This window comes from Kocuria sp. (genome assembly GCF_030538595.1).
GTDB lineage: Bacteria > Actinomycetota > Actinomycetes > Actinomycetales > Micrococcaceae > Kocuria.
Genome location: NZ_JAUNTS010000010.1, coordinates 3,467 through 61,137 on the forward strand (window position 1 = coordinate 3,467; position 57,671 = coordinate 61,137).

47 protein-coding genes, 2 tRNA genes and 1 CRISPR repeat array (1 of these 50 cut by a window edge) are annotated in these 57,671 nt (G+C 61.3%); of the genes, 23 read left to right on the forward strand and 26 right to left on the reverse strand.

Annotated features, from left to right (window positions below):
- Positions 1-3,384: direct repeats of the CRISPR family, unit length 28 nt; unit sequence GTTCACCCCGCGTATGCGGGGGTAGGCC.
- 64 nt (positions 3,385-3,448) lie between these two features.
- Complete coding sequence (locus tag Q4G32_RS09320; RefSeq protein WP_303350927.1) at positions 3,449-6,121, reverse strand: replicative DNA helicase; 2,673 nt, start codon at positions 6,119-6,121, stop codon at positions 3,449-3,451.
- Positions 6,122-6,444: 323 nt separating this feature from the next.
- Positions 6,445-6,807 carry a hypothetical protein gene (locus Q4G32_RS09325; RefSeq protein ID WP_303350929.1) on the reverse strand — a complete coding sequence of 121 codons (363 nt, stop codon included), beginning with the start codon at positions 6,805-6,807 and terminating at the stop codon, positions 6,445-6,447.
- Between the two features lie 142 nt (positions 6,808-6,949).
- Here Q4G32_RS09325 and Q4G32_RS09330 point away from each other — a divergent pair, with 142 nt between their 5' ends.
- The 3 genes from Q4G32_RS09330 (at position 6,950) to Q4G32_RS09340 (ending at position 9,458) form a co-directional block, all read left to right on the forward strand.
- Entirely contained in the window at positions 6,950-7,459 is a 510-nt protein-coding gene (locus Q4G32_RS09330; protein ID WP_303350931.1) for a MarR family winged helix-turn-helix transcriptional regulator, read from the forward strand.
- 158 nt (positions 7,460-7,617) lie between these two features.
- Positions 7,618-8,790 carry an LLM class flavin-dependent oxidoreductase gene (locus Q4G32_RS09335; protein ID WP_303350932.1) on the forward strand — a complete coding sequence of 391 codons (1,173 nt, stop codon included), beginning with the start codon at positions 7,618-7,620 and terminating at the stop codon, positions 8,788-8,790.
- Positions 8,787-9,458: an FMN reductase gene (locus Q4G32_RS09340; protein WP_303350933.1), complete on the forward strand. Its 672-nt coding sequence runs from the start codon at positions 8,787-8,789 to the stop codon at positions 9,456-9,458. The genes Q4G32_RS09335 and Q4G32_RS09340 overlap by 4 nt, the downstream gene beginning before the upstream one ends.
- Before the next feature lie 57 nt (positions 9,459-9,515).
- Here Q4G32_RS09340 and Q4G32_RS09345 read toward each other — a convergent pair whose 3' ends face one another.
- From Q4G32_RS09345 to Q4G32_RS09395, 11 genes are all read right to left on the reverse strand, one after another.
- The gene (locus tag Q4G32_RS09345) at positions 9,516-10,565 is read right to left on the reverse strand and encodes an ArsA family ATPase (protein WP_303350934.1); all 1,050 of its coding nucleotides are present in this window, start codon (positions 10,563-10,565) and stop codon (positions 9,516-9,518) included.
- 72 nt (positions 10,566-10,637) lie between these two features.
- Positions 10,638-10,916, reverse strand: coding sequence for a cory-CC-star protein (locus Q4G32_RS09350; RefSeq protein WP_303350935.1), 279 nt, complete (start codon positions 10,914-10,916; stop codon positions 10,638-10,640).
- Positions 10,917-10,923: 7 nt separating this feature from the next.
- Complete coding sequence (locus tag Q4G32_RS09355; protein ID WP_303350936.1) at positions 10,924-12,636, reverse strand: carbon starvation CstA family protein; 1,713 nt, start codon at positions 12,634-12,636, stop codon at positions 10,924-10,926.
- 315 nt (positions 12,637-12,951) lie between these two features.
- The gene (gene rplI, locus Q4G32_RS09360; RefSeq protein ID WP_303350937.1) at positions 12,952-13,401 is read right to left on the reverse strand and encodes a 50S ribosomal protein L9; all 450 of its coding nucleotides are present in this window, start codon (positions 13,399-13,401) and stop codon (positions 12,952-12,954) included.
- A gap of 21 nt (positions 13,402-13,422) precedes the next feature.
- Positions 13,423-13,659 carry a 30S ribosomal protein S18 gene (rpsR, locus tag Q4G32_RS09365; RefSeq protein ID WP_047688597.1) on the reverse strand — a complete coding sequence of 79 codons (237 nt, stop codon included), beginning with the start codon at positions 13,657-13,659 and terminating at the stop codon, positions 13,423-13,425.
- A 152-nt stretch (positions 13,660-13,811) separates the two neighbouring features.
- On the reverse strand, positions 13,812-14,438 hold the full coding sequence (locus Q4G32_RS09370) for a single-stranded DNA-binding protein (protein WP_303350945.1): 627 nt from the start codon (positions 14,436-14,438) through the stop codon (positions 13,812-13,814).
- Positions 14,439-14,531: 93 nt separating this feature from the next.
- On the reverse strand, positions 14,532-14,873 hold the full coding sequence (gene rpsF / locus Q4G32_RS09375) for a 30S ribosomal protein S6 (RefSeq protein WP_119933241.1): 342 nt from the start codon (positions 14,871-14,873) through the stop codon (positions 14,532-14,534).
- A 150-nt stretch (positions 14,874-15,023) separates the two neighbouring features.
- Positions 15,024-16,232, reverse strand: a complete 1,209-nt coding sequence (locus Q4G32_RS09380; RefSeq protein ID WP_303350950.1) for a hypothetical protein — start codon at positions 16,230-16,232, stop codon at positions 15,024-15,026.
- 16 nt (positions 16,233-16,248) lie between these two features.
- Entirely contained in the window at positions 16,249-17,505 is a 1,257-nt protein-coding gene (locus Q4G32_RS09385; protein ID WP_303350952.1) for a glycosyltransferase 87 family protein, read from the reverse strand.
- On the reverse strand, positions 17,498-18,868 hold the full coding sequence (locus tag Q4G32_RS09390) for a glycosyltransferase family 87 protein (RefSeq protein WP_303350954.1): 1,371 nt from the start codon (positions 18,866-18,868) through the stop codon (positions 17,498-17,500). Before Q4G32_RS09390 ends, Q4G32_RS09385 begins: the two co-directional genes overlap by 8 nt.
- Positions 18,865-20,340: a CCA tRNA nucleotidyltransferase gene (locus Q4G32_RS09395; RefSeq protein ID WP_303350956.1), complete on the reverse strand. Its 1,476-nt coding sequence runs from the start codon at positions 20,338-20,340 to the stop codon at positions 18,865-18,867. The genes Q4G32_RS09390 and Q4G32_RS09395 overlap by 4 nt, the downstream gene beginning before the upstream one ends.
- A 76-nt stretch (positions 20,341-20,416) precedes the next feature.
- On the opposite strand from Q4G32_RS09395, the gene Q4G32_RS09400 reads away from it, so the two are divergent.
- The 6 genes from Q4G32_RS09400 (at position 20,417) to Q4G32_RS09425 (ending at position 27,299) form a co-directional block, all read left to right on the forward strand.
- Complete coding sequence (locus Q4G32_RS09400) at positions 20,417-20,917, forward strand: NUDIX hydrolase (protein WP_303350957.1); 501 nt, start codon at positions 20,417-20,419, stop codon at positions 20,915-20,917.
- A gap of 99 nt (positions 20,918-21,016) precedes the next feature.
- Positions 21,017-22,684, forward strand: a complete 1,668-nt coding sequence (gene murJ / locus Q4G32_RS09405) for a murein biosynthesis integral membrane protein MurJ (protein ID WP_303350959.1) — start codon at positions 21,017-21,019, stop codon at positions 22,682-22,684.
- A gap of 130 nt (positions 22,685-22,814) precedes the next feature.
- Positions 22,815-24,233: a hypothetical protein gene (locus Q4G32_RS09410; RefSeq protein WP_303350960.1), complete on the forward strand. Its 1,419-nt coding sequence runs from the start codon at positions 22,815-22,817 to the stop codon at positions 24,231-24,233.
- 188 nt (positions 24,234-24,421) lie between these two features.
- Positions 24,422-25,450 carry a thioredoxin-disulfide reductase gene (gene trxB / locus Q4G32_RS09415; RefSeq protein WP_441327485.1) on the forward strand — a complete coding sequence of 343 codons (1,029 nt, stop codon included), beginning with the start codon at positions 24,422-24,424 and terminating at the stop codon, positions 25,448-25,450.
- Between the two features lie 58 nt (positions 25,451-25,508).
- Positions 25,509-25,838 (forward strand): thioredoxin, encoded by a 330-nt coding sequence (gene trxA, locus Q4G32_RS09420; RefSeq protein WP_303350961.1) that lies wholly within the window; start codon positions 25,509-25,511, stop codon positions 25,836-25,838.
- A gap of 243 nt (positions 25,839-26,081) precedes the next feature.
- Positions 26,082-27,299, forward strand: coding sequence for a peptidoglycan-binding protein (locus Q4G32_RS09425; protein WP_303350962.1), 1,218 nt, complete (start codon positions 26,082-26,084; stop codon positions 27,297-27,299).
- 169 nt (positions 27,300-27,468) lie between these two features.
- On the opposite strand, the gene Q4G32_RS09430 is transcribed toward Q4G32_RS09425, so the two are convergent.
- The 8 genes from Q4G32_RS09430 to rpmH all read right to left on the reverse strand — a co-directional run bounded on the left by Q4G32_RS09430 (position 27,469) and on the right by rpmH (position 34,342).
- The gene (locus Q4G32_RS09430) at positions 27,469-28,959 is read right to left on the reverse strand and encodes a ParB/RepB/Spo0J family partition protein (RefSeq protein ID WP_303350963.1); all 1,491 of its coding nucleotides are present in this window, start codon (positions 28,957-28,959) and stop codon (positions 27,469-27,471) included.
- 478 nt (positions 28,960-29,437) lie between these two features.
- Positions 29,438-30,424, reverse strand: coding sequence for a ParA family protein (locus Q4G32_RS09435; RefSeq protein ID WP_441327488.1), 987 nt, complete (start codon positions 30,422-30,424; stop codon positions 29,438-29,440).
- A gap of 145 nt (positions 30,425-30,569) precedes the next feature.
- Positions 30,570-31,250, reverse strand: coding sequence for a 16S rRNA (guanine(527)-N(7))-methyltransferase RsmG (gene rsmG / locus Q4G32_RS09440; protein WP_303350966.1), 681 nt, complete (start codon positions 31,248-31,250; stop codon positions 30,570-30,572).
- Between the two features lie 17 nt (positions 31,251-31,267).
- Positions 31,268-31,903, reverse strand: coding sequence for a Jag family protein (locus tag Q4G32_RS09445; protein WP_303350968.1), 636 nt, complete (start codon positions 31,901-31,903; stop codon positions 31,268-31,270).
- Positions 31,904-31,990: 87 nt separating this feature from the next.
- A complete protein-coding gene (gene yidC / locus Q4G32_RS09450) occupies positions 31,991-33,166 on the reverse strand; it encodes a membrane protein insertase YidC (protein WP_441327486.1) in 1,176 nt (391 codons plus the stop codon).
- A 34-nt stretch (positions 33,167-33,200) separates the two neighbouring features.
- Entirely contained in the window at positions 33,201-33,707 is a 507-nt protein-coding gene (yidD, locus tag Q4G32_RS09455) for a membrane protein insertion efficiency factor YidD (protein ID WP_303350969.1), read from the reverse strand.
- On the reverse strand, positions 33,700-34,089 hold the full coding sequence (rnpA, locus tag Q4G32_RS09460) for a ribonuclease P protein component (protein ID WP_303350970.1): 390 nt from the start codon (positions 34,087-34,089) through the stop codon (positions 33,700-33,702). The genes yidD and rnpA overlap by 8 nt, the downstream gene beginning before the upstream one ends.
- A 115-nt stretch (positions 34,090-34,204) precedes the next feature.
- The gene (gene rpmH / locus Q4G32_RS09465) at positions 34,205-34,342 is read right to left on the reverse strand and encodes a 50S ribosomal protein L34 (RefSeq protein WP_047688574.1); all 138 of its coding nucleotides are present in this window, start codon (positions 34,340-34,342) and stop codon (positions 34,205-34,207) included.
- Positions 34,343-34,923: 581 nt separating this feature from the next.
- On the opposite strand from rpmH, the gene dnaA reads away from it, so the two are divergent.
- From dnaA to Q4G32_RS09530, 13 genes are all read left to right on the forward strand, one after another.
- Entirely contained in the window at positions 34,924-36,582 is a 1,659-nt protein-coding gene (dnaA, locus tag Q4G32_RS09470) for a chromosomal replication initiator protein DnaA (protein WP_303350973.1), read from the forward strand.
- A 578-nt stretch (positions 36,583-37,160) separates the two neighbouring features.
- Positions 37,161-38,285: a DNA polymerase III subunit beta gene (dnaN, locus tag Q4G32_RS09475; RefSeq protein ID WP_303350975.1), complete on the forward strand. Its 1,125-nt coding sequence runs from the start codon at positions 37,161-37,163 to the stop codon at positions 38,283-38,285.
- A 63-nt stretch (positions 38,286-38,348) separates the two neighbouring features.
- On the forward strand, positions 38,349-39,578 hold the full coding sequence (gene recF / locus Q4G32_RS09480) for a DNA replication/repair protein RecF (protein ID WP_303350977.1): 1,230 nt from the start codon (positions 38,349-38,351) through the stop codon (positions 39,576-39,578).
- Positions 39,575-40,267, forward strand: a complete 693-nt coding sequence (locus Q4G32_RS09485) for a DUF721 domain-containing protein (RefSeq protein ID WP_303350980.1) — start codon at positions 39,575-39,577, stop codon at positions 40,265-40,267. Before recF ends, Q4G32_RS09485 begins: the two co-directional genes overlap by 4 nt.
- Positions 40,268-40,649: 382 nt before the next feature.
- On the forward strand, positions 40,650-42,761 hold the full coding sequence (gene gyrB, locus Q4G32_RS09490; protein ID WP_303350981.1) for a DNA topoisomerase (ATP-hydrolyzing) subunit B: 2,112 nt from the start codon (positions 40,650-40,652) through the stop codon (positions 42,759-42,761).
- A gap of 100 nt (positions 42,762-42,861) precedes the next feature.
- Positions 42,862-45,543 (forward strand): DNA gyrase subunit A, encoded by a 2,682-nt coding sequence (gene gyrA / locus Q4G32_RS09495; RefSeq protein WP_303350982.1) that lies wholly within the window; start codon positions 42,862-42,864, stop codon positions 45,541-45,543.
- On the forward strand, positions 45,540-46,121 hold the full coding sequence (locus tag Q4G32_RS09500; RefSeq protein WP_303350983.1) for a DUF3566 domain-containing protein: 582 nt from the start codon (positions 45,540-45,542) through the stop codon (positions 46,119-46,121). Before gyrA ends, Q4G32_RS09500 begins: the two co-directional genes overlap by 4 nt.
- 104 nt (positions 46,122-46,225) lie before the next feature.
- Positions 46,226-46,299, forward strand: a tRNA-Ile gene (locus tag Q4G32_RS09505).
- A gap of 34 nt (positions 46,300-46,333) precedes the next feature.
- The gene (locus Q4G32_RS09510; protein ID WP_303350984.1) at positions 46,334-46,465 is read left to right on the forward strand and encodes a DLW-39 family protein; all 132 of its coding nucleotides are present in this window, start codon (positions 46,334-46,336) and stop codon (positions 46,463-46,465) included.
- 36 nt (positions 46,466-46,501) lie between these two features.
- Positions 46,502-46,574: transfer RNA gene (locus Q4G32_RS09515), tRNA-Ala, on the forward strand.
- A gap of 342 nt (positions 46,575-46,916) precedes the next feature.
- The gene (locus Q4G32_RS09520; protein WP_303350985.1) at positions 46,917-48,170 is read left to right on the forward strand and encodes an ATP-binding protein; all 1,254 of its coding nucleotides are present in this window, start codon (positions 46,917-46,919) and stop codon (positions 48,168-48,170) included.
- Positions 48,171-48,632: 462 nt separating this feature from the next.
- On the forward strand, positions 48,633-51,326 hold the full coding sequence (gene ptsP, locus Q4G32_RS09525; RefSeq protein ID WP_303350986.1) for a phosphoenolpyruvate--protein phosphotransferase: 2,694 nt from the start codon (positions 48,633-48,635) through the stop codon (positions 51,324-51,326).
- Between the two features lie 38 nt (positions 51,327-51,364).
- Positions 51,365-53,227 (forward strand): PTS transporter subunit EIIB, encoded by a 1,863-nt coding sequence (locus tag Q4G32_RS09530; protein ID WP_303350988.1) that lies wholly within the window; start codon positions 51,365-51,367, stop codon positions 53,225-53,227.
- A 93-nt stretch (positions 53,228-53,320) separates the two neighbouring features.
- Here Q4G32_RS09530 and Q4G32_RS09535 read toward each other — a convergent pair whose 3' ends face one another.
- Positions 53,321-54,559: an MFS transporter gene (locus Q4G32_RS09535; RefSeq protein WP_303350989.1), complete on the reverse strand. Its 1,239-nt coding sequence runs from the start codon at positions 54,557-54,559 to the stop codon at positions 53,321-53,323.
- A gap of 179 nt (positions 54,560-54,738) precedes the next feature.
- Here Q4G32_RS09535 and Q4G32_RS09540 point away from each other — a divergent pair, with 179 nt between their 5' ends.
- A complete protein-coding gene (locus tag Q4G32_RS09540; RefSeq protein WP_368660385.1) occupies positions 54,739-55,545 on the forward strand; it encodes a PIG-L deacetylase family protein in 807 nt (268 codons plus the stop codon).
- Positions 55,546-55,638: 93 nt separating this feature from the next.
- On the opposite strand, the gene mnhG is transcribed toward Q4G32_RS09540, so the two are convergent.
- The 4 genes in view from mnhG to Q4G32_RS09560 are tightly spaced (each overlapping or abutting the next) and all read right to left on the reverse strand, a layout consistent with a single transcriptional unit that may run on beyond the window.
- Positions 55,639-55,989, reverse strand: coding sequence for a monovalent cation/H(+) antiporter subunit G (mnhG, locus tag Q4G32_RS09545; RefSeq protein WP_303350992.1), 351 nt, complete (start codon positions 55,987-55,989; stop codon positions 55,639-55,641).
- Positions 55,986-56,264, reverse strand: coding sequence for a monovalent cation/H+ antiporter complex subunit F (locus Q4G32_RS09550; protein WP_303350994.1), 279 nt, complete (start codon positions 56,262-56,264; stop codon positions 55,986-55,988). Before Q4G32_RS09550 ends, mnhG begins: the two co-directional genes overlap by 4 nt.
- Positions 56,261-56,617: a Na+/H+ antiporter subunit E gene (locus tag Q4G32_RS09555; protein ID WP_303350995.1), complete on the reverse strand. Its 357-nt coding sequence runs from the start codon at positions 56,615-56,617 to the stop codon at positions 56,261-56,263. The genes Q4G32_RS09550 and Q4G32_RS09555 overlap by 4 nt, the downstream gene beginning before the upstream one ends.
- Positions 56,614-57,671, reverse strand: the 3' portion of a protein-coding gene (locus tag Q4G32_RS09560) for a monovalent cation/H+ antiporter subunit D family protein (protein WP_303350997.1). The gene runs 502 nt beyond the window's last position; only the last 1,058 of its 1,560 coding nucleotides appear in the window; its start codon lies beyond the right edge, outside the window — the gene reads right to left on this strand; its stop codon occupies positions 56,614-56,616. Before Q4G32_RS09560 ends, Q4G32_RS09555 begins: the two co-directional genes overlap by 4 nt.

The following is a 57,671-nucleotide window of genomic DNA, read 5'->3' on the forward strand; positions in this document are numbered from 1 at the left end:
GTTCACCCCGCGTATGCGGGGGTAGGCCGTTCCTTCGCCTTGACTGCCTCCGGGCAGGTGGGTTCACCCCGCGTATGCGGGGGTAGGCCGGCCGGATGGGTATTGCAGGCCGCCGGGTGGGTGTTCACCCCGCGTATGCGGGGGTAGGCCGTGGACTCCCGCCGATCCAAGGCCGGGTTCCCTGTTCACCCCGCGTATGCGGGGGTAGGCCCCAATCGTGGTTACTGTGGCAAGCCGCAGTCTCGTTCACCCCGCGTATGCGGGGGTAGGCCCAACGTCACCGTATACAAGCGAAAACCGAACCATGTTCACCCCGCGTATGCGGGGGTAGGCCGGGTTGCTGTGGTTCGTCGCGTTGAACAGCTCGGTTCACCCCGCGTATGCGGGGGTAGGCCTTGCACAGATGGGGAGTGAACCCTTTGCAGATGGTTCACCCCGCGTATGCGGGGGTAGGCCACGTCCAGCTCGGCTGCGGTGATATACCCCGGGGTTCACCCCGCGTATGCGGGGGTAGGCCCCCCATCGAGCACCACATCGTCGTCGGAAACGCGTTCACCCCGCGTATGCGGGGGTAGGCCGGTGCCCCACCTGCAGGGTGGGGCACACTGGCAGTTCACCCCGCGTATGCGGGGGTAGGCCCGTGTGCTCCCCGTAGGAGACTGCCTCTTCCGTGTTCACCCCGCGTATGCGGGGGTAGGCCTCTCACCCACCGTGAGCCCATGCGGGACGGTGGTTCACCCCGCGTATGCGGGGGTAGGCCATGGCCACCAGCCGACAGCCACCCCCGCTCAGGGTTCACCCCGCGTATGCGGGGGTAGGCCGAAATGGCCCGTGGCATCAAAACCAGTGTTGGTGTTCACCCCGCGTATGCGGGGGTAGGCCGCCAAACGAAAACCGGTCCCAAAACATTGGAAAGTTCACCCCGCGTATGCGGGGGTAGGCCCCCACACACCGGGAAGCCTTCAACCACCGTGTGGTTCACCCCGCGTATGCGGGGGTAGGCCCGTCACCATGCCCGAGCGCTCTGGCGACACCACGTTCACCCCGCGTATGCGGGGGTAGGCCCGCGGCCAGGGCGGTGATGCCAAGACCCGCCAGGTTCACCCCGCGTATGCGGGGGTAGGCCTGACGCGAAAGCGCTCAGCACGAAACGCCGCCTGGTTCACCCCGCGTATGCGGGGGTAGGCCGCGGTTGTTCCGAATCACAGAATACGGTGCACGGTTCACCCCGCGTATGCGGGGGTAGGCCCAGGAGACGGCCAGAGAACCGAAGTTCAGACAAGTTCACCCCGCGTATGCGGGGGTAGGCCGGAGCACACCGTGAACACGTTTTACACCACCCGGTTCACCCCGCGTATGCGGGGGTAGGCCCCAGGTTTGCTGTTCGGGGCGGACACGGCCCCGGTTCACCCCGCGTATGCGGGGGTAGGCCGCATGGTCCACCGGGCTACTGCCCGCGAAGGTTGTTCACCCCGCGTATGCGGGGGTAGGCCTATGCGAAAAGGTTTCCGGTTGTCGCACGGCTCGTTCACCCCGCGTATGCGGGGGTAGGCCTTTCAACACGGCTATCGGCACTTTTGATGGGTGGTTCACCCCGCGTATGCGGGGGTAGGCCTCCACGGGTCCGCCACCCCTGAGTCTCGATCACGTTCACCCCGCGTATGCGGGGGTAGGCCCCCGGGATAGTGCGCTGCAACGCATTAATCACAGTTCACCCCGCGTATGCGGGGGTAGGCCCCACTTCCCCAACGCGAACGGACACTTCTCATGGTTCACCCCGCGTATGCGGGGGTAGGCCCTGGCAAATGGTGTGGGACGGGCTGGGCATGATGTTCACCCCGCGTATGCGGGGGTAGGCCTCTCCGCCGCCATATCCTCAGTCACATTGAGTTGTTCACCCCGCGTATGCGGGGGTAGGCCGCCCTGGCGTCCTGCACGTCCCCGTCCACCAGGGTTCACCCCGCGTATGCGGGGGTAGGCCGTCCGCAGCACTGATCTCACTGAGAGCATCCACGTTCACCCCGCGTATGCGGGGGTAGGCCCCACACCATGCTCAAAGCCCTACGCCACGAACCGTTCACCCCGCGTATGCGGGGGTAGGCCGGGGGTGTGATGAACGGATGGGCAATGATCTTGGTTCACCCCGCGTATGCGGGGGTAGGCCGATCCAAGCCAGGACCGTGACCAGGACACCGGCGTTCACCCCGCGTATGCGGGGGTAGGCCCTGGCCCGAACTCACCTTGTTCCTGGTAATGGGGTTCACCCCGCGTATGCGGGGGTAGGCCTCCACGGGTCCGCCACCCCTGAGTCTCGATCACGTTCACCCCGCGTATGCGGGGGTAGGCCCGATGATGTGATGGCTCCCTCTCGACACAAAAAGTTCACCCCGCGTATGCGGGGGTAGGCCGCGCCGTTATGCGACTGACTTGGCCAGCCTTTTGTTCACCCCGCGTATGCGGGGGTAGGCCGTTTCCCCCGACCAGGGCAACCGCCACAGGGATGTTCACCCCGCGTATGCGGGGGTAGGCCCACCCCCGATTATGAGCCCACAGGTCGCTGCACGTTCACCCCGCGTATGCGGGGGTAGGCCCTGGCAAATGGTGTGGGACGGGCTGGGCATGATGTTCACCCCGCGTATGCGGGGGTAGGCCCAGGTCGGTTTGGTCGGTGACCCAGCAGTCCTGGTTCACCCCGCGTATGCGGGGGTAGGCCGACCTACCGCCGCTCACCGAGGCGCAGCGCGACGTTCACCCCGCGTATGCGGGGGTAGGCCTCACAGTCTGGGTCACGGTTTCAAACGTGAGACGTTCACCCCGCGTATGCGGGGGTAGGCCTGCGCCATCCACCTCGATCATCTCCACCTCGCCGTTCACCCCGCGTATGCGGGGGTAGGCCCGCCTCCGGATAGGAGCCACCAGCCGCCAGCACGTTCACCCCGCGTATGCGGGGGTAGGCCTGAAGCTGATCCCAACGGGCAAGCGTTGGAACAGTTCACCCCGCGTATGCGGGGGTAGGCCCTCATTGACGCAGACAGAAGAGTCGTACCCCTTGTTCACCCCGCGTATGCGGGGGTAGGCCGGTCGTGCTGTCGGGGTGGGGCAGGGGTAGGTGGTTCACCCCGCGTATGCGGGGGTAGGCCCGGCACCTCCGTGAACCCCACAGCCGTACAGCTGTTCACCCCGCGTATGCGGGGGTAGGCCCGCACGCGACTTCGCAAACGCCAACGACCACGCGTTCACCCCGCGTATGCGGGGGTAGGCCTCATTGGAGGCAACAGCATGAACAACCGACTCAGTTCACCCCGCGTATGCGGGGGTAGGCCCGGACGGGTTCCCCGACACCGCATCATGGTCATGTTCATCCCGCGTATGCGGGGGTTAGCTATGGCGAATTCTAGCAAAGGATAAACAAAAAGGGTCAATTTAAAAATAAAGTACCTCAGGAATTTTAGAAACCCTCATGCGCCATATTCGCAAAACGCGAATAGTGACCTTGAAAAGCCACCACAATAGTCTTGGTAGGTCCGTTACGGTGCTTGGCTACAATCACATCCGCCTCACCCGCACGCGGGGATTCCTTGTCATACACATCATCACGGTGCAACAGGATCACCATGTCCGCATCTTGCTCAATGGAGTTATGGGCAGTGATCCCATTGGCCACAAAGTTGTGCGTGCCCACCACGGTCGCGTCAAACACTTCTTCTTCGCCATCAAACTCGATGCTCTTGATCTGGTCCCAGAACACATCGTTGGTGGCCTCAACCTCAAGCTCCTCCGAACCGAGAACTTCTGCGATACGGGCGAGCCGTTGCCGAGAGGGTGCCGACTTGTACAACGTAGACCCGCAATACTGAGTTCCAAGTGCCGCCTGGAACTGCCTGGTGGTCACGCCAGATTCCGCCATGATGCCTCGCACCTTGTCCCAGACTTCAATCGGTACGGTATCTACATTGGTATTCGCACGTTTGGAAGCCAAAATCTCCAGCAGCCGTTGTGCGTGCCTATCCCGCTCTCCAAAGATTCCGATTCCTTGCAAGAATCTCTGTTGATCGTCAACACCGTTGATGTCAAGGGTGTAACCCTGGCGGTAGGTGCCCTTCAGCGTGGAGTACTTGATACGGCTCATGATGCCGAAGCGCAGCAACAGTTGTGAAACTCCGTTGAGCAGCGCGAGCGACGTGGAAGCGTAGTAGACACGACCGCCCTGCTGACTCTTATTGACCGTGACAGATCCATCTGTTGCCCACAAGTGACTCAAGAAAAGAGCAATCTGACGCTTAGGGAGTGCAAAAACTTCCTCAGGAACAAACTTCTCCCAACTGCGCTTGTCAAAAAGGCCGAGTTCATCCATCCAGCGCGCAATCGGGTTTCGTTTGCCCCGTGCCAAGCGGTAGGGAGCAGGGAAACGCACAGTTGTACACTTAGCCACTTCATAGTCATCCCGCACTGCAGTGATTCCAAAGTATTTGGCCGCCGCAGTCACGGCAGCAACATTGAGTTCATCCCGGGTGGCGTAGCGAATCGGCTGGCGTTTGATGCAAGAACCATCGCCGATCATGTGCGCCAACATGATGACTTGCTGGTCATCCCAGTGCGCCCGATCTGAAGGTCCATCCACATGCCGCGGGACAGCCAAACGAGCACCCTCGGTCAGCTCAGACAGCGGCATCCACCCTTGATAGGTGAAGAACTTGTGGTTGGCCGTTGCACGGACTTCACGCCCAGAAGTCATCCGGAGCCGGTAAACGGGCTTGATGCCCGTTGAAAACACGTGAGTCAGAGGCCGTTCCACGTAACGCATGTCGTCATCCAACGTCCACACAGGGACGTCACGAGCACCCGAGGCATGAAGCTCCCCCATAGTCGTTTCGGAACCCGTGTCCGCCCGCAGGATCCGGGTATCTGCGGTCAGGCACCCCGATTCTCTTAGGTCAGAAACCATTGGCCGCTTATCGGTTCGCTGCTCAGAACCACGATTCAGCTGGGACAGCGCAATAACCGGAACTTCCAATTCCTTGGCCATCAGCTTCAAGGCACGGGAGAACTCGGAAACTTCCTGCTGACGGGACTCAACGCGCTTTCCGGAGCTCATCAGCTGGAGGTAGTCCAGCACCACCAACTTGAGGTCATGCTTTTGCTTGAGCCTCCGGCACTTGGCCCGAATCTCCATCAGGGACATGTTCGGGGAGTCATCAATGAACAGCGGGGCAGAGTCCAACTTGCCCATGGTGGAGGCAATTTTCTGCCATTGTTCATCCCGCAGCCCGCCCTTACGGAGGTCTTGTAGGTTGATCGTTGCCTCAGCGGAGAGAATCTTCAGAGCGATCTCGTTACGCGCCATTTCCAAGGAGAAGATGGCCGTGGTCATGTTGTGCTTGATGGCCGCGGAGCGCGCCACGTCAATTGCCCACGTACTTTTACCCATGGCCGGCCTGGCAGCCACCACAATCATTTGACCGCCCTGCAGGCCGTGCGTCAGTTCATCGAACTCCACAAACCCGGTGGGCACACCTTGCATACCGGATTTCCCTGCGGCCTGCTCAATTTCATCAACCGTGGCCTCAATAACTTCTTTCAAGCCCACATAATCTTCGGAGTTACGCCGCTCGGCCACGCTCATGATTTCGGCTTGTGCCTCATTGACCAGGGTTTCAACCTCGCCATCCTGGGCGTAGCCCAGCTGCACAATCTTGGTTCCAGCGCCCACCAGGCGCCGCAGAACAGCACGTTCCTGCACAATCTCTGCGTAAAACCCAGCATTGGCTGCCGTGGGCACAGAGGAGATGAGGGAGTGCAGGTAAGCAGCGCCCCCCACATGGTCAAGTTCCTGCCGCTTGGTCAGTTCATCCGCCACCGTGATGGCATCCGCGGGTTCACCCTTGCCATACAGGCTGACTATGGCCTCGTAGATGGACTCGTGCGCCGGTTTGTAAAAATCGGCCCCCACCACCACTTCCACCACATCCGCAATGGCGTCCTTGGACAGCATCATGCCGCCCAGCACGGATTGCTCCGCAACGTTGTCGTGCGGGGGTGTGCGGACCAGGTCTTCGGACACGCGCGGCCTTTCCAGAGGTGGTGGAGCAACGACGACGAACGCCGCCAACTGACTGTCCATTGTGTCTCATACATCAGACATCAGAAGCGGTCTGAGGCACGAGCGAGCTGCCCGACATCAACCCACTTGCACACAATTCCCACAGCCTGTGGATAACTTGTGGAAGAGGTGTGGGGATCGCCGTGGAGAAATGTGGGCAGGGCGTGCACAACCTGTGGACGCTTGTGGATAAACGCATCACTCAACCCGGGGTTGAAGGATTAGTTACACCTAGTCAGACAGCCTCAGCGCTGAAGCCCACGGGGTTTCGCCGCTTTTCCACAACGCTTGTCCACAAGCAACCCACAGGGCCGCTCAGATCTGGGGAAAACACAAGCGCCAATTCACACCGTCAGCATGGCTTGCAAAAGGATCAACAACGTGGCCGGGGAGATCACCACGGTCCCCACCAGCACCACAATGTTCCACGGCCGGTGCCGCCTATACGTCACAGCACTGGCCAGTGCGGTCAAAAATGCGCCCACATCTGCCAGCGTTGCCAGCAGCAACCCCCCAATGAAGCTGACGGACATCATGACCGCAGTGCCCGTGTTGCCCAGCACAAACGCCAGCACAAAACTCACCAGGGACAACACCCACAAGCCAACGGCAATGGGCAGCAAACGCTGCTCAGCTTTGCGACGACGACGGGGGGCGGCGTCGTCGTTCTGGCGCGTGTTGCTGGACTTGCTGCGGGCGGTACTCACGGTCAGCATCCTGACACACAACCGCCCGCCATCGGTGGGTATGCGCGGCTCACTCAGGCAGCTCACGTTGTCTGTGCAGCTGACTCCTACACAATTCGTCTAAAGTTGAGTGACATATCACCTGATTACTAGAATCGACGTCATGCCCACCGCAGAACCTTCCATCGCACCCCAACCCACCTCCTGGTTGACCGATGACCAGCAGCGCACGTGGCGCAGTTGGCTCTCCGCAAGCTCCAGGGTGCCTGCACGACTGGGGCAGCAACTCCAAGCAGACTCGGGACTGTCCCTTCAGGATTATGAGGTTCTGGTGACGCTCAATGAAGCGGACGCTGGATCATGCCGCATCACCGAGCTGGCCACCATGCTCGAATGGGAACGTTCACGCATGTCACACCACCTCAACCGGATGGACAAGCGCGGCTTGATTCGTCGGTATGCCTGCCCGGACGACGGTCGTGCCCAACTGGTTGAACTCACCGATGCTGGTCACGCTGCCCTGGAGAAAGCCGCACCGGGGCACGTCAACGCTGTTCGGTCGGTCCTTTTTGATGCCCTCAGTGATCGTGACGCCGCCGAACTCGGCCGAATCACCGCGTTGATCGCCGCGCATCTGGATGCCCAGAGCTGCGCGCTGTCCGGCACAGCCTGAGCAGCAACACCACACGTCAAGCACCAAGAACGCCACTTGCTTGACATGTCACTCACTTCCCCTCATACTGTTACGTGATACGTCACGTAAATGATTCCAACAGCACACTGGCCCCGGACGTGACGGATCCCCCGGGCGCCAGCAGAGGAGTGAGCACCATGCAGTTCGGCATCTTCAGCGTCGGCGACGTCACCACGGACCCGACCAACGGCACCACCCCCACGGAGGGGCAGCGCATCCAGTCCATGACCAAGTACGCCCTGAAGGCAGAAGAGGTTGGCCTGGACGTTTTTGCCACCGGCGAGCACCACAACCCGCCGTTTGTCCCGTCCTCCCCCACCACACACCTGGGCTACCTGACCGCCCAGACCAAGAACCTGAAATTCTCCACGGCCACCACGCTGATCACCACCAATGACCCCGTCAAGATCGCAGAGGACTACGCCTTCTTGCAGCACATTTCCGGCGGGCGCGTTGATCTGACCATGGGCCGCGGCAACACCGGCCCGGTATACCCGTGGTTCGGCAAGGACATCCGGGACGGCATTCCCCTGGCCATCGAGAACTACCACCTGCTGCGCAGGTTGTGGCGCGAACCCGTGGTCAATTGGTCCGGCAAGTTCCGCACCCCGTTGCAGAACTACACCTCCACCCCGGCACCGCTGGACGGTGTCCCGCCCTTTGTGTGGCACGGTTCCATCCGCTCCACGGAGATTGCCGAGCAGGCCGCCTATTACGGGGACGGCTTCTTCCACAACAACATTTTCTGGAACATTGAGCACACCGCTCAGATGGTCCACCTCTACCGTCAGCGCTTTGAGCACTACGGTCACGGCTCAGCCGATCAAGCGATCGTGGGCCTGGGTGGACAGGTTTTTGCCGCGGATACGGAAGCCGAAGCCAAGCGGATTTTCCGCCCCTACTTTGACAACGCCCCGGTTTACGGCCACGGCCCGTCCATGGAGGACTTCACGGCGGCCACTCCACTGACCGTGGGCACAGTGGATCAGATCATCGAACGCTACCTGGGCTACGCGGACAAGGTGGGTGACTTCCAGCGCCTGCTCTTCCTGGCCGATCACGCCGGTCTGCCGGAGGAGATGGTTCTGGAGCAGATCGAGATTCTGGGCAAGGAGATTGTGCCGGTCCTGCGGGCGGAGTTCGAGCGTCGTCGTCCGGCGCACGTACCCTCCGACCCTCCCACGCACGCCTCCCTGGTGGCCCAAGGCCCGGATTCCCCGCACCTGAAAGTCACCAACGCCGTGGTTCAGGAGAATTCCGACAACGACGACGACGCCCGCACCACCCAGCCTCAAGGAGCCTCCCGATGACCCGCCGACTAGTGGTGATTGCCGCTGGCCTGTCCAATCCGTCCACCACCTCCTTGCTGGGCGAGCGCATTGCCGATGCCGTAACAGCTCAGGTGGGCGGACGCGGTGAAAGCGTGACGGTGGAGTTCATTGAGTTGCGTGAAGTGGCCGTGAATCTGGCGCATGCCATGACCACCGGCGGGCTACCGGACCCCGTCTTGGACGATCTCAAGCGGAAAGTCTCCGCTGCGGACGGGCTCATTGCCGTGACCCCGGTGTTCAAGGCTTCCTACACGGGACTGTTCAAGAGTTTCTTTGACGTCTTGGATCAAGACGCTCTTGTGGACCTGCCCGTGTTGATTGCAGCCACGGCCGGGACGCCGCGCCACAGTCTGGTTCTGGACTTTGCCTTGCGGCCGCTGTTCACCTACATGCACGCGGTGGTGCTGCCCACGGGGGTGTTTGCGGCTACCGAGGACTTCGGTGCGGAAGGCACCGGGCTGGAGCAGCGGATCAACCGGGCAGCTGGGGAGTTGGCCACAGCCATGGTGGCCACTCAGACCGGGGTGGCCGGCTTCATGCAGGAGGGCCTGGGCTCAAATGTGGCATTCACAAGTCCAGTGGGAGTGCGCCGAAACTCCGGAACCGAACTGCAACCACCCGTGGCAGACTTCTCCACCCTCCTCTAACCCCTCCCAACTCCGCCGAAAACATGGTTAGTTGAGGATTATGGGCCTCAAATTGGGTCAAACCATGTTTTCGGCGGAGTTGTAGAGGTGGGTGAGGCCGGGCGCACCCAGGATGTCCTGGGCCAGGAGCGGGATTTGTACCACGGGCAAGTGTGGCAGTGCTTCCGCGAGCGTGGCCAGGTGGGCTTCCTCCTGACGACGGCGCCCCGCCAGCAGTTCTCCCGCATCCTCCGGTGAACGCTTGTTGACCACCAAAGCTGCCACCTGCATCCCGGACCGCTCCAGTTGCTGCTGCAGCTCGATGGTTTCTAGAACGGGCAGCCGCTCAGCCGCCAGTACGGCAACAAATGCGGTGCGCTCGGAGTCCTGCAGCACCCCTCGTAGATGCCGGAAACGCTCCTGCCGTTGATCCAAGATCTGGCGGATCTCTCGATCACGCCGAGCACGCCGGTCGCCACCAAAACGCCACAGTGTGCTGGGGCCATGGCCATCACCTGGCTCCGATCCGCGAGTTCCCACAATGTCTGCCGCGGCACCGTCCGGATCCCGCTCCAAACCACGCAATGCCGCACTGAACGTGGCGGACCGGTCCTGGCGCCGCAACAGACCATCTGTCCAGGCTTGCATGAGCTCAGGCAGGGCAATCAACCGCGTGGTGTGCCCGGAAGGTGCCGTGTCAAAGATGACCAGCTCCTCAGGTGCGCGGTTCTCCACCACCTCGGCAATGCGTTCCAGAACGGCGGCTTCATGAGTGCCGGGAGCGTCCCGCGCCAGGTCCAGGTGTTTGGCCACTTCACCTTGCAGATGTTCGGGCATGAGCCGCTGCATGGTGCTCCGGACTGCAGACAAATGAGCATCTGTGGTGGCAGCTGGGTCGATCTCCACGCCGCGCAGATTGGGGGCCAGCTCCACCGGTTGATCACCCACCGACTTTTGCCACAGATGCCCCAAGTTGTGCGCTGGATCTGTTGAGACCACCAGCACGGATCGGCCAGCGCGGGCAGCAGCCAGTCCCACAGCGGAGGCCACAGCTGTTTTACCAACCCCGCCCTTGCCGCCCACAAACAACACATCCCGGGTAGCGGCAGTATCCAGGATCAATTCCACAGGCACTCTCCCCACAACACTCCTGGCACCATGACCAGCACCACCCAATCCACGTCTAACCGCAGGCCACGTTTAACAGCAGGAAAAATGCTCCAGTGGACTCCGGTCCATTCCCATGCGGCGGTGCCAGTCGTGGAACTGGTCATACACCGCGGGCAAGAGCTCCACCGTGTAGTAGCTGGCCGGGTTGGGAACACCAAGGGCCTCAGACATCACGATCACCATGAACAGATCGTCCTCATCCTGCCGCGCTCGGGCAAATGTCTGGCGATAAGGACCTGCATAGAAGTCCTGCAACCCCGCCCACAGCGCAGAAAGGCGGGAGCGGGGTCGCAGACTGTCCTGAGTCATGCTGGACTCACCGGTTCAGCCGTTCGGCTTCCGCAGCGGCAATCTCGGCCAGTTCGGCGTCGTCGTCCCCGGTGTAGTGCCGGGCGCCCTTCATGGCGATCACCGCTTCCACGATCACCCACAGCGCTGCCACCAGGATCACGATGTCCAGAATCAGCAGCAGCCAGTTCTGGTCGGCGTAGAACGTGCCCAACTGAATGAACAGCGCGTACACGGTCATGGCAGCCACAAAGACCAGCGGAATCAGCGCCGGCAGAGGAGTGATTCCCCTCCTGATCAGCATGATCGCCACAATGGACAAGGTCAGTGCGGCCATCAACTGGTTGGTGGTACCGAACAACGGCCAGATGAGCATGCCGCCGGAGCCATCGGCACCGGCACCGAAAGTCAGGGCAAGTGCCACGCCCACGGCAATCAGCGTGGCAACGGTTTTTCCCAGGCGCGCTCCGGCCAACTCGCCGATTTCCTGAACCACAAACCGCTGCAGGCGCACTCCTGTATCCATGGTTGTGGCCGCGAACAGGATCGCCGTGGTGGCCATGACGGTGGCCGCCAGCGACTGCGGCAGCCCGATGCCGTTCTCCACGATGGTGCCGCCGCCCTCCACAAAGGCGGCCACACCGCCGTCGTTGAACGCTTGGTACACAGCCTCCCACTGCTGCAACGTGGCGTACCCGGCAGTGGTGGCAATGATCGCGCCCAAGGCCAGCAGCCCCTCACCCACGGCACCGAAGTACCCCACAAAGCGGGCGTCGGTCTCCTTGGCAAGCTGCTTGGAGGACGTACCCGAGCTGACCATGCCGTGGAAGCCGGAGATGGCACCGCAGGCAATGGTCACGAACAGCAGCGGCACCAACGACGGCGTCCCCTCCGGTACGTTGGTGTTGTACGCGGGGGCAACAATCTCTGGCCGGGCAATCAGCACCGAGCCGTAGAGAATGCCCAGGGCGATGAACAGCTGTAGGCCATTGATGTAGTCGCGCGGCTGCAGCAGCATCCACACGGGAAGCATGGAGGCAATGCCTGCGTAGACAAAGAGCAGGATGATCCACACTGCGCGATCGGGCAGCCCGAATACGGTTTCCGGCAGGGCCAGGGGAACGTTGTCGCCAATCCAGATCAGTGTGTAGAGGGCCACCACTCCCACAACGGAGACGATCGGCAGATTCCACTTCAGGCGGTAAATGGCCTGTCCCACCAGCAACGCCACCAGCAGGGCGCCCCAGGTGGGAATCACCGCGGTGGGGGTGGAGATGAGCAGATTGGTGATCACCACGGCGAAGGCCGCGTTGACCATGAGCAACAGCAAGAAGATGACCACCAGGAACAAGTTGCGTCCACGTGCACCGATGTATCGTCCGGACAACGCACCGATGGACTGCCCGCGGTTGCGGATGGAGGCCCACAGCGCACCCAGATCGTGCATGCCGGCAAAAAAGATGGTGCCAATGGTCACCCAGAGGAAGGCCGGCACCCACCCCCAAATAACGGCGACGGCGGGCCCAACAATCGGGGCAGCACCTGCCACGGAGGTGAAGTGGTGCCCCCAGAGCACATACTTGTTGGTGGGGACGTAATCAATGCCGTCCTCCAACTGGACGGCGGGGGTCTTGCGGGAGTCATCGAGCTTGTAGATGTGTTGCGCCAAGAAACGCGAGTAGAGGAAATACCCGCCCAGGATCATGGCAATGCCAATCAGGGCGAGGACGAGGGAGTTCATGGTGGGGGACCTCCGGTCGGTGGGCTGGGATCAGGCTCGCAGGCCGGGCGGCGCAACTGTGGTTCAGGTGATGACTGACGTGAGGATCGTCCAGATGTGCCGCGGCTCACAAAGTCTAGTGGGCGCTGCCTGCAATCTTCTGCAACAAACCACCCACCCAACTCCGCCGAAAACATGGTTTGCCTCAATTTCAGGCCCAAAATCCCCTAGAAACCATGTTTTCGGCGGAGGGGAAGGGAGGGAGGGGAGATGCAGAAGTGCCCCCGACCACTCACGCGGTCGGGGGCACTTCAAGCCAGGCTGCTCACCTCAAGATCAGGCGGAGACAACCTCAAACTGGACGGTCGCGTTGACGTCTTCATGCAGACGGACGTTGGCGGAGTAGGTGCCAACGGTCTTGATCTGCTCACGGATTTCTACGCGACGCTTGTCGATCGAGCCCAGTCCGGCGGCCTCAACGGCGTCAGCAACCTGCTCGGCCTTGATGGAACCGAACAGACGGCCTTCTGCTCCGGTCTTGGCGGCGACCTGAACGGTGGTGCCGTTCAGCTTGGCGGCCAGCTCCTGTGCGTCCTCCAGGGACGCCAGTTCACGGGCAGCGCGGGCAGCCTTGATGGACTCCACCTGCTTCTCCGCGCCCTTGGTCCACGGGGTTGCGAACCCGCGGGGGAACAGGAAGTTACGGGCGTAGCCGTTCTTGACCTCAACAACGTCACCGGCGGAGCCGAGGCCTGTGACCTCATGCGTCAGGATGATCTTTGCCATGCGTTCTGTTTCCTTTCCGGATCAGCGGCCGGAGCCGGCGTAGGGAAGCAGAGCGACCTCACGGGCGTTCTTGATCGCCTGGGCGATCTTGCGCTGCTCCTGGACGGACACGCCGGTCACACGGCGGGCGCGGATCTTTCCGCGATCGGAAATGAACTTGCGCAGCAACGCAACGTCCTTGTAGTCGATCTCGGTCACGCCGGCAGCCTTGAGGGGGTTAGCCTTCGGCTTGGGCTTGCGAATTTCGTTCTTCGCCATCTTGGTGCTCCTTCTGAAGCGTGGAGCCCGCAGGAGTCCTGCGGGATGGAATTGTTGTGATTGCAGATCTTTGGATCCGCTGAGGCGACTCACGGCACACCGAGCCGGTTGCCGTGCCACCGGGACGTAAGGCCTGGTGTTCAGGCCCCCGATCAGAACGGCGGTTCGTCGTCCTGGCCGGTGCCCCAGTCGTAATTGCCGCCGGAGGACTGACCCCAGGGGTCGTTGCCGGATGCTGCAGCCTGCTGGCGTCCGCGGCCACCTTGGTTGCCACCAAAGCCGCCCTGGTTACCACCGGACTGGTTGTAGCCACCCTGCTGGTTGCCACCCTGGTTACCCTGATTGCCGCCAAAGCCGGAGTCGTAGTTACCCCCGCCTTGGTTCCCTCCACCAAAGTTGCCGCCGCCCCCACCACGGGAGTTGCGGTTGATCTTGGCGGAAGCAAAGCGCAGTGACGGCCCGACTTCCTCAACTTCAAGCTCCATGACCGTGCGGCGTTCGCCTTCTTTGGTGTCAAAGGAACGCGAGCGCAGGCGGCCCTGGCAGATCACGCGGGTGCCCTTGGTCAAGGACTCGGCCACGTTCTCCGCAGCTTCACGCCAGACCGAGCAGCGCAGAAAAAGGGTTTCCCCGTCTTTCCACTCGTTGGACTGGCGGTCGAACTGGCGCGGGGTGGATGCAATCGTGAAGTTTGCAACCGCCGCACCGGATGGGGTGAAGCGCAGTTCGGGGTCGGCGGTCAGGTTGCCGATCACGGTGATGACTGTGTCGCCAGCCATTGGGATCCTCCGAATCGAGTCGCGGTGGCGTGATGTGGTTTGGTCACCATCATCACACCGGGGTCTGACACCACAAGGGCGTCAGTAAAAACCTCAGGCCTCGGCGGGAACGGGCTCGCCGTTGACGTCGTGGTGGGGGTGGATGCGCTGTTCCTCAGGGCGGATGATCTTGGTGCGCATGATGGCCTCGTTGAGGTTCAGCACGCGGTCAAGTTCCTGAGCGGTAGCGGGCTCGGAGTGGAAGCGCACGACGGCGTAAATACCTTCGGACTTCTTCTGGATTTCGTAGGCCAGGCGACGACGGCCCCAGATGTCGACGTTGTCGACGGTGCCGTTCTCGCGGGTGACGACCTCAAGGAACTTCTTGAGGGTCGGCTCGACCGCGCGGTCGTCAACCTCGGGGTTGATGATGACCATCAGCTCGTACTCACGCATGTAAGAACCCACCTCCTTCGGGCTAAGCGGCTGTGGCATTTCCACAGCAGGAGGTTCAATGCGTGTCTGTCCCCGCCGCCCCGGGACGGGAATCGGCAAAACACAGACTGCACAACGCTACTACATGGGACAGGGCCAGTCCATACGGTCTCAGTCCAGTCTGACCTCTATGTCTGCGCTGGCACCGTCTGAGGTCACGTTGACGTGGACGGGGAAACTGATGGTCTCCTCCACTCTGCGCCCGTCCTCCACGTAGGTCAGCCGTGCTTGGGCGGAGGTGTGTTCAGAGGCTTTCCAGTCCAGTTGGCTGCCGGTGTCTTCATCCGGAATCAGCCAGAGTGCGGGCCGGGACATCAGTTCCCACTCAACAGCCGTGATGCTGCTTCCGCGCGTGGGCGCTTGCAGTGCCGTGGGTGAAGCCGTGGCAGAGGTGGGGGTGGCCATTGGGCTCTCCGGGGCTTGCGCGTTGGGCACATTGCCGTCTGCCCAGCGCTGGGACGCGGGGCAGCCCGACGGCGCCACGGAGGTCGCGGACATGCACTCGTCCACCTTCTGCGCAATCGCCTGATCAACCTCGGCCCAGAGGTTGGGTGAGGGCTCCACCTCAACGGTGACGCGATGATCGGAGGCGTCCTCCAGTCCAACAGTGACCGGGTCAAGGGGCGTGCGCAGGACGTAATCCCCATTTTCCGGGAGGTCCACCACAAACTGTCCCGGCATGGCCTCCCACGTCCACAGGCCTCCGCTACCGTCCGCCGTCGCACGATCCCGGGCACTGAGCCGCTGACTGACACCGTTGATGGTGATGTTCGCCAGTCCGGGGCTGGCCACGGACAACGTGGCCGATTCATGGTTCTCCAACTCCCAGGAGTCGTTGAAGGGACCCGTGCGGTGCTCCTTGACCACGTTCCAGGTGTGTTCCTCGCCTTGGCTGTGGCCTTCGGGAACTTCGCCGTCCACCCACCACACCTTGGCGCTGACCCGGCCCGTGGTGCCGTTGGTCTCCACATCCGTGATTTCCCAGCGGTCTATTCGACCCCCTGCAGCCCGGTAGGCCCGGTTGGGAAGTGCCGATGCGCCATCGTAACCAAGTCCGGTGGAGAAAGTGGCCAAACCCTGCCTGGAGCGGCCGTCCACCATGGACTGCAACCAGCTCTCCACGGGATCTTGAGGATTGCGTTCCACCAGCGTCCAGTTGACCACCACGCCGATTCCGGTCACGGTGATCACCACCACGATCAGCCACGTCCACAGTGATCGGCGGACTCTTTTGGTGCGGTCCCGGTCCCCGAGTGCCACCAGTTTTGGCAGTACGGCCCAGACGTGCCGGTCTTGGGAATCTTGGTGTTCGGCGTTCATGAAGCCAGGGGCCGCCTCACATGTTCTTGGCGTGAACACCGATCAGCAACGCACGTTTGCCGCGTTGGATGTCGATGATCACCACCACCAGGAACCACAGCAGTGCCACAAAGCGGGCCACGGCCAGCACATCCTGGGGGGTCCAACTGCCCTGAGCAAACAGGGGTTGGGTCTCCCAGCCTCCGGCCGGGGCATTGAGCGTGGCCCAGTATCCGATTTCCACGGCTTGCCAGATGAAGAACTCCACCCAGGAGCGCCTGGCCAGCACCACCAACGGCACCATCCACACAGATTGCAGCAGGGACCATTCCCGCCCGAACAGCACCGCCACGATCAGCAACAGGAGCAGCACTTGGACAATACTTGGATCCTTGCCCGCCAGCACTGTCACCAAGAGCACAGCGACGACGGCCAACAAGACCACCACCAGGGACAGCGTCTCCACCGAGCCCGTATTGATCTCCAAGCCGGTGCGGCCTGCCACCACGGAGTTCCAGACGTCCCACAGGGTGCTGTTCTGTACCGGGGCGTTCAAAGTGTCCGTGAATTGGGCCCGCCAGCGGTCAAATTCGGTGACCATGAAGGGCCCGTTGACCGCTGCAAAAAAGATCACAGAGGACAGCAACGCAATGAAGAAGTCGCCGATGTAGCGGTAGCGGGCCGCCATGAACAGGATGCCCACCAACACCAACACGGGTAGGAAATCGACGGTGGCGCCCAACCCGATCCACAGCCCGGCGATTCCTGGCGAACCACGGATGTAGGAGGCCACGGCCAGCATCATGAACATCACGGCCCACAGATCCCATGCGGTGAAACCCACCAGCAGAACGGTGGGGGCAAAGGCCATCACCACGGGATCCGAAGGCTGTTTGCCGGAGAGCCCCGCCACGGTGGCAATGATGACCACCCAGACCATGGCTGTGAGGACCACGGTCAGGTCCAGGACCGTGTTGGCCTGCAGATCAAGATTGAAGGCTTGCGCCAGTCCCGTGGTCATCCAGCCCAAAACGGAGGTGAACATCCCGACCACAATCGGCTGGTCCCCGGTGGGCCCACCCGTGAAGAACCCCTGCAACATGGTCCCGGGGGTCACACTGAGATCACCTGGGCCCAACTGCGTGGAGCACAATCCGGGGAATCGGCTGGCCACATCCCATTCAGGAACCCGGCACGGTACGCGCAGCAGGAAGGAGAGCAGTACGGCCAAAATGCCGATCACAAACACCAAGAAGCCGTTGGCACTGCGGCGGCCCTTCTTGATCTCAGCCATGCGTCACCGCCTCCCGGGCTCCCGTGTGCTGCGAATTGGTCGGGTTCACTGTAGCGCCGGGGTCCACCAAATCCTTGGGGGCGCGTCCGCGCGGAATATCCTGGGGGGCGCGTCCGCGCAGAATGTCCATGACAGTGGCCGCACAAATGGCTACGACGGCGACCACGTGCAGGATCACGGCCGCGGCATAGATCGCGGTCCAGAAATCCACGAGCTCTGTACCGGAGGACACGTTGTGCAGCCAGCTGAAGATGGCGATCCAGTGGAAGACCTCAATGATCTGCCAGACCAGGAACTGGCCCATCTTTGGTCGGGCCAAAATGACCAGCGGCACCAGCCACAAGACAAATTGTGGTGAGTAGACCTTGTTGGTCAGCACGAAGGCCGCCACGATCAACAGACTCAACTGTTCAATGCTGGGAGTTCTGGGGGCCAAGAGCCCTACGGCCAGAACGCCAACACAGCACAGGGCAAATCCGCCATAGGCCATCATGTTGATGGTTTCCGTGGCCAGGGGCTGTCCACCCACGTAGGGCACCACCGCCACATTCCACACGTGATACACGGAGGAGAAGCCGGCTCCTCGGTCGGAGGAGAAGGACCAAAAGTAATTCCACTGTGTGGGATCAAGGAGATAGAAGGGCAGGTTGACCCCCACCCAGGTCAGTACGGTGCCTGCGCCGGCTTTGACAACGGGGCCGAACCTGCGCTGCCGGATGGCAAGGACCATCAGCGCACCGAGCATCACAAAGGGCCACAGTTTCAGTGCCGTTCCCAAGCCCAACATCACGCCGCCCAGAACCCAGCGCTCCTTGCGGAAAAACCACAGCGCCGCAACCGCTGTGAACACGGGCCAAAGGTCCCAGTTGATGGTGGCGGTTGCTGCTACCGCGGGGGCCAAGGCCACCACCACCGCAAAGCGCGGGGCCGCGACCATCCGGGCCAGCAGTAGAACTGTGATCACCCAAACGGCAAGCAGGAGGGCAAAATTGACGTCAAAATATATGCTCTGCGCAGCATGTACTGATGTGTCACCGCTGATTCCATAGGAGATCACACCTGTGATGGAGGCGATCACGGTTTGCAACACCGGGTATTCCAGCAGTGCCTCCGGCGCCAGGTACGGGAAGTTTCCATCCACCATTCCCGTGGTGCGGTACAGCGTGGGGAGATCCGAATAGCACGCTCCCTGGAACGGCAGATCACCCTGCCAGGTGATCTGGTGGCAGCTGAGTCGGATCAGCCAGGACATGCACATGGTCCAGACCGCCAGACCCACCAAACTCCAGACCCAGAACCGCGGATTGGAGCCCAGAGGAACCCAGGAGTTTGATGCCTGCCGTGGAGGCCGGGTCCGACTCATGAATCGCCCCCTGTGGCACTGCGGCGCCGGTCATTGGCTTCTTCCGGTTTTTGTGTGCCAGCTGGTTGGTGTTCTTCCCACCACGCCAAGAGTCGCCGCTGAGCTTCTTCCGGCCCCAGGGGGCCCTCATCCAGGCGCAGTTCCAGCAGGAAGTTGTAGGCCTGCCCCACGGTGCGCGACGGCCCAATTTCCAAGATTTCCATGATCTGCTGGCCATCCAAGTCGGGGCGTACCGCCGCCAACTCTTCCTGTTCGGCCAACTCGGCAATCCGCCGCTCCAGATCGTCGTAGGCGTGAGCCAACCGCTGGGCTTTACGCTTGTTCCTGGTGGTCACATCGGAGCGCGTCAGGATGTGTAACCGTTCCAACTGGTCACCGGCATCGCGCACGTAGCGCCGCACCGCCGAGTCGGTCCAGCCTGCCTCTCCGTAGCCGTAAAAGCGCATGTGCAGTTCCACCAGCCGAGTCACGGTCTTGATGGTGTCGTTGTCAAAGCGCAGCGCTTTCATGCGCTTTCGCGTGATTTTGGCACCGACCACATCGTGATGCCGGAAGGTGACACCGCCGTCGTCGTTGAAACGGCGGGTGGCTGGTTTGCCGACGTCGTGCATCAGGGCGGCAAAGCGCACCGCAAAGTCGGGGCCGGGTATGGGCCCTTCGGCATCCTCGTACCCGGCTGCCTGCTCCATGACCGTCAAGGAGTGCTGGTAGACATCCTTGTGGTGGTGGGCAGAATCCGTCTCCAATTTCAAGGCTGGCACCTCCGGGAGCACAATCTCAGCCAGCCCCGTGTCCACCATGATCTCCACACCGCGGCGCGGGTCCACACCGTTGATGAGCTTGACGAGTTCATCCCGGATGCGTTCCGCAGAAACGATCTCCAGCCGCCCCGCCATGTCAGTCATGGCAGCCAGCACCTCCGGTGCAACTTCCATCCCCAGCTGGGAGGCAAAGCGGGCAGCGCGCATCATGCGCAGCGGATCGTCGTCAAAGGAGGACTCCGGGGTCCCCGGCGTGCGTAGAACACGCGCAGCCAAGTCCCGAACACCACCGTGCAGGTCCACCAGTTCCAAGGAAGGCAGGCGCAACGCCATGGCGTTCACGGTGAAGTCACGGCGCACCAGGTCATCCGCCAGTTCGGTGCCGAAAGCCACCACCGGTTTCCGGGAGGAAGGGTCGTAGGCTTCCGCGCGGTAGGTGGTGATCTCCAATTGCATGTCACCGCGGCGCAAACCGATGGTGCCGAAATCGCGGCCAATCTCCCACACCGCATCGGCCCACCCCTTGATCACCGCCAGTGTTTGATCCGGGGTGGCATCAGTGGTGAAGTCCAGATCAGTGGCCAAACGCCCCAGGAAAAGGTCACGGACGGGACCGCCCACCAGGGACAGATCATGACCGGCGGCCTCAAAAAGGCGTCCGGCTTCAAGCACCACGGGTGGCACGGCGGAGGTGTTGAGCAGCTGCGTCATCGCGGCCCATCATTCCAGAACGGGCAGCCGGGAACCTTCAAGAGCGCATTGGGCAACTACGGCTAGGCTGGTTCGCATGACTTTCCCCGTCCCCAGCGCACCCAAAAAGCGCCCGGTTACCCCGGCCGCAGCGCTGCCCACGGTGGAAGAGGTCTCTGCCGGTGGGGTGGTGGTGGATCTTGAAACCCCCGGTCACCCCGTGGCCATCATCGCCCGAATCAACCGGGGTGGTCGCCTGGAATGGTGCCTGCCCAAGGGGCATCCCGAAGGGGTTGAAACGGATGCGCAGGCCGCGGTCCGTGAGATTGAAGAGGAAACTGGAATCGCCGGACAGGTCTTGTCACCACTGGGCAGCATTGACTACTGGTTCTCCGTGTCCGGTCACCGGGTTCACAAGACCGTGCACCACTTTCTGTTGGAAGCAACGGGCGGTCATCTGACCACGGAGAATGACCCTGATCACGAGGCCGTGGATGTTGCGTGGGTCAACATTGATGACCTGGGGCGCAAACTGTCCTTTCCCAATGAGCGGCGGATCGCGGACATAGCGCGCGAATACATCATTCATCAGCTCTAGGCTGGTGCCTGCGTTCGGCACAGCGAACGCTTCTGTTTGCTGCATCGAGTACACGATCAGCAACAGCCCACCCATCCACGGCAACACGAAGGAGCGCACATGGCCCGCTCAGGTGCGGTTTCCAGCGCCATCATGGCCTCCGGCACCCTGGTCTCCCGCGTCCTGGGATTCGTGAAAGCCATCCTTTTGGCTGTGGCCCTGGGCAGCACGTCCAACATGGCCAACGTGTATGACGTTGCGGACAAGATCCCCAACCTGATTTACGTTCTGGTGGCGGCAGGTGTTTTCAACGCAGTTTTGGTGCCACAGGTCATCAAAGCCTCCAAGAACTCCACCGACGACGGCGCCGACTACATCTCCCGTTTGGTGACCCTGGCCGTGATTGTCATGGCTGTGATCACCCTAGTGGTGATGCTGCTGGCAGTGCCCATCATGAACATCATGACCCCCGGGTGGGATGACGGTCAGCGCAGCATGGTCATCACTTTTGCCCTTTTCACTCTCCCGCAGATTTTCTTCTACGGGATGTATACGGTCATGGGCCAGGTGCTCAATGCCAAAGGTGCTTTTGGCTGGTTCATGTGGACGCCGGCCTTGAACAACGTGATCGCCATCGGTGCCTTGTTGGTCTTCATCCAGCAGTTCGGAAGTTATGCCGCTGCCCAGCATGACCTGGAGACCTGGACCAATGCCCAGACGTTCTGGCTTGCTGCCATGGCCACCGTGGGTGTTGCCTCTCAGGCATTGATCCTGCTGTGGCCTCTGAAGCGCCTTGGCCTGGATTTGCGCCCCAAGTTCGGCTGGCGCGGTATCGGATTGTCCACGGCGGCCAAGCTGTCCGGGTGGACACTGGTCACCGGCGTCATTGCCAATTTGGCCTTCCTGGCGCTCTCCCGCACTGCCAACATCCCGAATGCCTACCGGGAGGAGTACCTGGCGGCCAGTCCGCCGGAAGTGATTGCTGGTAACTATGCGTTGAACCAGGCCACCATGCTCTACTCCTTGCCGCACGGTGTGATCGGCCTGTCCATTGCCACGGTGCTGTTCAACACCATGGCGGCGGCAGCCGCGGAGAAGAACACTGCCGGTGTCAATGCCGCACTGTCCAAGGCTCTGCGCTACTCCGGGATTGCCAATGTTTTCTTCACGGCCTGCTTGATTGCCTACGCCGGCCCACTGGGTATGTTGTTCTCCGGCGGTATTCAGGAATCCGGGGCTGTGATTGGTCAGGTCATCGTTGTCATTGCCATCGGTGCACCGTTCTTGACCTCAGCATTCTTGTTCGGCCGCATCTTTTACGCCCAAGAGGATGCGCGCACGCCATTTCTGGTGCAGTTGATTGTCTCCGTACTGACCGTGGGGGCTGCTTTTGCCATCCAACACTGGGTGGCACCCAATCACATGGTGCTGGCCATTGCGGCCTGCTACGCCGGGCAAAACATCCTGTCCACGTTGATCTACCACTTCTGGGCGGTCAAGCGGATTGGGGATTACGGGCTGACTGAGGTTCTGGAAACCCACGTCCGCTCTTTGGCGGCTGCTCTGGTGGCTGCGGGGCTGGGAACCGGTGTGCTGTACCTCATGGGCGGCTGGGATGCCCAAGGCTGGCCGTGGACCAGCTTGTTGACTTCACTGCTCACCTTGGCTGTCTGCGGTGTGGTGACCGGGCTGCTCTACCTGGTAATGCTCAAGGTCTTTGCCCTCAAGGAACTTCCGGAGTTGACCCGCCCACTGGTGGCTCGTCTGCCAAGCCGCCTCAAACGCTGATTTCCACCTCTCACAACCCCGGGTGAAGCCGTACCTGCCGGGTACACTGCGAACGTCCCCCAAAATCGTCTGACCCGCCACTGATACCCGATCGGGTCCAGGCGTGGACACCAACACTTCAGGAGAACACGTGCCCCAGCCGATCAGCCTCGGGACCGTTCTGGGCGGTCGCTACAAGGTGCTGGATGAGGTTCTGACCACACCGGAACGGGATTACGTCCTGGGAGGTCAGGATCAAATCCTGGGCCGTGAAGTCACCATCTTGGTGCCCTCAGAACGCCACACGTCCCGGGTGGTGGAAAATGCTCGCGCCATGGCCATCGGTGCCGTTGACGCTGATCTGCACATCCTGGACCTGGGCCAGTCTGGCTCCACCACGTATCTGGTCACTTCCTTTGTGGCGCCCTCCGTGCTGATGGAGGAACTGCTCTCCGAACCCGGCGCCACAGATGATGAAACTCTCTCTGATGACATCTTTGGTCGCCCCCGGTCCTCCGGCACAGCCGGCACCTATGTGGTGGACGACGGCGAACCGGAGGCCGAAGGCGAGCAGACTTCAGAAGAGTTCTTTGACCAGTGGGACAACGATGACATTGACTCGGCACCTGCGGCTCCGGAGATGGAGAAGCACCTGGGCCGGATCAAACGCGCCCCGGAGTCTTCCACTCGGGCCACGTTGTTTGACCGTGCCGCCGCTGGCCGCGGCTCCACTCCCAGCAAGGCCCCGGTCCGTGACACACACCGGATTGACCCCACGTACGACGGCGACAACCGCTATGACTCCTACGAGTACGAGTACACCTCCGGCGCCAAAGCTCGCGGGGGTGCGGGTGGAGCCACCGAGGCACTGAACCGCAACGCAGTCCGGGCTCGCAGTGAACAAGGTGGCACTGGATCCAGTGCTGCACGAGTCAATGAATCCAAGTCCAGCAGTAGAGGTGGCCTGTTGGCTCTTCTGCTGGTTCTGGTGGGTGTATTGGCCCTGGGTGCGGTGCTGGTCTTTGGCGGATTGGACAACCTATTTTCCGGTGGCGGCGGAACCCAAGGCGCTTCTGCCACCCCAACAGATCAGGCCACTGAGCAAACTGTGACTGCCGCCCCGGTTTCCGCAATCCGCCTGGTCCCGGACAACCCCACGTTCATGGCGGATCAGGACAGCGGCCTGCAAGCAGTCATTGATGAGGACCCCGCTTCAGCCTGGGCCAGTTACGGGTTTGGCAGCCCAGATTTCAGCCAGTTGGTGAGCTCCGTGAGTCTGGCCGTGCGCTTTGACCAACCCACGGTCATGAACCAGGTGTCCATCTCACAAGAGTCCGGCACGGGCGGTTCATTCACCGTCTACGTGGCTGATGAACCGTCCTTGGAGAATGCCGTGGAGGTGGGCCAGGGGACGTTCCAAGGTCAGCAGACCACCGTGCAGCTGGGTGATCCTGCCCGCGATGCAGAACACCAGTACCTGATTGTGGAATGGACCGAACTGCCCACCCTGACCCAACCGATTGCCGGCTACAACTACGGTCTACGGATCAGCGACATCAATGTCACCTGACAAGCGACTGTGACGCCGGATGACCGTACTGTGTGCATGGCCTGCCGGCAAGGAATACCCACAGGTTGCCGTGAGTTGACCCCGATGGAAACACAATCCTGATGTGGAAGCCACGGTCCTGAACCCCATGTGGCACCGCAGTCCTGAAATGGGACCTCAATCCCGCACAAGTACGGAAGGTCATTCCTGTGAGCACCGACTTCACCCCGGCACTGAACCTGGACCTGGGGGCCACCCCTCCCGGTCACAGTGACACGGCCACACAGGCCGCTCCCGCCGGGGACTCAACCATTCACGACGTCGTCATCGTGGGTTCCGGTCCCGCAGGTTACACCGCAGCGATTTACACCGCCCGGGCCGATCTCAAGCCCATTGTGCTGGCGGGTTCCGTCACCGCCGGTGGGGACTTGATGAACACCACTGAGGTTGAGAATTATCCCGGCTTCAAGGACGGCATCATGGGCCCGGAACTGATGGGCACCATGGAGGCGCAAGCTGAGCGCTTTGGTGCAGACATCCGCTATGAGGATGCCATCAAGCTGGAACTGACCGGTGAGATCAAGGAAATCACCGTGGAAGGCGGGGAGGTCATCCGCGCCAAGGCCGTGATCCTGGCCACAGGATCGGCCTACCGTGAACTGGGTTTGGAAGATGAAAAGCGCCTGTCCGGACACGGCGTCTCCTGGTGCGCCACCTGCGATGGCTTCTTCTTCAAGGGTCAGAACATTGCTGTGGTCGGTGGCGGGGACTCCGCCATTGAGGAAGCCACTTTCCTGACCAAATTTGCGGACAAGGTGACCCTGATCCACCGCCGCGACCAGTTCCGAGCCTCGGAAATCATGCAGCACCGCGCCTTTGACGATCCCAAGATCGAGATTCTGTGGAACAAGCAGGTCATCGGCATTTCCGGTGAAGCCAAGGTCCAAGAACTGAGCCTGGAAGACACTGTGACCGGACACGTCACCGCATTGCCCGTCACAGGATTGTTCGTGGCCATCGGCTCCGACCCCCGAACGGCTCTCTTCAAGGATCAGTTGGAGATCACGGCGGACGGCACGGTTTCGGTCCAGGGCCGGTCTTCCAAGACGTCACTACCGGGCGTTTTTGCTGCCGGGGATGTCCTGGATGCCACGTACCGTCAAGCCATCACCGCCGCAGGTTCAGGCTGTGTGGCCGCAATCGACGTCGAACACTACCTGGCCGGACACAGCGCCTGAGCTTCAGGGTCCACAACGGTGACCCCACCCACCCGAGTACACAGTGAGAGGAAATTTCATGAGCACCATTGATGTCAGCACCGACCAATTTGAGACCGAAGTCCTGAACTCGGACAAGCCCGTGATTGTGGATTTTTGGGCTGAATGGTGCGGCCCGTGCCGCATGGTGGGCCCCGTTCTGGAGGCCATTGCGGAGGAGAACGCCGATTCGGTCAAGGTGGTCAAGGTCAACGTGGATGACAACCAGGAGATCGCCGCCAAGTACGGCATCACCTCCATCCCCGCCGTCTACCTGTTCAACAACGGCAAGGTGCAGAAGCAGAGCATTGGCGCCAAGCCAAAGTCCGCCCTGGAAAAGGAGTTTGCTGACTACCTGGGTGGTGAGTGATCGACTCAGCGGGAACGGTGGTGTAGGCAACGGTTCAGTTGCAATCGGCACCGGAGTCCCTGATCTGAACCTGTGGAACCCCGACCCCGTGTACCTTTACGGGTCGGGGTTCCTACTTCTTCATCCTGAGTCCATTCATCCGGTACGCAGGTGAGCATTGGGGAGTAAAGTTCCCCTATCGGTCCCATGTCCCTGGGACCGCTTCCGTATCTGACCTGTAATCATCACGAGGCCCCACCACTTATGTCCGAAGACATCACCCAACCGTTGAAGCACGGCATCAAGGATCGTCGTGTCACGGGACTGCGCGAACGACTGGTCCGAACCGGCGCAGCCTCCAAGGACTTGGACCCTCGGGATGTTCTGGACCCCACAGCTTTCGACGACGTCGTTGAAGGTGCCGTCCGTGCTTTCCAGCAAAATCACGGCCTGGTGGTTGATGGAGTGGTGGGCCCGGAAACCGAGCGACGCCTGAATGAGGCCCAGTACACCTTTGGTGATCGGCGCCTCTACTGGGATCAGGACGAACCACTGCGCGGGGACGACGTGGAACGCCTCCAAGACAATCTCTCCCTGCTGGGATTCTATTACGGACACATCACCGGAACCTTTGACCAGAAGACCCACCACGCCGTGGTGGAGCTGCAGCAAAGCCTGGGACTGGAAACCAATGGTCTGGTCAACAACCAGACCATTGCAGCTCTGGCTAGGGTAAACAAGAAGATTTCCGAGTCCAAAGCCTTTTCCTTGCGCGACTACCATCGGCTGGAACGAACCTCAGATGCGATTCGTTCTCAAACAATCGTTTTGGTTCCCGCCATGCACACGGAAGCTCCCGTGATTCCCGGGGGTGCTCCCGATCACTACCGGGAGACCGCCAAGCGAATCACCACCGATGTTGCTGTGCGTACCCACGAACTACTCCGAGAAGTTGGAGCCACTCCGCTACTGGTTTCCAAGGAACCGGTCACAGACAGACACGGCACTCACATTGACGTTCAACCCAATATTCGGGAAGCTCTGAACTCATCCCGGGATTCTGTGGTTGTGGTGCTGGACTGCGACTGGAATCCTTCTGCATCGGCGCACGGAGTATCGGTGTTCTACTGGGGCGACACCGATCGTGACGGCGCAACACTCTCGCCAATTGGTCAACGTGGTGCCACCCTGACGCTACGGGAAATCGTGGCTCGTACCGGTGCTTTGGATCTTGGGGCACACGGGCGGCAATGGGCGTTGCTGCGCCTCAACAGTTCACCAACGTTTTCCGTGGATCTTGGCTACATCTCCAACCAAGCAGAGCTTGACCGGTTGGAAGACCCTGAATACAGGACTCATTTGGCCAATGCCGTGGTGGTTGGCCTTCAGCGGATGTATCTCCAAGCGGCAGATGACATGCCAACAGGCACCATGAGTGCTGCTGACCTTGCTCGTGAGCTGGCTCAGCGCCCACAACAGTAAAGTGGCGGTTTCACGTGAAACGGTCCCGAGACACTGAAGTGTCTCGGGACCGTTTTTCTCTGACCGGCGCTTTCCTACCAGAACCCTCTGTGCAATCAGCCCACTTCACCCGATGGTCAGTGACGTGGCTCCATGTGAGGGAGGCAAAGACCACGTTTCACGTGAAACGCTAGTCCTGATTCTCAGGCAATCCGCTTGGGTCCAGCACCGAGATGATGCGATTGAGGTCTTCTACGGACGCGAATTCAATGGTCATGCGGCCTTTACGAGCGCCCAGATTGATCTTCACGCTGGTGTCCAGCTTGTCCGAATAAGCATCTGCAATGTAGTCCAACCGCTCACGATGGCGTTCCTGAGTGGCAGCACTGCGGCGCACCGTAGGCTTCCGATTCTTGCTGAGCGTCACAGCTTCTTCAGTGGCACGTACTGAAAGCCCTTCAGCAACAATGCGCTGGGCCAACCGCTCCATCTCCGCGGGATCCTCCAAGGACAGCAGAGCACGCGCGTGACCAGCCGAGAGAATCCCCGCTGCCACACGCCGTTGCACCAGCGCCGGCAGTCGCAAAAGACGCAGCGTGTTGCTGATCTGGGGCCGCGAACGGCCAATCCGCCGCGACAGTTCCTCCTGTGAAGCCCCAAATTCCTCCAACAATTGCTGATAGGCAGCAGCTTCCTCCAGAGGATTCAGCTGGGACCGGTGCAAGTTCTCCAAGAGAGCGTCACGCAGAAGGTCATCGTCACTGGTTTCGCGCACAATCGCTGGAACATGCGTGAGTCCGGCACGCTGAGTGGCACGCCAACGGCGTTCGCCCATCACCAATTCATACGGCGGTGCGTCTGTTTCACGTGATGGGCGCACTACAACAGGCTGCAAAACGCCCAACTCAGCAATGGAGTAGGCCAATTCGGCCAACTCGTCCTCATCAAACACCTGACGCGGCTGCTTGCGGTTGGGGTGAATGTCCTCCACATCCAACTCAACAAATGTGGCCCCGGGAACCAGCTGTAGCTCCGGCCCTTGGTCAGCTGCTGGCTTCTGCGGCAGTTCGTTGGATTCGGGGGTCGATTCCAATGCCGCTGTCACGGCATTTTCGCCCGCTGAAACCGTAGTCATGTCGGCGGAGGTCTCGGTTACTTGCGGAGAGACCGCAGTTTCACGTGAAACATTGTCTTGCTTGTCTGAGTCGCCAGTTTCTTGGGTCAATTCTGGCGTGGGAACTGCATCTGCGGCGGTCCCATCACGAACCTCATCTTGGGGTGACGGCGTGAAAAACATGTCCGACGGACGCTTGGGAGCTGAACTGCGGGTGGAGACACCCAAATCCATACGGGCCTTCATGGCCTTCTGTCGGGCTTCCGCAGTCACTGTTCGTTTGCGCGTCTTAGGCGTTTCACGTGAAACATCAGCTGCATCCTCCGCTGCGGGAACTGATGAATCACCGTGATCGGAAGTTGACGCTGCTGCTGGGGTTACTACTTGTGCAGCAGCAGTGTTTGAGTTCTTCTTCTTGGACTTCTTTTTAGCTTTGGTCCCGGATGCTCCGGCTGCATCTGCGGCTTTCTCTGATGACGGTTGGGAATCACCGGAGGCTGTCGCTCCTTGGAGACTCACAGATTCTGAAGCGGAGCTCTCAGAAGCATCGGTTCGGTCAGCATTCACAGCGTCCTGGGCTCGGTTCTCCGGTGCAGTTTCACGTGAAACATCTGGCTGCGCTGTCTCCGTAGAATCAGCCGCTGACGTTGTGTTTACGCTCTCGGGTTCCGGCGTCTGCTCCACCGGAGCACTCGGAATCAAAGCACCCAATCCGCGTCCCAAACCCCTGCGACGTTCTGCCATCATGTTCTCCCGTCTCTCAGACAATTCGCACTATTCTACGTCCCGCTGTGCAACAGTTGTCTGTTTCACGTGAAACAACTCGCCAGAAACCTACGCATCAATCAGTTGCCCCACGGCTCCGAGTGGTTGTCCCAGAACCCAGGGCGGTAGTCCAGACAGACGTAGCGCGCAGATGGTCATGAGTCATCCGCAGGTCTCTCAACACATGTAAAAGGCTCCCGTTTCACGTGAAACGGGAGCCTTTTACATGGCGACTATTGGCAGCGCCATCCACCTGGCGTCAAAACACCAACCTAATGGATCAAGCCGGAACTCCACGTTCGGCAATTTCAGCAGCCGCCTCCAGGTAGGCCAAGGCGCCTGTGGACTGCGGATCATAGGTAATCACTGACTGCTGATAACTGGGGGCCTCTGAAATCCGCACGGACCGCGGGATCATTGCCGTGAGGACCTTCTCGGGGAAGTGGCTGCGTACTTCCTCAGCCACCTGGGAGGCAAGGTTGGTGCGGCCGTCGTACATGGTCATCATGATGGTGGACACCTGGAGATCCGGGTTCAAGTGCTTCTGGATCATGCCGATATTGTTGAGCAGCTGGCTCAGCCCCTCCAACGCGTAGTACTCGCATTGGATGGGAATGAGCACCTCAGTTGCCGCTACAAAGGCGTTGATAGTCAACAAGCCCAAGCTGGGCGGGCAGTCGATGAACACGTAGTCCAAGCGCTCCAAACCGGCTTCGGCACGGTCTTTCTGGTATTGCGCTATGGCACGGGAGAGCCGTTGTTCACGGGCCACCATGGAGACCAATTCAATTTCTGCGCCTGCAAGATCAATAGTTGCCGGCGCCACGAACAGTCGTTCGCTCTCTGGGGAGGGGACCACCACATCTTTGAGGGCCATCTCATCAACCAGAACATCGTAAATACTGTCCACGTCTGTGGTGTGTGGCACACCCAGTGCCGTGGAGGCATTGCCCTGGGGATCGTTGTCGATCACCAGAACGTTCTGGCCATGTTTGGCCAAGGCCACCGCCAAGTTGACGGAGGTGCTGGTTTTGCCCACACCACCCTTCTGGTTACTGATGGTGAAGACCCTGGTCTGATCCGGAGACTGCACGTTTAGACTCTGCAACCGTTCCCGGCGCTGATTCTCTTCCACGAGTTTCCTCCCGAGCGGGCCATCTCCCGCACTACGCTGCACTGATGATGTGGTGGACTGGGGTTCACGGACCGTGGTTCGTCCTCGATCCGGAACCACTGTGGTGGTGGAACCAGCAGGGTCGGGTGGCATTCCAAGATCCGCAGCCCCATGGTGCTGGTTCTCAGACATAAACAACCCTCCGTCAGATCATGTGACCTAGATCACTTTTGTCCGGTGTCTTGCGATGCCCGGCCGGGTCCACCCTACCCGCAACCCAGGTCACCCCTACGGTCGGTCACAGTCGAACCCGGACCACGGTGGTGGGCTCCTCCAACCGCTCGGAGCCAACCGTCAGGATGTTTGTGTCCCGCACTTTCCACTTCTTGAGTTGTTTGCGCGCTTTGGCAATCTCATCCGGCGCGCTGCGTCCCTTCAAAGCCAACAGCTCACCACTACCGGCGAGCAGGGGGAGGGTGAAGTCCAGCAAACCAGACAGCGCGGATACGGCGCGGGCCGTGACCACTTGAATCTCACCCACTTGATCCACAGCCTGTTCGCCGCGGGCTCGCAGAACAGTCACATTGTCCAGAGCAAGATCATCAACAACTTCCTCCAGCCAGGTGACTCTGCGCTCCAGCGGTTCAATGAGCGTGAAGTGTGAGTCCGGTCTGGCCAAAGCCAAGCACAGACCGGGAAGGCCCGCACCGGATCCAACATCTGCCACACGCGAGGAATCCGGGATCAGCTCTTGAACCACAGCGCAGTTGAGCACGTGGCGTTCCCACAGTCTGGGCACCTCACGCGGTCCGATCAAACCGCGCACAATTCCCGATGACGCCAAATGGGCCACGTATTGCTCAGCCAAGGGCAACCGATCACCAAAGATCGCCACAGCGGCATTTCGAGTGTCACCCTGCAAAACCGGTGGTTCCTGCGGATCGAGTGCCTGCCGTGGGGTGGGCGTGGATGATGCCATGAAGGGTGTCCCGGGGCTCAGCCCTGCAGGGTCACCACAATGTGGCGCCCTGCTCCTTCGCCTTCGGACTCGGAGTGCAGCCCGGATTCCGCCACCACGTCGTGCACAATCTTGCGCTCGTAGGGCGACAACGGCTCCAGGTGCACACTCCGCCCGGAAGTACGAGCTTCCTCCACGGCCTGTAACGCCATGTCCCGCAGCTTGTCGGCACGTTGCTCGCGGTGCCCCGCAATATCAAGCACCAAACGGCTGCGGTGTTCGGTGTTGGCCAGCACAGCCAGGCGCACCAGTTCCTGCAGAGAGTCCAAGACTTGGCCGTTCTTGCCCACCAGAATGTTCAGATCCTCGGAGCTGCCATCCTCTGTCACCACGGACAGATAGGTACGGCCATTGCGGACCTCAATGTCAATGTCCCCATCCAGATCGGCCAGGTCAAGGAGTTCTTCAAGGTAGTCAGCTGCCACCTCGCCTTCCTCCACCAGGGGGTCCAGGGCGTCGTCGTCGGTGGAATCGGTGTCAGAATCCGCTGGCACCTCAACGCCCGCCACCACGGCAGCAGCATCCACCTGCTCACCGGGCTGGGGATCGGTGACCTCCGCGGCTTGGGCGGAGGGGTCTGACTCGGGAACAGCGTCACCGGGGTTCTGGCTCATGGAAACTCCTTCAAAACTGGGGGTGGCTCCGTACCGGGAACCACGGATGCAGTGTCAGTGATGGGGTGGCTGACCCCCGGGAACGTCCTACTTCTTCCTGATGGCAGAAGAACCGGAACCGCCCTGTTTACGCCCCTTGGTGCCCTTGGCGTTGCCGGCTCCCTTGGCGTTGCTGCCGGAGCCGTCCTGAGCGGTGTCTGTGCCGGCATCCTCTGCCTGAGCGGTGTCCACCACGTCCTCAGCGGTACCTTCTACGACGTCGTCGTCGTTCTGCTCTGACTGTCCCTGACCTTTCTTGGCCTGAGCTTTCTGACGCTTCTTGCTCATGGGCTGCTGGCGCTGACCGGCGGCAGCCTTGGCACGGGCTTCCTCAATTTCGGCCTCGTGCTCTTCCTTGGTCTTGCCCACGGGAGGCAGACCCTTGGCGGCCCGGCGTTCGTTGAGTTCCCGCTCGGCTTCCGAACCGGGAGTGGGGTTGCGCCGAATCATCCAGTACTGCTGGCCCATGGACCACAGGTTGGACACGGTCCAGTAGATCAGCACGCCAATGGGGAAGTTGATACCGGTGATCGCAAAGATGATCGGGAAGATGTAGATGATCATCTGCTGCTGGCGGTACATGGGCGACTGCTTGGTCGCCTCGGACACGTTCTTGGCCGCCAGCTGCTTCTGGGAGATGAACATGGTCACGGTCATGGCAATCACCAGGACAACGGCAATGATGATCGTGGCCGTGTGGTTACCGTCCCCGGGGGCACGCAGCGTGGAGAACAGCGGGGCACCGAACAGGGTGCCGTCATTGAACTGGTGGATCATCTGCGCGTTGAGGACCAGAATGCCCTCATTGCGGTCAGCGGCACCGCGCACACCGTTGAGCACCTGGAACAGGCCGAAGAAGATCGGCATCTGGGCCAGGATGGGCAGACAGGAAGCCAACGGGTTCACATTGTGCTTCTTGTAGAGCGCCATCTGCTCCTGAGCCTGGGCCTGACGGGAGACCTGGTCAGTTTTTCCCTTGTACTTGGCTTGTAGCTTGGCCATCTCCGGCTGGATGACCTGCATACCGCGCATGGAGCGGATCTGCTTCATGAACAGCGGGATGGTCAGGGTTCGCATGACCAAGGTGAGTCCCACAATGGAGAGCACCCAGGTCCAGCCGCTGGCGGGGTCCATGCCAATGGCGGTGAAGGCGGAGTGGAAAACCCACAGCACCGCGGATACGGCCCACTTGAAGGGCCACAGGATCAGGTCAAAAAAGTTCATGGGTTCATCTCCTTGGGCTGCATCGGTCAGAACCTCAAGAAGTTTGAGATTCCGCCGGGAAACGCTGCTGCGCGGTGTTTTGGGTGGCGCGAGCGGATGCAGCCGGGGCGAATGAGGCCAGCAGACGTGCTCGGTCCTCGGGGGTCGGGTGGTTCAACAACACGATTTTGGGCAGCTCAGCCACGGAGGTGAACCGGCGGCCGCCGTCGGGAACTCTGTCGATTCCCCCGGCCGCCCAAGGGTGGCATCGCAACAACCGCCGCACGGTGAGTCCCAGGCCGCGGACCGCGCCGTGGCGGGTCATGGCCTCCAGCCCGTAGGCCGAACATGTTGGAAAGTGCTTGCACACGTCCCCGTAGAGCGGGGAAACCAGGGCTCGGTAGACCTTCAGCCCTGCGATCAACAGGTTCTGCGGGAGCAACCACAGCACTTGGAAAGCGGTGTTGGCGTGCACGAATTCGGACGGTGCGGCATCAAAAAGTTCCTGGGGTGAGCTGTGCTGACTGTCAGCGGTGCTCAGCCCGTGACGTGCTTCAGTCATGCTCACCGCCCATCGTGCCGTTGGCTTCGGCTGCCCGGGCAAAGGCCTTGCTGCGCGCCTTGGACCAGGCGGAGGACCAGTCCCCGGACAGCTGGGCAAAGGTGGCCTCTGCCGCGGGAGGCAGGGCACGCACCACGACGTCGCATCCAGCCGGCTGGGAGCGCAAACTGTGCTGCACCAGGGAACGCAACCGACGCTTGACCTTGTTGCGGGTCACAGCGTTGCCCACGGCTTTGGACACCACAAAACCCGCACGAACCGGCTGGTCAGGTGCGGTGGGGTGCACATAGACAACAACGTTCCGGCGACCCTGACGGGCCCCGGAACGTGTGGTTGCTGCAAAGAGCGTGGACGTGCGCATCCTGTGCTGTGTAGGAAGCACGCGCTCACCCCTTGTGGATTGTGGTCGAACACCTCACCCCAGTATCCCGAACACACTGCTGAGCCGAAAACTGCGGCTCCATGCGTAGCGCGAAGGGTGAGGGCGCCAAACGATCTCAGGCAGAGAGGGAGGCGCGGCCCTTGGAGCGGCGGGCGGCCAGGATGGCGCGGCCGGCGCGGGTGCGCATGCGGGCACGGAAGCCGTGCTTCTTGGCACGACGGCGGTTGTTCGGCTGGAAAGTGCGCTTGCTCATGGTGTTACTCCCGAAACAGGAAGGGTGAACGGCTCCCGCGATGTTTGGGGCACGCAGCCGGTGTGTTGATGGCGCGCAGCTACCCGCCCATTCGCTGAGCCGGTCCACCTTTGTGGTGGTCAAGTGGGATGTGCCCGGGAAGCGACCGAGGATCAATGTACGGGCGCACTGCAGACACAAGACTGGCCAAGTCTAGGCAGGGCTGGTGATCCGGTCAACTGCTGGTGAGCTAGATCGCTTTGCAGTCGCCAGATGTTCTTTTCATTGCCCACAGCTGTGCACCGGTGCGAAAAAATCTTGTGGATAACCTCAACAGCCCCCTTCCCAACGACGGCGCGGGAGCAAGCGTGTAACTACAAAAGTGTAGTTCCATTCTGCCTTGATTTTTCACTAGGACCACCCCGCGATGGTGTTCTAGGCTGACGTTCGCGTCCCACCCCCCAACGCGATATCCACCGCTGTGAATAACTCTGTGGAAAGTCGAGTTCACCCAGGGGTTCGGCGCACCGCCCCCACCCGGAGAGATCCGGTCCGCCTACAGATTCTCGGAGTTCGCCACAGTGAGTCTTCAGCAAAACCACATGCTCGACGCTCAGTGGGCGCAGTGCATGGAGACTCTGACGGCAGATCCGCAAGTCAGCGCACGCCACCGTGGATTCTTGGGTTTGGCGCAGCCCCGCGGGCTGATGGGAACCACCTTGTTGGTGGCCGTTCCCAATGAACTCACCCGTGAGGTTTTCCAGTCCACCATTGCAACGGCCGTGAACCGTGCCGTGACGGCGGTGTTCGGTGCGGAAACTCTCATGGCCGTGGTGGTGGACACCGATTTGGGTAACACCCCCTTGGGTAATGCACCGGCGGGGAGTGCACCGGCGTCCCAGTCACGGGACACCCCCGCACTGCCTCCGTTGGAAGAACTGGAAGCGGAACGCGGGGCAGCCACCGCCCAGTCCTTGCGGCCGACCGAGCCGGTCTCCGCCCCGGATGAGCACACCACCACAGCTGCTGATGCCACCGTCACGCCCATTCGGGGAGGCACCGGTGAGTTCCGAGGCGCCGTTCAGGCGCAGGAGACTGATCCCGCCCAGGAATCAACGGCGCAAATCCACGAGCTCGGCGAGCATGCCGGGCAGGTGGCAGCACCATCACCTGCGGCAGTGGACCACGGCACCGCACATACCGAATCGGCCGAGTGGAACTCCTCCGCCAGGCTAAACCCCAAGTACATTTTTGAGAGCTTTGTGATCGGGCAGTCCAACCGGTTTGCCCACGCCGCGGCCTTCGCCGTGGCCGAGACCCCGGCCAAGGCGTACAACCCCCTGTTCATCTACGGGGATTCCGGATTGGGCAAGACCCACCTGCTGCACGCGATCGGGCACTACGGCAAGCGGCTCTACCCGGACATGCGGGTGCGCTACGTGAACTCGGAGGAGTTCACCAATGACTTCATCAACTCCATCCGCGATGACGAGGGCTCCTCCTTCAAGGAGATCTACCGCAACGTGGACCTGCTGTTGATCGACGACATCCAGTTCCTGGCCGGCAAGGAGCACACCCAAGAGGAGTTCTTCCACACCTTCAACTCCCTGCACAATCACGAAAAGCAGATTGTGATCACCTCCGACTTGCCACCCAAGCAGCTCACCGGCTTTGCCGATCGGATGCGTTCGCGTTTTGAGTGGGGTCTGATCACGGACGTTCAGCCCCCGGAGTTGGAGACCCGCATTGCCATTCTGCGCAAGAAGGCGGATGCGGACGGGATGACGGCCTCCCCGGAGGTCCTGGAGTACATTGCCTCCAACATCTCCACCAACATCCGGGAGCTGGAGGGCGCTCTGATCCGCGTCACGGCTTTTGCCTCCCTGAACAAGCAGGACGTTGATCTTCCCCTGGCGGAGCTGGTGCTCAAAGACCTCATCACGGATGACGACGGCGGAGAGATCACCGCCGCGACCATCCTGGGGCAGACCGCGGCTTACTTTGACATCTCCCTGGATGAGCTGAAGTCCAAGTCACGCACCCGCACGCTGGTCACCGCACGTCAGATCGCCATGTACCTGCTGCGCGAACTCACGGACATGTCCCTGCCCAAGATCGGTCAAGAATTGGGTGGACGCGACCACACCACCGTGATGCACGCGGACCGCAAGATTCGCACGTTGATGGCTGAGCGTCGGCAGATTTTCAACCAGGTCACCGAACTCACCAACCGGATCAAGCAGCAGCAGCGCTCCGGCTGAGCCACTGTGGCAGTCATCTGAGATCAAGCCCTGTACTTGGGTAAGGCCCCCGGAAGTGGTTCCACGTGTTCCACTCCGGGGCTTTTCCACAGGCAGATCACCGGATTCACCTGCTGGGAAAGTTTTGTAATCACAAGAACTGGCACCGTTGTGGACGTGCTGTGCACAGTTCGATATCACCACCTGTGGACAACTTTGTGGAGAAGTGGCTGATCCTGGTGGACAAGCCGCGGCTACAGGTGGATCAGATGTGGATGTCACCGGAATGACAAGGATGTTCTTCCACGGACAGCTACCGAATCGGTGGATGCAGAACCACAAGAAACCCACAGGCAGATGCTTGGAATCACGCACTCAGATCCGGTTTTCCACATCTTCCACAGGGGTTATTAACACTCCTACCTACTTTTTCATACGCCGAACAACGCTTGGCCTTCCACCGGCTGGACCCTGTAATTACACAACTTCAGGTGACTGCCCAGACTGCTGGATGGCCTAGAGCCACTGGCGCCGATAGCATGTTGTAGTTGTGCGTGCCGTCATAGGCGCCTTCAATCTGCAAACGAAAGGCAGAACCCGTGAAGTTCTCCGTGGAACGCGACGTCCTGGCCGAGGCCGTCACCTGGACGGCTCGATCCTTGTCACCCCGTCCCCCGGTTCCAGTGCTCTCCGGTCTGCTGCTCAAAGCCGAATCCGGTCAGGTCTCCCTGGCTGGCTTTGACTACGAAATCTCCTCCAGGGTCTCCATTGACGCCCAGATCGAGGAAGAAGGCACCACCTTGGTCTCCGGCCGGCTCCTGGCTGATATTTGCCGATCCTTGCCCTCCGCTCGGGTGGATGTGGTGGCAGAAGAAGGCAAATTGACCCTGACCTGCCGTTCCTCTCGGTTCAACTTGGCAGCCATGCCCGTGGAGGAATACCCGGAACTGCCCGGTCTACCGGATGTCTCCGGAGTGGTTGACGGAGCCGAGTTCGCTCAGGCTGTGGCACAGGTCAACATTGCCGCCTCCAAGGACGACACCTTGCCGATCCTCACCGGTGTCCGGGTGGAAATCGACGGCGAACGGATGACTCTGCTGGCAACGGATCGTTACCGCCTGGCCATGCGCGAACTCACCTGGCGGCCAGGTTCCTCCTCCATGCAAACCTCAGCTCTGGTCAAGGCCAAGACCCTCAATGACATTGCCAAGACTCTGGGCCCGGCCGGCGATTTGAACATTGCCCTGTCAGACTCCGCCGAATTGGTGGGCTTTGAATCCGGGGGGCGGCGAACGACGTCGTTGTTGATTGACGGCGAATACCCCAAGATCCGGTCCCTGTTTCCCGAATCCACGCCGATCACGGCCTCTGTGAAGACCTCTGATCTGGTGGAGGCAGTGCGTCGTGTGTCCCTGGTGGCCGAACGCAACACTCCCGTGCGGCTGGCTTTCACCGAAGGTCAGGTGGCGTTGGACGCCGGTACAGGTGAGGACGCCCAGGCCTCTGAGATCATCGAGGCCAATCTTCAGGGTGAGGACATCACGGTGGCCTTCAATCCCACCTACCTCTCCGAAGGTCTGCACGCTTTCGGGTCGGATTACGTGCGGTTCTCCTTCACCGCACCGCCCAAACCCGCCGTGCTCTCCGCCCAGGAAGAGGCCGAGGGCGATGACCGTGATGACTACCGGTACCTACTGATGCCGGTGCGCCTGCCGAACTCCTGATGACGCTGCGGGCGGATCACCCGTCCACACAGCGCACCGAGTTCAGCATCCCCGGAGGTCACCGTGCATCTTGAATCTTTGGCACTGGTGGATTTCCGTACCTATGAATCCCTGAACCTCACGTTGACTCCCGGTATCACGGTGTTCTTGGGTTCCAACGGTGTGGGCAAAACCAACATTGTGGAAGCCGTGGATTACACGGCCACACTGAGTTCCCACAGGGTTTCCAACACCGCACCCATGATTCGGATGGGCGCTGACCGTGCCCTGATCAGGGCAGGTGTACGCAGGGCACAGCACCGCACCACCCTGGAGTTCGCCTTGGAGGCGGGCAAGCCCAATACGGTGACGATCAACCGGGGTGCGGCCACCCGGGCCAGGGAAGCACTCGGGACAGTTCACACCGTGTTGTTCTCTCCGGAGGACTTGGCGCTGATCAAAGGTGACCCCTCCCACAGACGCGGGTTCCTGGATGACTTGGCCATTTCCATGCGCCCCTTCTTGGCCGGGGTGCGCGTGGATTACGAAAAAACTGTCAAACAGCGTAATGCTCTGCTCAAATCCGCTCGGGCCGCAGGGCGTGTGACGGAAGCACACCTGGCCACGTTGGCCGCCTGGAATGAGCAGCTGGCCGGCACCGGTGCACACCTGCTCTACGCCCGGATTCAACTCATGAAAGCCTTGGAACCTGAAGTGATCAAGGCTTATGGCCAACTCACGGATGGTCCCCGGTATCCATCACTGCGTTACCGGTCCTCCGTGCTGCCGGAAGCCGCCGATGGCCGGGTGGAGCAGTTGGAACACCTCGGCGTGGCTGATCTGAAAAACCTGATCCTGCAGTCCTGTGAACGCCTGCAGGACAAGGAGATTGAACGGGCATCATCACTGGTGGGGCCGCATCGGGATGAACTTGAACTGACTTTGGGCGCGCTGCCCGCCCGGGGATACGCCTCCCACGGGGAGATGTGGTCCTACGCCTTGGCGCTGCGCCTGGGCTCCTGGTACGTGCACCTGGATGACGACCGGACCGAGGGTTCCTCACCCATTCTGATTTTGGATGACGTCTTTGCAGAACTGGATGCGCGGCGTCGTGATCGGTTGGCGCAGGCCGTGGCCGGGGCTGAGCAGGTATTGGTCACGGCTGCAGTGGACGCGGATGTTCCCCGAACTCTGCTGGCGGAGCAGGCCACGATCACCGTGATTCGGGTCAGTCCGGGTCACGCTGCACCGGTGGATGCCGCATCACCCGGTCCCGTGACCGCCGCACGGAGTACAGATGGTGAGCAGCCGTGACCACACACGACGACGACGCCTTCCAACCATCCGATCTGATGCGTGAACTCTGGCCTCAACCTGCGCAATCCTCACTGGATGAGCCTGCTGCGGATGAGGCTCTGAACATTGTGGAGATCAAGGATGAAGTAGATGCCGCAGCGGCGGCACTGACCCGGGTGCGACATGCGGCAGAGGCCCGCGGGCAGGGGCGTCTTTTCGGAGCTGCCGCCAAGGCGAATCTGCGTAATTTCGGTTCAGCCATGGATGCGCTCAAAGCCTCACCGGTGCACCAACGGGAGGAAGTAACCGATCCACGGCAACTGGGTGGGTACTCGGGTGCCAGCACTTCACGCCGCGATCCCCAAGGTGTGGGCTCCGTGATGGACAAGTTGGTGGCCGGCCGCGGGTGGCGAACACCGGTCAACGTGTGGTCTGTCATGGAGAAATGGCCCAAGATCGTGGGCGACTACGTGGCCCAGAACTGCGTACCGGAAGTGTTTGAGGACACCGTGCTGAAAGTCAGGTGCTCCTCCACCGCACAGGCCACCAACCTGCGGATGATGGAATCCCACGTGCTCAAACAAATTGAAGATGAGCTCGGTGTCGGGATTGTCACCCGGCTGGAAATCCACGGGCCAGTGGCACCGAGCTGGAAACACGGTCTGCGTTCGGTCCGCGGCCGGGGCCCGCGGGACACCTACGGGTAACCGGACGCAGCTGCGGGATCGGCAACTTGATCCGTTTCCATGAACCAAAGCCGTGGGCGGCTGACTGACCGCCTGAAGCCCTTGGGGACGGCCGGGAGCACATGGCACAGGTGGTCAATGGCTCCAATGCCCAATTTTTGCCCGCTAAAGGCCATTCCACGCCGGGTTTGACGTTGGATTCTGGCCCCATCCGCTAAGATGGATCAAGATCAACAACACGCATTGAAGCGCACGTGGTGCATCCGCTACCCCCGGTGGGGCATCCCGTGCGATTTTTGTGCCACCCGGTACTCACCACCACGGCGCACAGGCTCCACCGCCACTCGCGGCACCTGTGAACAGTGGCTGGTGCGGGTGCAAACCCAGGAGGAACCAAAAGCTCGTGGCAGAAGAGCAGAGCTCGAACAGCGGTTACGGCGCCAGTGACATCACGGTCCTGGAAGGCTTGGAAGCGGTTCGCAAACGCCCCGGCATGTATATCGGATCCACGGGCCCGCGTGGCCTGCACCATCTGGTGTATGAGGTGATTGACAACTCCGTGGATGAAGCCCTTGCCGGCTACTGCGACCACATCGAGGTGGTGCTGCAAGCCGACGGAGGCGTGCGCGTCACGGACAACGGGCGCGGCATCCCGGTGGACATGCACCCCACGGAGGGAAAGCCCACCGTGGAAGTGGTCATGACCATCCTGCACGCCGGTGGCAAATTCGGTGGCGGCGGATATGCCGTGTCCGGTGGCCTGCATGGCGTGGGTATTTCCGTGGTCAACGCTCTGTCCAAGCGCGTTGAAACGGAAGTCCGGCGGCAGGGTTACGTGTGGCGGATGACCTTTGCCAATGGCGGTTTGCCCCAGGGCGAAATCGTCAAGGGTGAGGAAACCTCAGCCACCGGCACCACTCAGACGTTCTGGGCTGACCCGGAGATCTTTGAGACGGTCGAATACGACTTTGAGACGCTGCGGGCCCGGTTCCAGCAGATGGCGTTCCTGAACAAGGGTCTGCGCATCACCCTCACCGATGAACGTGCTCTGGATGATTCCGGGGATGAGGTGGCCGGGGAAAAGCGAGTTGAGATCACGGCGGATGCGGTGGCGGAGGAAGCCTCCGACGTCGTTGTGAACAGCGCAGCTTCCGGTGCCGCTGCGGAGGCAACCGAAGTACTCAACAAGGTGGGTGTGACCCAGGAAGGTCACCGCAAGGTGGTCTACCAGTACAACGAAGGTTTGCTGGACTACGTCACGTTCATCAACGACGGCAAGAAGGCCGAGCGTGTCCATGATGACGTGATCGCCTTTGAAACCGAGGATGACCAGCGCAAACTCTCCTTGGAAATCGCCATGCAGTGGACCACCGCCTACAGCGAGTCCGTCCACACCTACGCGAACACGATCAACACTCATGAGGGTGGAACCCATGAAGAGGGCTTCCGCAGCGCCTTGACCACGTTGATCAACCGCAAGGCCCGCGAATTCAAGCTGCTGCGGGACAAGGATGACAACCTCACCGGCGACGACGTCCGTGAGGGCCTGACAGCGGTGATCTCCGTGAAGCTCGGGGAACCGCAGTTCGAGGGTCAGACCAAAACCAAACTGGGCAACTCTGAGGCCAAGCCCTTTGTGCAGCGTGTGGTCACGGATGAGTTCGGTGACTGGTTGGAGCGCAACCCGTCAGCCGGTAAGGACATCATTCGCAAGGCCATCAGTGCTTCCCAGGCGCGTCTGGCTGCACGCAAGGCCCGGGAAACCACCCGTCGCAAGGGCTTGCTGGAATCCGGGGGCATGCCGGGCAAGCTCAAGGACTGCTCTTCCAAGGACCCCTCCAAGTCGGAGATCTATCTGGTGGAGGGTGACTCCGCAGGTGGTTCAGCCGTGCAGGGCCGCGATCCCGCTCACCAGGCCATCCTGCCGCTGCGCGGCAAGATTCTGAACGTGGAGCGGGCCCGCTTGGACCGGGCGCTGTCCAACAACGAGGTCCAGTCCATGATCACGGCGTTCGGTTCCGGGATCGGGGATGACTTTGACATTGAGAAAGCGCGCTATCACAAGATTGTGCTCATGGCCGATGCCGATGTGGACGGTCAGCACATCACCACGTTGTTGCTGACTCTGCTGTTCCGGTTCATGCGTCCGCTGATCGACCACGGGTACGTGTACCTGGCCCAGCCCCCGCTGTACCGGTTGAAGTGGTCCAATGCCGCCCACGATTACGTGTTCTCGGATGCGGAACGGGATGAGGCGCTGAAGGCCGGTTACGCCAAGAATCAGCGTCTGCCCAAGGACAACGGCATCCAGCGGTACAAGGGTTTGGGTGAGATGTCCTACACGGAGCTGTGGGAAACCACCATGGACCCGGAGACGCGCACCCTGCTGCAGGTGACCATGGAGGATGCTGCGGCAGCCGAGCAGGTTTTCACCGTGCTGATGGGTGAGGACGTCGAGTCCCGCAAGGAATTCATCCAGCAAAACGCCAAGGACATTCGTTTCCTGGACATCTGATCCTCCATGCCTAGAGCGGCATATCTACTAGTGATAGTCGCCTTGATGGATACAGAACCGGAAACGCACAAGAGTTGAGACAAGGACGGACCAGGCACCAATGAGTGATGAAACTCAGGGAACGCCCCAGGAACCCAACGGCGCTGATGTCAGTGCGGAGGTGGAGGCCACCACTGTGGAGGGTTCCACCATCACGGAACGCGTGGAGCAGGTTGATCTGCAGACGGAAATGCAGCGCTCCTACCTGGACTACGCCATGGCGGTCATTGTGGGACGCGCGCTGCCGGATGTGCGCGACGGCTTGAAGCCCGTGCACCGGCGCGTGATTTACACCATGTACGACGGCGGTTTCCGCCCGGACCGGGCCTTCAACAAGTGCGCGCGTGTGGTGGGTGACGTCATGGGTCACTACCACCCGCACGGTGACTCCGCGATCTACGATGCGCTGGTCCGTCTGATTCAGCAGTGGGTCATGCGCTACCCGCTGGCGTTGGGCCAGGGCAACTTTGGTTCCCCCGGTAACGACGGCGCGGCCGCCCCCCGATACACCGAAACCAAGATGGCGCCGTTGGCCATGGAGATGGTCCGGGACATCCACGAGGAAACCGTGGACTTCCAGGACAACTACGACGGCAAGAATCAGGAGCCGGTGGTTCTTCCCGCGCGGTTCCCCAACTTGTTGGCCAACGGTTCCTCCGGAATCGCCGTCGGAATGGCCACGAACATCCCCCCGCACAACCTGCGGGAACTGGCCGACGGTGTGCAGTGGGCGCTGCAGAACCCGGAAGCCTCCCGTGAGGAACTGCTGGAGGCGCTGCTCAAACGGGTCAAGGGACCGGACTTCCCCACGGGTGCCCAGATTCTGGGTCACCGTGGCATTGAGGATGCCTACCGGACCGGGCGCGGCTCCATCAAAATGCGGGCCGTGGTCAGCGTGGAGGAAATCCAGGGCCGTACCTGCCTGGTGGTCACCGAGCTGCCGTACATGGTCAACCCGGACAACCTGGCCGTGAAAATTGCGGATCTGGTCAAGGACGGCAAGATCCCCGGTATTGCGGACATGCGGGATGAAACTTCCGGGCGTACCGGCCAGCGTTTGGTGATTGTGCTCAAACGGGATGCCATTCCCAAGGTGGTGCTCAACAACCTCTACAAGCACACGCCGCTGCAGGAGAACTTCTCCGCCAACATGTTGGCTCTGGTGGACGGTGTGCCGCGCACCCTGTCCCTGGATGCCTTCATCCGGCACTGGGTCAAGCACCAGATTGAAGTCATTGTGCGCCGCACCCAGTACCGCTTGCGTCAGGCTCAGGAGGAAGCACACATCCTGCGCGGGCTGCTCAAGGCCCTGGATGCGTTGGATGAAGTCATTGCGTTGATTCGCCGGTCGCCCACACCGGATGAGGCTCGCACCGGCCTGATGCAGCTGCTGGACATTGACGAGGAACAGGCGCAGGCCATCCTCAACATGCAGCTGCGCCGCCTGGCCGCCTTGGAGCGCCAGAAGATCCAGGACCGCTTTGCGGAACTGGAAGAGATGATTCGTAATTACCAAGCCATCCTGGCTTCTGAGCAGCGCCAGCGGGAGATCATCTCCGAGGAACTGCAGGAGATCGTCCACCGCTACGGGGATGACCGCCGTACCGAAATCCTGATGGGTTACGACGGCGACATGTCCGTGGAGGACCTGATCCCGGAAGAAGACGTGGTGGTCACCATCACCCGCGGTGGGTACGTCAAGCGCACCCGCTCGGATGAGTACCGGGCCCAGCGCCGCGGTGGCAAGGGCGTTCGTGGCGCCACGCTGCGTGGGGATGACGTGGTGGAGCACTTCTTCACCACCACCACCCACCGCTGGATCCTGTTCTTCACCAACTTTGGCCGGGTCTACCGCACCAAGGCCTACGAGCTGCAGGAAGCCGGGCGTGATGCCAAGGGTCAGCACGTGGCCAACATCATGGCTTTCCAGCCTGATGAGCACATTGCCCAGGTCATGGAGTTGGAGAGCTACCAGGATGCCCCGTACTTGGTGCTGGCCACCCGCCGCGGCTTGGTCAAGAAAACGCGCTTGGAGGATTACGACACCAACCGGGCAGCCGGCGTCATTGCCATCAACCTGCGCGAAGGTGACGAACTGGTCTCCGCCAAGCTGGTTTCCACCGATGACGACATGTTGCTGGTCTCCCGTAACGGCCAGTCCTTGCGCTTCAACGCCACGGATGAGGCCCTGCGCCCCATGGGCCGTGCCACCTCCGGCGTCACCGGCATGAAATTCCGGGCCGACGACGAACTGTTGGCCGCTCAGGTGGTCCGCGACGGTACGGAGAGTTTTGTGTTCGTGGTGACCGAAGGCGGATACGCCAAGCGCACCATCGTGGACCAGTATCGCGTGCAGGGCCGCGGCGGCTTGGGCATCAAGGTGGCCAAGCTCGACGACGACCGTGGCAAGCTGGCTGGTGCGCTCATTGTGGGCGAACAGGATGAAGTCATGGTGGTGATGTCCTCCGGCAAGGTGGTGCGATCCGCCGTCGCCGAAGTTCCCGCCAAGGGCCGTGACACCATGGGCGTCATTTTTGCCAAACCGGCTGCCGGCGACTCCATTGTTGGCGTGGCGTGGAATGCTGATCGACACATTGAAGAAGAAGTCGTGGAAAACGCAGTTGACGGTTCGGAAAATACGGATGCAGCTGCAACAGCGCCTGAAGTTGATACGCCTGTGGCATCATCAGCTGATCTGAATGACGTAACGTTGGATGAAGAAAACAACGGAGGTGACGCATGAGCCCGGAGGCACGTTCGAGCACGAGCGGTCGAACAACATCCCAGTCAGCTGCGGGCGCCAAGGGTCAGAAGAGCCCTGGCGGTTCCACCTCCGCCGCTGGTTCCAAGGGCTCAGGCTCCCAGGGCAGCAAGAGCCCCGCCAAGAGCCAGGACAAGTCCAACAAATCGGCACAGCGGCCCTCCACCAAGGGCCTGGTGCGCCCGGCGCCGCGTGCCAAGGTGCGTCGCGCTCGCCTGGTGGTCTCCAAGGTTGACCCGTGGTCAGTGCTGAAGCTGTCCTTCCTGTTCTCCGTGGCTCTGGGCATCATCACTCTGGTGGCGGCCGTCCTGCTGTGGATCCTCATGGACATCACGGGCCTGTTCAACGGCATCAATGAACTGATGAGCATGCTGGCCGGCCCGGAGGGCTCCCCGGACATCCGGGAAGTGATCTCCCTGGGTGAGGTGGCCATGATTGCCACCGTGTTCTCGGTGATCAACGTGATCCTGTTGACTGCGCTGTCCGTGCTGGCCGCAGTGCTCTACAACCTGGCGGCCGGCCTGATTGGCGGAGTTGGTCTGACCTTGACCGACGACTGATCTGCAGGTGTGACGGTGCCCGCCAGTTGTAATGCCGGTTTGTAGAGCTGGCGCGGCATCGTGTAAGGTCTTCTCTCGGTCCCAGCCCCAGGGTGAAGACCCACGGGCGTATAGCTCAGACGGTTAGAGCGCTTCGCTGATAACGAAGAGGTCCCAGGTTCAATTCCTGGTACGCCCACGGTATTCGCTGTCCACAGCAAGGATTTGGTGACGTGAAGAAGGTTCTTCTCACCGCAGCAATCATTGTTTCGGGCGCGATTGCAGCCGGATTCGCCAACCAGCGGATTCAGGCACAGGAAGCTGATCGCCAAGCATGGCGTGAGGCAACCGACCCGGTTGAGTAGACTACTCAACACCTTGCCGGTCTTGATCGGCAGCACGGGGGCATGGCGCAATTGGTAGCGCATCTGCTTTGCAAGCAGAGGGTTAGGGGTTCGAGTCCCCTTGCCTCCACAACTGAATGAAACGCAAGGCCCCGGAGTTCACGCTCCGGGGCCTTCTGCATGCGCACGTGGCCCGTGATCACCGCCGTCGTCGTAAGTCGCCACCCGTCCGTGAGATCACCGGTTGTTGTTGAGAACACCGGCTATAGGCGGTGCTCTCAACAACAACCGGTGATCTCGGGTCAGCAGACAAAATGTGTGAGCATCCCGCGTGTCACTGGTGGTGCCGTCCTGCCGCTAGCACCGACCTGCAGCTCAAGATCCCATCCACACGTTCTGGCCTATAAGCCGGCGGTCGTCCTCCTTATGACAAACCTTCGACTTCAAGCATGACGAATTATAGATTTGAGTCATGACGGATTACCGAACTCGTGTGGCGGATGATGAGCTTCATGATCGGATGCTCGCCATGGGGGCCGTGCTGGTTGAGGGCCCCAAAGCTGTGGGCAAGACCCGCACCGCTCAGCAGGTGGCGGGGACGACACTGCGGATGGACGTGGACCGTGCGGCGCGCACCGCCTTAGAGGTCCAACCTGAGCAGCTGTTCTCATCTCCTACACCCATCGTGTTCGACGAGTGGCAGGAAGCCCCAGGCCTATGGAACTTGGTCCGGCGTGCGGTTGATGACCATGTTGGCAAGGGCTTGTACGTCTTGACGGGCTCGTCACGTCCCCGGGACGATGCGAGGGTCCATTCCGGCGCCGGACGGATTGGGCGTTTGCGGATGCGGCCCATGAGCCTGTTTGAGTCGGGTCATTCAACCGGGGAGGTCAGTCTCCGGCAGTTACTGGAGGGCGGAGAGCCTGATGGCAAAGGCTCCGGCCTGACCGTGGATGGACTTCTTGAGCGCATCGTCATTGGCGGATGGCCCGATCTTCTTGATGCTGGTGAGCGAGAAGCTGCCCTGTGGCTGCGCGACTACCGCCGCACCATCATCGAGGTCGACGTCCCGGAGCTCGGGACACGTCGTAACCCTGGGAACGTCGGACGGCTCTTGGCTGCGCTCGGGCGCGCAACAGCTGCACCGCTTAATCTCACCGTACTCGCCCAGGACACCGGTGGCGCCCGTGGGCGAATTGCAGCCGAGACCTTAACCAACTACCTCGATGCCCTGGACAGGCTCATGCTGGTCGAATCCATCCCCGCCTGGCGCCCCCACATGCGTTCCCGCACCCGACTACGGGCGGCCCCTGTCCACCACTTCGTGGATCCCTCCCTGGGCACTTCGGCACTGGGGGTAGGTAGTGACGATCTGCGACGCGATCTGAACGCCGCCGGGCTTCACTTTGAATCGCTGGCCATGCGTGACCTCCGGGTCTATGCGCAGCCGTTGGGTGCCATGTTCTCTTCGTGGCGTGACTCCCAGACCGGACTTGAGATCGACGCCGTTCTTGAGCTTCCGGACGGCCGATGGGCAGGTATTGAAGTCAAGCTGGGCGAAAGCTCTGCAGATGACGCTGCCAACTCACTGTTGCGTGTGGCGGACAAGATTGATCAGCAACGCCACGGTGAGCCAGCGGCATTGATTGTGCTGACCGGAGGCCGATTCACCTATCGACGCCCGGATGGAGTTTGTGTTGTCCCAGTGACGGCACTTGGCCCGTGATCAACGCCGTCGGCGGCCCTGAAGTTCACACTCCGGGGCCACCGCCGTCGTCGTAAAGCGCCACCCGTCCGTGAGATCACCGGTTGTTGTTGTGAACACCGCCTGTAGCCGGTGTTCTCAACAACAACCGGTGACCTCGCTGGTCACGGTAGGAAAGCTGAGTCAGCACGGCCCGCACGGTGCATTGAACCAACACCAAAACGCAAAAGTAGCCACAAAGAACCACGGAAAACCGCGGGCAACAGTCCCGCGAACGCTGGAATCAGGGTCTAATGTTCAATCGCGCCCATCTTCGCAATCGAGCGCAGATCCCACAGGTGTGATCGGGAGTGGACCCAGGGCAGGTAGGGTCACCATCGGTCATGTTGCCGGTGGTGATGTGTCACAAGCGGAGCTTTAGGGCTACCTTACGATTGCGCCATGCGGCGCCCGCCCCTAATCAACGGAGAGAAGAGGGACGCTATGAGTGAGCCAACGACGGCCACCAGGATCGATTTCATCGCTCCCCTGACTGGCGTTTTGGTACCGATCGAACAGGTACCGGACCCGGTGTTCGCCCAGAAAATGATGGGTGAAGGATTCTCGATCGACCCTTTGGCCGGTCAGCTGGTTGCACCCCTTGCCGGTGAGGTGGTGGACCTCCAGCAGTCGGGGCACGCCATCACCATTCGCTCCGCGGAGGGCCTGGAAGTGCTCATGCACATTGGCCTGGACACCGTGGCCTTGCAGGGCCAGGGTTTCACCCCGCTGGTGGAACAAGGAGCCCAGGTCACCGCCGGGCAGCCGCTCATTGACTTTGAGCTGGATTTCCTGGCCACGCGCGCCAAGAGCCTGCTCACCCAGATTGTGATCGTCAATTCCGATCTGCTCTCCTCCCTGACCCCCGAATCCGGTTTGGTCACCGCGAGCCAGGACGTTGCAGCGCACGCCGAGCTCAAAGCCGCTGCACGCAACGACGGCGCCGCAGGTTCCACCGCCGCCGGGGTTGCGGCCGGTGCAGGAGCTGGTGCGGCAGCAGGTGCTGCTGCTGGAACTCCGTGGGGTGGTGACTCCCAGGACGGTGGCGCCGGTCAGGCCAACACCGCCACTGCCGAGGTTCTGATCCCCAACCCCACGGGCATGCACGCCCGTCCGGCAGCCAACTTGGTCAACGTGGCCAAGGAGTTCGACTCTGACATTCAGTTGGACAAGGAAGACGAATCCGGCAGCGCCAAGTCGATTGTCTCCATCCTGGCCATGGCCCTGGCTCACGGGGACAAGATGACCATCACTGCCACGGGCACCGATGCCCAGGAGGCAGTTGATGCCCTGGTTCAGGCCATCAAGGATGGCTTGGGCGAAGATGTTGGAACCATGCCGTCTGGCACGGCAGACACCGTGGCCACCCCCGCCGTCGCCGAAGCAGCAACGCTGGAGCAGCCGCAAGAGGGCTCGGACGAGCCCAAGTCCGGTGATCCCAACGTCCTGTTGGGTGTCACGGCATCCCCGGGTCTGGGCATCGGTCACGTGGTGCAGATGCGCCAGGCAGAAATTGAGGTTCAGGAGACCGCCGCCGATCCGGCGCAGGAGCGTTCGGCCTTGGACTCCGCATTGGACTCCTCCATCGGTGAGCTCAAGGAGTTGGAGCAGCGTCTCACAGCCGAAGGTTCCGCGGACAAGGCGGAAATCTTCCGTGCCCACCAGGAGATCCTGCGCGATCCGGAACTGGTCAACAACGCCCAAAAGGGCATTGACCAGGGCAAGAGTGCGGCGTTTGCCTGGCGGGCTTCCTACACGGGTTTCGCCTCCCAGCTGGAGGGCCTGGACAATGAGGTCTTGGCGGGCCGCGCCACAGACATGCGCGACGTCGGACAGCGGGTGCTGGCCACCCTGACCGGTCAACACCAGGAGAAGGCTGAGCTGGCAGAAGGCACCATCCTGATTGCGGAAGACCTCACGCCGTCGGACACCGCTCAGCTGGACCGCACCAAGGTGGTGGGTTTTGCCACCACGCAGGGTGGGGCATCGTCGCACGTGGCCATCATTGCCAGGTCCATGGACATCCCGGCCGTGGCAGGCATTGAGGACCGTGCCCTGCAGATCGCTGAAGGCACCCGCGTGGTGCTGGACGGTACTGCCGGCAAGCTGCAGTTGAACCTCTCCGATGCGGAGATCACCGGGATTGAAGACCGCCAGCGCCGTATTGCAGAGCGCAAGGCCGTTGAAGACGCTGCCAAGGACGATCCGGCCGTGACCACGGATGGTCACCAGGTCGCCGTCGTTGCCAATATCGGCAGTGCTGATGACGCCCGCGACGCCGTGGCCCACGGTGCGGAAGGTGTGGGGCTGCTGCGCTCCGAGTTCGTGTTCATGGAGCGCCCCACGGCACCCACCGAACAGGAGCAGGCCGATGTGTATGCGGAGTGCTCCCGTGCGTTGAAGCCCGGCCAGCCTTTGGTGCTGCGCACCCTGGATGTGGGCGGTGACAAGCCGCTGAGCTACTTGCCCATCCCCAAGGAGGAAAATCCGTTCCTGGGTATCCGCGGTGTGCGTGTGGGCCTGGAGCAACCGGAGGTGCTGCGCACCCAGCTGCGTGCCATCTTTGCGGCGGCCGACGCCGGTGCGGAACTGCACGTGATGTTCCCCATGATCGCCACCATCCAGGACTGGCGTGCGGCCAAGGAAATCTTTGACCAGGAGAAAGCTGCCTCCGGGATCACCACCAAGGTTTCCTGCGGCATCATGATGGAGGTCCCCTCCGTTGCCGTGATGGCCCAGCAGTTTGCCGCCGAAGAAGGCTGTGACTTCTTCAGCGTTGGCACCAATGACCTCACCAGCTACACGCTGGCGATGGACCGCGGCCACCCCAAACTGGCCGCACAGGTAGACCCGTGCAACCCCGCCGTGCTGACCCTGATCGGGCAAGCCGCAGCGGCGCTGCACGCCCAAGGAAAGTGGCTGGGGGTTTGCGGTGGCGTGGCCTCCGATCCCCAAGCCGTTCCGATCCTGGTTGGACTCGGCGTTGACGAGCTCAGCTGTTCTATCCCGGCGATTCCGTCCGTCAAGGCCGCCGTCCGGGCACACTCCCTAGAGCACTGCAAGGAATTGGCTGCCAAGGCCGTGACCTGCTCTACCCCTGAAGAGGTTCGCTCACTTGTCCCCATGGACGAGTTCTGATTCGTCAGCCCGAGCGAGAACTGACAAGGATCCCCTCCATGAGTAATTCAGCACAGCAGATCGTGGACGCCGTTGGCGGTCCCGACAACATTGCAAGTCTCACCCACTGTGCCACCCGCCTGCGTTTCCAGCTCAATGACGCAAGCGTGGTGGATGCCAAGAAGGTTGATGCAATCGACGGCGTGATGGGCTCGGTCCCGCAAGCCGGCGAGCGCTATCAGGTCATCATTGGCGGTGCGGTGCAATCCGTCTACAACGACATCAATGCGCTACCCGCCATGGCCAACGCCGGTGGAGCCAAGGGCGGCCAGTCCGCCGACGATGTCAAGGCTGCCGCCCGTGCCCAGGGCCCGCGCGGCAAGTTCGCCTGGTTGGACAACTTCTTCGAGTTCCTGTCCGACTCCTTCCGGCCCATCCTGGGCGCTCTGCTGGGTGCCTCCCTGTTCATCACTTTCATGGCCCTGATGGGCACGTTGGGTGTGATTGGGAACTGGGCTGATCCGCGTACCGATCTGCCGCCTTCCTGGCAGTTCATCAACTTCATGTGGCAGTCCGTGTTCGTGTTCCTTCCGCTGATGGTGGCCTACAACGCCTCCAAGAAGCTGGGTGCCGATCCGTGGGTTGGCTTTGCGGTGATGGCGCTGGTCATGCTGCCGGGCTTCTCCGCATTGGCGGAGTCCCCGGAGGCCTACCAGGCCAGCATTGCGGGCACTGACGTGACGCTGGTGAACATTTTTGGCATCCCGCTCACCATTTTTGGTTACGGCTCCCAGGTGTTCCCGCCGCTGCTGATGGCAGCAGTGTTGGGCCCGCTTTACAAGGGCTTGAAGAAGATCATTCCCGCCAACTTGCAGCTGATCTTTGTGCCGTTCCTGTCCATGCTGATCATGCTGCCGCTCACGGCCTTCCTGATCGGCCCCATTGGTGTGTTCGCCGGTGCGGGTCTGGCCAACGTGTTGCAGTCGGTCAACGACTTCTCCCCGTTCATCTTTGCCATCATCATTCCGCTGGCCTACCCGTTCATGGTTCCGCTGGGCCTGCACTGGCCGATCAACGCCATCATGCTGTTGAACATCCAGACCTTGGGCTTTGACTACATTCAGGGCCCCATGGGCGCATGGAACTTTGCCTGCTTCGGCGCCACCGCCGGTGTGCTGTTCCTGGCCGTGAGGGACAAGGAAATGCAGATGCGCCAAACCGCTACCGGTGCTCTGGCGGCCGGTCTGCTGGGCGGTATCTCCGAGCCATCGCTGTACGGCATCCACCTGCGTTTCAAGCGCATCTACCCACTCATGCTGGTTGGCTGTTTGGTGGGTGGTTTGGTCCAGGGCTTTGGCGGCGGTCAGGTGCACACCAACGCGTTCGTGTTCACCTCCTTGCTGACCATCCCGGCCTTCGACCGGATCGGGCTCTACGCCCTGTCCATCGGTGGCGCCTTCCTGGTGGCCATGCTGTTGGTCATCATCTTTGACTACCGCACCCCGGAGCAGCGCGCCGAGGCCAAGGCTGCCGCTGCGGCTGCCAACGGTGAGGCTGTTGAGGGCGATGCCGCCGTGCCCGGTGGCGTGGCTGCCGGTTCGGCCGCTGGGGCGGGTGCTGCAGGTGCCGCTGCCGCTGACCCCAAGGACGCGATCAACGACGACGAGCAGGCCAAAGCCAGCCAATGGTTGACTGCCCTGGGCGGCTCGGAGAACGTGAGCCTGGCGGACGCCGTGGCGGAAACGCGACTCCGTGTTGAGGTCAAGGACTCATCCAAGGTGGATCAGGCGGCCCTGAAGTCGGCCGGTCTGCCCGGCGCGGTGCAGGTGTCTCCCAACCTCTGGCACCTTGTGGTGGGCTCAGACGCCAACCAGTACGCGGCTGCCATGGCAGCCAAGTTGGGTGGCCAGCCGGTGGGTTGATCGTCTCCACAGGCGGCACAGTCCGCCGAGTTGCCAAAAAACCGGCCCCTGATACGTTCAGGGGCCGGTTTTTTGGCAAGTGGGCTGTTCAGTTCAGGATGACCGGGACTGGTTGTCCTCCAAGCGGAAGGCCACCAGCAGGATGGCGGCTCCAGCCAGTGCCATGGCCGCGCCCACCAACGACGGCGTCCGGTAGCCCAGTCCCGCAGCAATCACCAGGCCACCCATCCACGCGCCCAGGGCATTGGCCAGATTCAGGGAGGCGTGGTTCATGGCAGCCCCCAGGGTCACGGCGTCTCCGGCAACATCCATCAGACGCAGTTGGAGATTGGTCACCAGGATGGAACTCACGGCGGTGATCAAGAACAGCACGGGTAGTGCCCACCAACCACCCGGGATGACAAACCAGAACACGATCATCACGGCAGCAGAACCGGCTGATCCCAGCAGCAGGGATTTACGGATGGACCAGCGCGCCAGTTCACCGGCAAGCCAGGTGCCCACGGTCATGCCCAAGCCGAAGGCCAGCAGGAACAGCGGAACGGTGGAGGCATTGAGCCCACCCACATCCGTGATGGTGGTTGCAATGTAGGAGTAGATGGCAAAGAGTCCACCAAAGCCCACGGCACCGGCACCCATGGTCAACCAGACCTGGCTGCGCCGGAAGAAGTCCTTGGCCTCAGCCAATCCCTTGGCGTTGGGATCACCGGGTGTGCGCGGGACAAAGATCATCACCAGCACCACGGTCAGCAGGGAGATCCCGGCGGCCATGATGTAGGTGGAGCGCCAGCCGTAGTTCTGACCGAGCCAGGTGGCAGCTGGCACACCGATCACATTGGCCACGGACAAGCCAATGAGCACACCGGCCACGGCTCGACCACGGTACTGAGGGGACACCAGACCAGCAGCCACCAAGGAGGCCACGCCAAAATATGCTCCGTGCGGCATACCATCAAAGAACCTGGCCAGAGCGAATAACTCATAGGAAGTGGCCAGCGCGCTGAGGACATTGAACGCCCCGTAGGCACCCATGAGACCCAGCAGCAGACCTTTGCGCGGCAGTCTTGCGCCCAAGATGGACAGGAGCGGAACTCCCACCACCACGCCCAGAGCATAGGCGGAGATGGCGTGACCGGCCTGGGGCTCCGTGATGTTCAGGGATTCGGCAATCTGCGGCAGCACACCCATGGTCATGAACTCGGTGGTGCCAATGGCAAAACCACCCATGGAAAGGGCAATGATGGCAATGACTGCGCGCCCGGTGGTGACGGTGTTGTGGTTGTTGGCGTGCGAGCCGGACTGCGGAGGTGAGGGTGTTGAGCTACGAGCCACGATGAAGGGTTCCTCAGGATGAGAGCTGCGGCACCAGTTGGGCGCCTGCGTTGGTTTAGGAGAGTGGTCTTAAGCGGTTCTGGGCTGTCCATGAAGGCAAGCTCACGTTCTACAGGCGGAAGAACACATGTCCCAGCACAGTTGTTCCAGGTATGGCTGAGAGTAATTCGATAAGCAGCGTGAGCTCCGTTTTGGTCTTTTTGCACGCTCACCCGGATGACGAATCTTCCGGAACGGCAGGGACCATGGCCAAGGCAGCACGTGAGGGTCACCGCGTGGTGGAGATCATTGCCACCAACGGTGACTTTGGCACCCCACCTGCACCCAAGCAGGACGGAACACCGGTGGGCTCCGTGGTGGAACATCGGCGCCAGGAAGCAGCCAAAGCCGCCCAGGTGATCGGGATTCATCGTGTGGAGTGGTTGGGCTATTCGGATTCCGGAATGACGGGTTGGGAGCAGAATGCCGCACGGGACTGTTTCATGCAGGCCGATGTGGAGGAAGCTGCTGCAAAGGTGGCCGCCATCCTGGATGAAGAAAACGCGGATGTGCTGGTGGGATATGACTGGCACGGCAATTACGGCCATCCAGATCATGTGAAGGTCCACGCGGTGGCTCATCGTGCCGCGGAGTTGGCGGCCAAGCCCGTGCGACTGTTGGAAACCACCATGAACCGGGATGAGATGCGGCGTCGATTTGAAGCGGCTGTAGCCGCCGGGGCAGATCCAGAAACCCTGTTCGACCCCGAACATCCGGGCGATGACGGCAACGGGTTGGGGCTGCCGGAATCTGAACTGCACTGGGCGGTGGAACTGACTCCTGGTCTGTTGGCCATCAAGCGCAACGCACTTGCCGCACACGGTTCCCAGGAGGACGTCCAGCACCTGCTGGGCTTTCCCCAGGACCAGTTCAAGCAGGCATTCGGTACCGAGCACTACCGTGAGGTGGGCCGCCCGGACGGGTTGCAGAAGGCTTGGCCGTTCTGATTCTCCGCGCCGCCCGGGCCGGGTGAGTGCCTATGGCGTCCGCCCGGCCGAGTCACCGACCGTGGTTCAGAGTCTCAGGGAGACGGGCTGCACTCAGGTGTGCTGGGCGTCTTCCGGATGGTGTTCGGCCAGGTCATCGAAGACGAACTCGTCAATGTGGGCATCCATCAAATAGGCCGAGCGGGCGATGGCAATGCTGCCCACAGCTGAAGTGATCAGTTGCAACACAATGATCACCAGCACCTTGATCACATCCGGGATGGTGGGCTGGTGCATCAAAGCTCCCACCACCACCAGCACAATGCCGATTCCTGCCGCAGTACCCACCGCGGAAATGCGGGTGTAGACATCCGGGAAGCGCAGCAGGCCCAAGGCGGCGGTGGCAAAGACCAGAGCTCCGCCCACAATCATGATGTCGCCGAAAATGGCTGCTGCAGTGCTCATCTCTTCCCCCTGGTCAGCGCTCGGGCAAAGGACACAGCACCCAGGAAGCCCACCAGGGCAGCCACCAAAACGATGTCAAAGGTGAAAGAGCTGGTGGCCCGCACCCCGATCAGCGCCAGAAGACCCACAATGCCAAAGAGCAGAAGGTCAGCGGCAGCGGCGCGGTCAGCATCCGTGGGACCGGCAAACATTCTGTAGGTGGAGGCCACGCAGGCCAGCGTGAGAATCACCAGGCCAATGTCCACGCCCACCATGCCTGTGGTCATGCCAATCATGCGGGGGCTCCTTCCCGGCGCACGGCCTTGAACATCTGGGTTTCCATGACTGCCAGTTCTTTACGTGAGGTCTCTGCATCCGGGAAGTACAGGGTGTGCACGAACAACACGCGGCGCCCGTTCTCCGTGGTGTTTCCGATCACCAGGGTTCCCGGGGTCACCGTGATGAGGGCTGCCAGCAGGGTCAGCTCCCAGTCATTACGGCACCGGGTGGGCATCCGGGTCAGGCCCGTGGTGGAGTTCTGCCCCGGGGTCAGGTTGTCCTTGATCACCGCAGCACTGGAGACCACCAGCTCTTTGGCGTACCAGAGAACAAAAACGATCAGCCGTAGCGGCCAGGTAAGCCAGGTCATGAGTTCATCACCGCATTCACGTACAAGCTGGGGTCCAAGAGTCCTTGCGCGGCAGTCTGGGACAAGGTCATCAGCATTTCAGCCCCCAGGCCCAGGCTCAGCGTCACCGCGGCCAGCAGCACGGCCGGGGCGGCAAGTCCCACCCCAATGCGCGACGTTGGCTGAGCCAACTGCTCGGTCTGCTCCCGGGTCAAGGTGGCCACATTGGTACCAGCCGGGAGTCCGGGTTCGGCCTCCGGTTGGTCCTTGGCAGTCCGTCCTCCCCAGAACACCCCGGACCAGATTTTGATCATGGACAGCACCGTGAACAGGCTGACCACAATCATCACCACGGCTGCCGCCACTTCACGGGCCTCAATGGAGGCCATGATCAGGGACACTTTGGCCACGAATCCGGAGAACGGCGGCAGCCCGGCCAGGGACAGTGCCGCCACAAAGAAGGCGACGGCGATCACCGGCTCCCGCTTCAAGATTTCCGGAACGCGGCCCAGCGTTCCCGTGCCGTACTTGACCTCAATGGCTCCCGTGGAGAGGAACAGAGACGCCTTCACGATCATGTGATGCAGCAGGTAGAAGATCCCGGCGGTCAGACCGAACTCCGTGAACAGGGCCACGCCCAGCAGGATGTAGCCGATCTGGCTGACCATGTGGAAGGCCAGGATGGAACGCGTGGTGGTTTCCCCCACCGCACCCAGCACACCAATGATCATGGTCAGGCTGAAGATCAGCACACCAACCCAGAGGAACCGGGCGTCCCCGTCAAAGATCACGGCGTATATGCGGTAGATGGCATATATGGCCACCTTGGTGTGCAGCCCGGAGAACAAAGCGGTGATGGCCGGTGAGGTGGCGGGGTAGGCCCTGGCCAACCAGCCGTGCACCGGGACCACGGAGGCTTTGATGCTCAGGGCAAACAACACCACGGCGGTGGCAATGGCCACGGAGCTGTCCTGTTGGGCAGCCCCAGCCAATTGGGCAATGTTGACTGTCCCGGCGGTGCCGTACACAAAGCCCACACCGCCCAGGAAGATGGTGGAGGTCAGCAGATTGATGG

What these genes read in the sequence shown, in the direction of transcription:
- Q4G32_RS09390 (WP_303350954.1), bottom strand. Translation starts at nt 18,868, where the DNA reads ATGAGTCGGACCCGGCCTCCACGGCAGGCATCAAACTCCTGGGTTCCT.
- Q4G32_RS09340 (WP_303350933.1), top strand. Translation starts at nt 8,787, where the DNA reads ATGACCCGCCGACTAGTGGTGATTGCCGCTGGCCTGTCCAATCCGTCC.
- Q4G32_RS09330 (WP_303350931.1), top strand. Translation starts at nt 6,950, where the DNA reads ATGCCCACCGCAGAACCTTCCATCGCACCCCAACCCACCTCCTGGTTG.
- Q4G32_RS09425 (WP_303350962.1), top strand. Translation starts at nt 26,082, where the DNA reads ATGTCCGAAGACATCACCCAACCGTTGAAGCACGGCATCAAGGATCGT.
- rpsR (WP_047688597.1), bottom strand. Translation starts at nt 13,659, where the DNA reads ATGGCGAAGAACGAAATTCGCAAGCCCAAGCCGAAGGCTAACCCCCTC.
- Q4G32_RS09530 (WP_303350988.1), top strand. Translation starts at nt 51,365, where the DNA reads ATGAGTAATTCAGCACAGCAGATCGTGGACGCCGTTGGCGGTCCCGAC.
- Q4G32_RS09395 (WP_303350956.1), bottom strand. Translation starts at nt 20,340, where the DNA reads ATGACGCAGCTGCTCAACACCTCCGCCGTGCCACCCGTGGTGCTTGAA.
- Q4G32_RS09335 (WP_303350932.1), top strand. Translation starts at nt 7,618, where the DNA reads ATGCAGTTCGGCATCTTCAGCGTCGGCGACGTCACCACGGACCCGACC.
- rplI (WP_303350937.1), bottom strand. Translation starts at nt 13,401, where the DNA reads ATGGCAAAGATCATCCTGACGCATGAGGTCACAGGCCTCGGCTCCGCC.
- Q4G32_RS09555 (WP_303350995.1), bottom strand. Translation starts at nt 56,617, where the DNA reads ATGACCTGGCTTACCTGGCCGCTACGGCTGATCGTTTTTGTTCTCTGG.
- Q4G32_RS09350 (WP_303350935.1), bottom strand. Translation starts at nt 10,916, where the DNA reads ATGACTCAGGACAGTCTGCGACCCCGCTCCCGCCTTTCTGCGCTGTGG.
- Q4G32_RS09320 (WP_303350927.1), bottom strand. Translation starts at nt 6,121, where the DNA reads ATGGACAGTCAGTTGGCGGCGTTCGTCGTCGTTGCTCCACCACCTCTG.
- dnaA (WP_303350973.1), top strand. Translation starts at nt 34,924, where the DNA reads ATGCTCGACGCTCAGTGGGCGCAGTGCATGGAGACTCTGACGGCAGAT.
- mnhG (WP_303350992.1), bottom strand. Translation starts at nt 55,989, where the DNA reads ATGAGCACTGCAGCAGCCATTTTCGGCGACATCATGATTGTGGGCGGA.
- ptsP (WP_303350986.1), top strand. Translation starts at nt 48,633, where the DNA reads ATGAGTGAGCCAACGACGGCCACCAGGATCGATTTCATCGCTCCCCTG.
- Q4G32_RS09380 (WP_303350950.1), bottom strand. Translation starts at nt 16,232, where the DNA reads ATGAACGCCGAACACCAAGATTCCCAAGACCGGCACGTCTGGGCCGTA.
- gyrA (WP_303350982.1), top strand. Translation starts at nt 42,862, where the DNA reads ATGAGTGATGAAACTCAGGGAACGCCCCAGGAACCCAACGGCGCTGAT.
- Q4G32_RS09435 (WP_441327488.1), bottom strand. Translation starts at nt 30,424, where the DNA reads ATGCCACCCGACCCTGCTGGTTCCACCACCACAGTGGTTCCGGATCGA.
- Q4G32_RS09400 (WP_303350957.1), top strand. Translation starts at nt 20,417, where the DNA reads ATGACTTTCCCCGTCCCCAGCGCACCCAAAAAGCGCCCGGTTACCCCG.
- Q4G32_RS09370 (WP_303350945.1), bottom strand. Translation starts at nt 14,438, where the DNA reads ATGGCTGGCGACACAGTCATCACCGTGATCGGCAACCTGACCGCCGAC.
- Q4G32_RS09355 (WP_303350936.1), bottom strand. Translation starts at nt 12,636, where the DNA reads ATGAACTCCCTCGTCCTCGCCCTGATTGGCATTGCCATGATCCTGGGC.
- yidD (WP_303350969.1), bottom strand. Translation starts at nt 33,707, where the DNA reads ATGACTGAAGCACGTCACGGGCTGAGCACCGCTGACAGTCAGCACAGC.
- Q4G32_RS09500 (WP_303350983.1), top strand. Translation starts at nt 45,540, where the DNA reads ATGAGCCCGGAGGCACGTTCGAGCACGAGCGGTCGAACAACATCCCAG.
- Q4G32_RS09520 (WP_303350985.1), top strand. Translation starts at nt 46,917, where the DNA reads ATGACGGATTACCGAACTCGTGTGGCGGATGATGAGCTTCATGATCGG.
- Q4G32_RS09445 (WP_303350968.1), bottom strand. Translation starts at nt 31,903, where the DNA reads ATGAGCCAGAACCCCGGTGACGCTGTTCCCGAGTCAGACCCCTCCGCC.
- Q4G32_RS09550 (WP_303350994.1), bottom strand. Translation starts at nt 56,264, where the DNA reads ATGATTGGCATGACCACAGGCATGGTGGGCGTGGACATTGGCCTGGTG.
- murJ (WP_303350959.1), top strand. Translation starts at nt 21,017, where the DNA reads ATGGCCCGCTCAGGTGCGGTTTCCAGCGCCATCATGGCCTCCGGCACC.
- trxA (WP_303350961.1), top strand. Translation starts at nt 25,509, where the DNA reads ATGAGCACCATTGATGTCAGCACCGACCAATTTGAGACCGAAGTCCTG.
- Q4G32_RS09385 (WP_303350952.1), bottom strand. Translation starts at nt 17,505, where the DNA reads ATGGCTGAGATCAAGAAGGGCCGCCGCAGTGCCAACGGCTTCTTGGTG.
- rpmH (WP_047688574.1), bottom strand. Translation starts at nt 34,342, where the DNA reads ATGAGCAAGCGCACTTTCCAGCCGAACAACCGCCGTCGTGCCAAGAAG.
- yidC (WP_441327486.1), bottom strand. Translation starts at nt 33,166, where the DNA reads ATGAACTTTTTTGACCTGATCCTGTGGCCCTTCAAGTGGGCCGTATCC.
- rsmG (WP_303350966.1), bottom strand. Translation starts at nt 31,250, where the DNA reads ATGGCATCATCCACGCCCACCCCACGGCAGGCACTCGATCCGCAGGAA.
- rpsF (WP_119933241.1), bottom strand. Translation starts at nt 14,873, where the DNA reads ATGCGTGAGTACGAGCTGATGGTCATCATCAACCCCGAGGTTGACGAC.